Source organism: Demequina sp. NBRC 110054 (assembly GCF_002090115.1).
Taxonomy (GTDB): domain Bacteria; phylum Actinomycetota; class Actinomycetes; order Actinomycetales; family Demequinaceae; genus Demequina.
Map to the genome: position 1 here is coordinate 509,149 of NZ_BBRK01000004.1, position 57,153 is coordinate 566,301.

General features: G+C 70.5%; 47 protein-coding genes, 1 tRNA gene and 1 riboswitch (2 of these 49 cut by a window edge). Of the genes, 25 read left to right on the forward strand and 23 right to left on the reverse strand.

The window, feature by feature from the left end:
- From B7K23_RS02365 to B7K23_RS02375, 3 genes are all read right to left on the reverse strand, one after another.
- Positions 1-551, reverse strand: partial view of an RNA polymerase sigma factor gene (locus B7K23_RS02365; RefSeq protein WP_234996384.1) — the 5' portion only. Its footprint begins 55 nt before the window's first position; 551 of the gene's 606 nt are visible here — the first part of the coding sequence; it begins with the start codon at positions 549-551; the stop codon falls past the left edge of the window.
- Positions 548-1,255 (reverse strand): class F sortase, encoded by a 708-nt coding sequence (locus tag B7K23_RS02370; RefSeq protein ID WP_084124758.1) that lies wholly within the window; start codon positions 1,253-1,255, stop codon positions 548-550. The genes B7K23_RS02365 and B7K23_RS02370 overlap by 4 nt, the downstream gene beginning before the upstream one ends.
- Before the next feature lie 133 nt (positions 1,256-1,388).
- Positions 1,389-2,198: a DUF4397 domain-containing protein gene (locus B7K23_RS02375; RefSeq protein WP_084124761.1), complete on the reverse strand. Its 810-nt coding sequence runs from the start codon at positions 2,196-2,198 to the stop codon at positions 1,389-1,391.
- A gap of 226 nt (positions 2,199-2,424) precedes the next feature.
- Between B7K23_RS02375 and B7K23_RS02380 the strand changes: the two genes are divergently transcribed.
- Entirely contained in the window at positions 2,425-3,291 is an 867-nt protein-coding gene (locus B7K23_RS02380; protein ID WP_084124763.1) for a DUF4328 domain-containing protein, read from the forward strand.
- Positions 3,292-3,373: 82 nt separating this feature from the next.
- Here B7K23_RS02380 and B7K23_RS02385 read toward each other — a convergent pair whose 3' ends face one another.
- Positions 3,374-5,797 (reverse strand): GH36-type glycosyl hydrolase domain-containing protein, encoded by a 2,424-nt coding sequence (locus B7K23_RS02385; protein WP_084124766.1) that lies wholly within the window; start codon positions 5,795-5,797, stop codon positions 3,374-3,376.
- A gap of 224 nt (positions 5,798-6,021) precedes the next feature.
- On the opposite strand from B7K23_RS02385, the gene dcd reads away from it, so the two are divergent.
- Positions 6,022-6,597 carry a dCTP deaminase gene (gene dcd / locus B7K23_RS02390; protein WP_084124769.1) on the forward strand — a complete coding sequence of 192 codons (576 nt, stop codon included), beginning with the start codon at positions 6,022-6,024 and terminating at the stop codon, positions 6,595-6,597.
- A gap of 94 nt (positions 6,598-6,691) precedes the next feature.
- Positions 6,692-7,624, forward strand: coding sequence for a DUF2510 domain-containing protein (locus tag B7K23_RS02395; protein WP_084124771.1), 933 nt, complete (start codon positions 6,692-6,694; stop codon positions 7,622-7,624).
- Between the two features lie 35 nt (positions 7,625-7,659).
- Here the strand turns inward: B7K23_RS02395 and B7K23_RS02400 are convergent, their stop codons facing one another.
- On the reverse strand, positions 7,660-7,962 hold the full coding sequence (locus tag B7K23_RS02400) for a hypothetical protein (RefSeq protein WP_084124773.1): 303 nt from the start codon (positions 7,960-7,962) through the stop codon (positions 7,660-7,662).
- Positions 7,963-8,221: 259 nt separating this feature from the next.
- On the opposite strand from B7K23_RS02400, the gene B7K23_RS02405 reads away from it, so the two are divergent.
- From B7K23_RS02405 to B7K23_RS02425, 5 genes are all read left to right on the forward strand, one after another.
- On the forward strand, positions 8,222-10,297 hold the full coding sequence (locus B7K23_RS02405) for a leucine-rich repeat domain-containing protein (protein ID WP_084124775.1): 2,076 nt from the start codon (positions 8,222-8,224) through the stop codon (positions 10,295-10,297).
- A gap of 55 nt (positions 10,298-10,352) precedes the next feature.
- A riboswitch (TPP riboswitch) is annotated at positions 10,353-10,474 on the forward strand.
- A 21-nt stretch (positions 10,475-10,495) separates the two neighbouring features.
- The gene (locus B7K23_RS02410) at positions 10,496-11,590 is read left to right on the forward strand and encodes a thiamine ABC transporter substrate binding subunit (protein ID WP_084124777.1); all 1,095 of its coding nucleotides are present in this window, start codon (positions 10,496-10,498) and stop codon (positions 11,588-11,590) included.
- Positions 11,591-11,622: 32 nt separating this feature from the next.
- Entirely contained in the window at positions 11,623-13,269 is a 1,647-nt protein-coding gene (locus tag B7K23_RS02415) for an iron ABC transporter permease (protein ID WP_234996385.1), read from the forward strand.
- Positions 13,270-13,312: 43 nt separating this feature from the next.
- Positions 13,313-13,993 carry an ABC transporter ATP-binding protein gene (locus B7K23_RS02420; RefSeq protein WP_084124781.1) on the forward strand — a complete coding sequence of 227 codons (681 nt, stop codon included), beginning with the start codon at positions 13,313-13,315 and terminating at the stop codon, positions 13,991-13,993.
- Between the two features lie 51 nt (positions 13,994-14,044).
- Positions 14,045-14,755 carry a GNAT family N-acetyltransferase gene (locus B7K23_RS02425; protein ID WP_084124783.1) on the forward strand — a complete coding sequence of 237 codons (711 nt, stop codon included), beginning with the start codon at positions 14,045-14,047 and terminating at the stop codon, positions 14,753-14,755.
- Between the two features lie 160 nt (positions 14,756-14,915).
- Here the strand turns inward: B7K23_RS02425 and B7K23_RS02430 are convergent, their stop codons facing one another.
- The 7 genes from B7K23_RS02430 to B7K23_RS02460 all read right to left on the reverse strand — a co-directional run bounded on the left by B7K23_RS02430 (position 14,916) and on the right by B7K23_RS02460 (position 22,163).
- Positions 14,916-16,112, reverse strand: coding sequence for an ABC transporter substrate-binding protein (locus tag B7K23_RS02430; RefSeq protein WP_084124785.1), 1,197 nt, complete (start codon positions 16,110-16,112; stop codon positions 14,916-14,918).
- Positions 16,113-16,161: 49 nt separating this feature from the next.
- Positions 16,162-16,929: an ABC transporter permease gene (locus B7K23_RS02435; RefSeq protein WP_084124788.1), complete on the reverse strand. Its 768-nt coding sequence runs from the start codon at positions 16,927-16,929 to the stop codon at positions 16,162-16,164.
- Positions 16,926-17,732 (reverse strand): ABC transporter ATP-binding protein, encoded by an 807-nt coding sequence (locus B7K23_RS02440; RefSeq protein WP_084124790.1) that lies wholly within the window; start codon positions 17,730-17,732, stop codon positions 16,926-16,928. Before B7K23_RS02440 ends, B7K23_RS02435 begins: the two co-directional genes overlap by 4 nt.
- The gene (locus B7K23_RS02445) at positions 17,729-18,601 is read right to left on the reverse strand and encodes an ABC transporter permease (protein WP_234996386.1); all 873 of its coding nucleotides are present in this window, start codon (positions 18,599-18,601) and stop codon (positions 17,729-17,731) included. The genes B7K23_RS02440 and B7K23_RS02445 overlap by 4 nt, the downstream gene beginning before the upstream one ends.
- 14 nt (positions 18,602-18,615) lie before the next feature.
- On the reverse strand, positions 18,616-19,632 hold the full coding sequence (locus B7K23_RS02450; protein ID WP_084124794.1) for a TIGR03842 family LLM class F420-dependent oxidoreductase: 1,017 nt from the start codon (positions 19,630-19,632) through the stop codon (positions 18,616-18,618).
- A 200-nt stretch (positions 19,633-19,832) separates the two neighbouring features.
- Positions 19,833-21,269, reverse strand: coding sequence for a dihydropyrimidinase (hydA, locus tag B7K23_RS02455; RefSeq protein ID WP_084124797.1), 1,437 nt, complete (start codon positions 21,267-21,269; stop codon positions 19,833-19,835).
- 45 nt (positions 21,270-21,314) lie between these two features.
- Positions 21,315-22,163, reverse strand: coding sequence for a nitrilase-related carbon-nitrogen hydrolase (locus B7K23_RS02460; RefSeq protein WP_084124799.1), 849 nt, complete (start codon positions 22,161-22,163; stop codon positions 21,315-21,317).
- Between the two features lie 169 nt (positions 22,164-22,332).
- On the opposite strand from B7K23_RS02460, the gene B7K23_RS02465 reads away from it, so the two are divergent.
- The 4 genes from B7K23_RS02465 (at position 22,333) to B7K23_RS02480 (ending at position 26,711) form a co-directional block, all read left to right on the forward strand.
- Entirely contained in the window at positions 22,333-23,721 is a 1,389-nt protein-coding gene (locus B7K23_RS02465; protein WP_084124801.1) for a PLP-dependent aminotransferase family protein, read from the forward strand.
- 120 nt (positions 23,722-23,841) lie between these two features.
- Positions 23,842-24,882 carry a putative F420-0 ABC transporter substrate-binding protein gene (locus tag B7K23_RS02470; protein ID WP_084124803.1) on the forward strand — a complete coding sequence of 347 codons (1,041 nt, stop codon included), beginning with the start codon at positions 23,842-23,844 and terminating at the stop codon, positions 24,880-24,882.
- A gap of 3 nt (positions 24,883-24,885) precedes the next feature.
- Positions 24,886-25,932: an iron chelate uptake ABC transporter family permease subunit gene (locus B7K23_RS02475; RefSeq protein WP_084124805.1), complete on the forward strand. Its 1,047-nt coding sequence runs from the start codon at positions 24,886-24,888 to the stop codon at positions 25,930-25,932.
- Positions 25,923-26,711 carry an ABC transporter ATP-binding protein gene (locus tag B7K23_RS02480; RefSeq protein ID WP_084124807.1) on the forward strand — a complete coding sequence of 263 codons (789 nt, stop codon included), beginning with the start codon at positions 25,923-25,925 and terminating at the stop codon, positions 26,709-26,711. The genes B7K23_RS02475 and B7K23_RS02480 overlap by 10 nt, the downstream gene beginning before the upstream one ends.
- 65 nt (positions 26,712-26,776) lie before the next feature.
- Here the strand turns inward: B7K23_RS02480 and B7K23_RS02485 are convergent, their stop codons facing one another.
- Together B7K23_RS02485 and B7K23_RS02490 are read right to left on the reverse strand one after the other, a co-directional pair.
- Entirely contained in the window at positions 26,777-27,808 is a 1,032-nt protein-coding gene (locus B7K23_RS02485) for a TIGR03557 family F420-dependent LLM class oxidoreductase (protein ID WP_234996388.1), read from the reverse strand.
- Positions 27,809-27,921: 113 nt separating this feature from the next.
- Positions 27,922-28,488 carry a rhodanese-like domain-containing protein gene (locus tag B7K23_RS02490; protein ID WP_084126080.1) on the reverse strand — a complete coding sequence of 189 codons (567 nt, stop codon included), beginning with the start codon at positions 28,486-28,488 and terminating at the stop codon, positions 27,922-27,924.
- 84 nt (positions 28,489-28,572) lie between these two features.
- Here B7K23_RS02490 and B7K23_RS02495 point away from each other — a divergent pair, with 84 nt between their 5' ends.
- A complete protein-coding gene (locus tag B7K23_RS02495) occupies positions 28,573-28,962 on the forward strand; it encodes a nuclear transport factor 2 family protein (RefSeq protein ID WP_084124809.1) in 390 nt (129 codons plus the stop codon).
- A gap of 20 nt (positions 28,963-28,982) precedes the next feature.
- On the opposite strand, the gene B7K23_RS02500 is transcribed toward B7K23_RS02495, so the two are convergent.
- Positions 28,983-30,659 (reverse strand): M15 family metallopeptidase, encoded by a 1,677-nt coding sequence (locus B7K23_RS02500; protein ID WP_084124811.1) that lies wholly within the window; start codon positions 30,657-30,659, stop codon positions 28,983-28,985.
- Positions 30,660-31,123: 464 nt separating this feature from the next.
- Between B7K23_RS02500 and dnaK the strand changes: the two genes are divergently transcribed.
- From dnaK to B7K23_RS02520, 4 genes are all read left to right on the forward strand, one after another.
- Positions 31,124-32,995 carry a molecular chaperone DnaK gene (gene dnaK / locus B7K23_RS02505; protein ID WP_084124813.1) on the forward strand — a complete coding sequence of 624 codons (1,872 nt, stop codon included), beginning with the start codon at positions 31,124-31,126 and terminating at the stop codon, positions 32,993-32,995.
- Between the two features lie 79 nt (positions 32,996-33,074).
- Complete coding sequence (gene grpE, locus B7K23_RS02510) at positions 33,075-33,674, forward strand: nucleotide exchange factor GrpE (protein WP_084124815.1); 600 nt, start codon at positions 33,075-33,077, stop codon at positions 33,672-33,674.
- 31 nt (positions 33,675-33,705) lie between these two features.
- On the forward strand, positions 33,706-34,644 hold the full coding sequence (locus B7K23_RS02515) for a DnaJ C-terminal domain-containing protein (RefSeq protein WP_084124817.1): 939 nt from the start codon (positions 33,706-33,708) through the stop codon (positions 34,642-34,644).
- Between the two features lie 17 nt (positions 34,645-34,661).
- Complete coding sequence (locus B7K23_RS02520) at positions 34,662-35,072, forward strand: heat shock protein transcriptional repressor HspR (RefSeq protein ID WP_084124819.1); 411 nt, start codon at positions 34,662-34,664, stop codon at positions 35,070-35,072.
- Positions 35,073-35,165: 93 nt separating this feature from the next.
- Here B7K23_RS02520 and B7K23_RS02525 read toward each other — a convergent pair whose 3' ends face one another.
- Both B7K23_RS02525 and B7K23_RS02530 read right to left on the reverse strand, forming a co-directional pair.
- The gene (locus B7K23_RS02525) at positions 35,166-37,499 is read right to left on the reverse strand and encodes a bifunctional diguanylate cyclase/phosphodiesterase (RefSeq protein WP_084124821.1); all 2,334 of its coding nucleotides are present in this window, start codon (positions 37,497-37,499) and stop codon (positions 35,166-35,168) included.
- Between the two features lie 188 nt (positions 37,500-37,687).
- A complete protein-coding gene (locus B7K23_RS02530) occupies positions 37,688-38,458 on the reverse strand; it encodes a hypothetical protein (protein WP_143338049.1) in 771 nt (256 codons plus the stop codon).
- A gap of 197 nt (positions 38,459-38,655) precedes the next feature.
- Between B7K23_RS02530 and B7K23_RS02535 the strand changes: the two genes are divergently transcribed.
- Positions 38,656-41,697: a sigma-70 family RNA polymerase sigma factor gene (locus tag B7K23_RS02535; protein ID WP_084124825.1), complete on the forward strand. Its 3,042-nt coding sequence runs from the start codon at positions 38,656-38,658 to the stop codon at positions 41,695-41,697.
- Positions 41,698-41,799: 102 nt separating this feature from the next.
- Here the strand turns inward: B7K23_RS02535 and B7K23_RS02540 are convergent, their stop codons facing one another.
- The 3 genes from B7K23_RS02540 to upp all read right to left on the reverse strand — a co-directional run bounded on the left by B7K23_RS02540 (position 41,800) and on the right by upp (position 44,815).
- Positions 41,800-42,405, reverse strand: coding sequence for a DJ-1/PfpI family protein (locus B7K23_RS02540; RefSeq protein ID WP_084124827.1), 606 nt, complete (start codon positions 42,403-42,405; stop codon positions 41,800-41,802).
- Between the two features lie 147 nt (positions 42,406-42,552).
- Complete coding sequence (locus B7K23_RS02545) at positions 42,553-43,902, reverse strand: multidrug effflux MFS transporter (RefSeq protein WP_234996389.1); 1,350 nt, start codon at positions 43,900-43,902, stop codon at positions 42,553-42,555.
- A gap of 271 nt (positions 43,903-44,173) precedes the next feature.
- Positions 44,174-44,815 (reverse strand): uracil phosphoribosyltransferase, encoded by a 642-nt coding sequence (upp, locus tag B7K23_RS02550; protein ID WP_084124829.1) that lies wholly within the window; start codon positions 44,813-44,815, stop codon positions 44,174-44,176.
- Positions 44,816-44,867: 52 nt separating this feature from the next.
- On the opposite strand from upp, the gene B7K23_RS02555 reads away from it, so the two are divergent.
- Both B7K23_RS02555 and B7K23_RS02560 read left to right on the forward strand, forming a co-directional pair.
- Positions 44,868-45,335, forward strand: a complete 468-nt coding sequence (locus B7K23_RS02555) for a nucleoside deaminase (RefSeq protein WP_234996390.1) — start codon at positions 44,868-44,870, stop codon at positions 45,333-45,335.
- Positions 45,332-46,432: an FUSC family protein gene (locus B7K23_RS02560; RefSeq protein WP_084124833.1), complete on the forward strand. Its 1,101-nt coding sequence runs from the start codon at positions 45,332-45,334 to the stop codon at positions 46,430-46,432. Before B7K23_RS02555 ends, B7K23_RS02560 begins: the two co-directional genes overlap by 4 nt.
- Positions 46,433-46,599: 167 nt before the next feature.
- Here the strand turns inward: B7K23_RS02560 and B7K23_RS02565 are convergent, their stop codons facing one another.
- Genes B7K23_RS02565 through yicI form a run of 3 tightly spaced genes read right to left on the reverse strand, consistent with a single transcriptional unit; the run spans position 46,600 to position 52,911 of the window.
- Positions 46,600-48,513: a glycoside hydrolase family 127 protein gene (locus B7K23_RS02565; protein WP_159451276.1), complete on the reverse strand. Its 1,914-nt coding sequence runs from the start codon at positions 48,511-48,513 to the stop codon at positions 46,600-46,602.
- Positions 48,510-50,606: a glycoside hydrolase family 36 protein gene (locus B7K23_RS02570; protein WP_159451277.1), complete on the reverse strand. Its 2,097-nt coding sequence runs from the start codon at positions 50,604-50,606 to the stop codon at positions 48,510-48,512. The genes B7K23_RS02565 and B7K23_RS02570 overlap by 4 nt, the downstream gene beginning before the upstream one ends.
- Positions 50,607-50,640: 34 nt before the next feature.
- On the reverse strand, positions 50,641-52,911 hold the full coding sequence (gene yicI, locus B7K23_RS02575) for an alpha-xylosidase (RefSeq protein WP_084124840.1): 2,271 nt from the start codon (positions 52,909-52,911) through the stop codon (positions 50,641-50,643).
- A 404-nt stretch (positions 52,912-53,315) separates the two neighbouring features.
- Here yicI and B7K23_RS02580 point away from each other — a divergent pair, with 404 nt between their 5' ends.
- From B7K23_RS02580 to B7K23_RS02600, 5 genes are all read left to right on the forward strand, one after another.
- Entirely contained in the window at positions 53,316-54,347 is a 1,032-nt protein-coding gene (locus B7K23_RS02580) for a LacI family DNA-binding transcriptional regulator (RefSeq protein WP_084124842.1), read from the forward strand.
- 54 nt (positions 54,348-54,401) lie between these two features.
- Positions 54,402-54,492 (forward strand) — tRNA-Ser (locus tag B7K23_RS02585).
- 182 nt (positions 54,493-54,674) lie between these two features.
- Positions 54,675-55,745, forward strand: coding sequence for a DUF998 domain-containing protein (locus B7K23_RS02590; protein ID WP_084124844.1), 1,071 nt, complete (start codon positions 54,675-54,677; stop codon positions 55,743-55,745).
- A 125-nt stretch (positions 55,746-55,870) separates the two neighbouring features.
- Complete coding sequence (locus B7K23_RS02595) at positions 55,871-56,956, forward strand: FUSC family protein (RefSeq protein ID WP_084124847.1); 1,086 nt, start codon at positions 55,871-55,873, stop codon at positions 56,954-56,956.
- 67 nt (positions 56,957-57,023) lie between these two features.
- Positions 57,024-57,153, forward strand: the 5' portion of a protein-coding gene (locus B7K23_RS02600; RefSeq protein WP_084124849.1) for a glycoside hydrolase family 127 protein. 1,796 nt of this gene lie beyond the right edge of the window; 130 of the gene's 1,926 nt are visible here — the first part of the coding sequence; the start codon lies at positions 57,024-57,026; the stop codon falls past the right edge of the window.

Consider the following 57,153-nt stretch of genomic DNA (forward strand, 5'->3'; position numbering starts at 1 on the left):
CTGCGCAGATGACTCTTGACTGTGCCGAGCGGCATGTCCAGCCGCTCGGCGATCTGCTCATGCGTCGCGCCCTCGTAGAAGGCCAGCGACACGATCGTACGTTTCGGGTCCCCGAGCGCCTCGATCTCGTAGGCGATCTCGACGGCCTCGGCCTCGCCGTCGCTCACAGCGGGCTCCACCGCATCCTTGACCGCGGTGAGGCGTCGCGCCTCACGCGTCCTCGCGTCGAGCGCGTCGGCGATGCGGCGCTTCGCGATGCCGACGATCCAGCCACGGAGGTCGCCGCGCTCCGGATCGAAGCGCTCGCGCCCTCGCCACGCGGAGACGAAGGTCGCCTGAGTAACATCCTCGGCGTCGGCCGCATTGCGCAGCGCGCGCAGCGCGAGGGTGTGGACCAGGGCGCTGACGTCTCGATAGATGACCTCGAGCGCGGCCTCGTCGCCGTCGCGGAATCCCCGGGCCACCGCGGCGGGATCGAGCACGGGGGTCACCACTGGATCGGCGACCATCGGCTCACCTCCCTCAACGTCGAGTCGCACCGCGAGGCTCATGGCTTCCCCACGACGGGTTCCGCCCACACTATGACATTGTCCGAGTAGTGCCGCTCATCCCAGTCGAATGACCCGCCGCACGTGACGAGGACCAGCATCTCGTCGCCCGTGCGGGAGAAGACCCCGTCGAGGTCAACCTCCTGCTTGTCTGTCTGCTCGACCGCCACGATCGTGTAGCGGCGGGTCTCGCCCTCGCCGCGCAGCACGATCTCCTCGCCCTCGCGCGCGTCGCGCAGCCGAGCGAACGGACCGAGCCCCGTCGCATCGTCCACGTGGGCGGCGAGCACGAGGTGACCCTGGCCCGCAGTCAGACCCGGCCCATGGCGATACCAACCGGCGGTCGCGGCCTTCGACGGCACCTCCATCTCGCCGTCGGTCTCGACTCCGACGGGAACGACCGGCATGTCGAGGTCGAGACCGGCGATCGCGAGCCTCGTGGGGGCGACCTCGGGGTCCGGCATCGCCGACCGCGGGTCAGTCGACGTGACCGCGATCGCACCCTCGACGACCGGCGTCGGTGACGCTGACTTCACCGAGGGGGTCGGGGAAGGCACCTCGCTCGCGGAGGCCCCGGGAACCGCCACCGTGGGCGGCACGGGAAGCTCCGACAGCGTGACCTCCCGCGGCGCCGGGGTCGCGGCCCCGCATCCGGCGAGGACCACGACGACACCGACGGCGACGGCTGCGGCGAGCGGGATGCGCATGGCTGGACTCCAGATTGACGGGGACTTCCCGAGGACGTAGGAGGTGGCGGCTGCCGAGCGAGGGGGATGCTCGGCAGCCGCCGGGTGCGGGCCGCCCGCGGGACAGACGGGCGGCCCGCGCTGGGGAGGCGTGTCAGCGTCGCGTCGCCGCGAGGCGCACGGTCACTCCGACGGCCGCGAGCGCGGCGAGCGCCACGGCGAGGGCGGCCACCGGAAGGCCGCTCTCGTCAGCGGCGAGGCCCTGCGAGCCGGTCGGGACGCCAGACGGGGACGACGAGTGCGTGTCGACGGTCTGGACCGCGACGGCGAGGTTGTCGTCCGAGGCGCTGCCCCAGGCGTAGACGATCGTGTTGACGCCGTCCTCGATCGCGACGTCGACCGGGCCGAGCACGGGGTCGGTCTCGCCGGCGAGCGAGACGGCGGCCTCGTAGGTCGCCGCGGGGAGATCGGCCATCACCTCGTCGGGGTTGGCGAGGCTCTCGAAGACCACGGAGCCGTCGGCCCAGACGTCCACCTCGGGCGCCGCGGCGGTGTGGCGGACTGTGAGTCGCCCCTCGCCCGCGGCGGTCTCGGAGATGTCATTCGTGAACAGCGTCGCGGTGGGCTCGCCGTCGGCGTCGTAGTGCGCGACTGCCGTGTAGCTCATGCCCTCTTCGAGGGGGAGATCGATCGGCCCGAGCACGGGCGAGGAGTCGTCCTCGGCATCCGAGGCGGTGATCGCGACGGAGTAGGTGCCCGGGTCGAGGCTGAGCGGACCGGCGAGGTCGCTCGGCTCGAAGTCGTCGAGGGTCAGTGCGCCATCGACGTAGACGTCGACCGTGAGGTCGGGGATGCCGTGCAGCACCGACAGATCGGCCTTGCCGTCCTCGACGGCCATCGCGGGGGCCGCGGTCGCGGCGAGCAGCGCGCCGGCGGCGGCGCCGGCGATCAGGGTCTTACGCATGGTGGTTCCTCCCATCCGGAGGCCGCCGGGGTGCGGCCTCTCACCACCTACTTCCGACGGGAGTGAGGGTTTGGATGCAGCCGCATCGAGATTCCCTTTTCGACGTGGATGGCGAGCCTCCGCCGAAACAGGCGTGACACCTCCCACTGCTAGCGTCCGGCCTGGAAGAGGCCGGAGAAGAGCGCGCCGTCGGGGGCGGCGCCGTCGGCCTCGATGAGGGGACCAGATGTCGACCGACCCATTCGCCAGCCCGCCCGAAGGAGTCGCCGCGCCCGCCCCGCAGGCCAACCCGGGCATCGCGCCCGCCTACACCCCAGGGCACACGGCCGCGCCGCGGGCATTCGTGCCACCGGGCGGCTCTCCGGTCGGGCAGCACCTTGCCGCCTTGGCGCCGCCGCAGGGTCCACCGCTGGCGCATCCCGCCTCCTATCCCCTCGCTGCGACCCCTCCCCTCGAGGTCTCGGGTCACGCGCGGTGGGCGAAGGTCGGTGCGTTCTCCGCAGCGGTCGCAGGCCTGTGCCTGGCGGCGTTCAACTACCTCGTGGCAGTCACGGCGGACGACGATCTGGCCGCCGCGCTCGTGATCACCGCGCTCTTCGGCGTCGCGTTCCTTGGAGGGCTGACGGGTTACCTCACGCTGTGCCTGTGGATGATCCGCGTCCGCGACATCGTCAAGCCGCAGGGCTATCCGGCCCCAGAGTCGTGGAAGATCTGGGCGGGTTGGTGCATCCCGCTCTACAGCCTGGTCGCGCCGTTGAGAGCAATGGACAAGCTCGCATTCAAGGCCGGCAAGGAGCGCATGACGCCCTTCCTGACGCTGTGGTGGGGCGGCTTTCTGGTGACGAACATCGCAAGCCGGCTGACAGACCTCACAGGCATCGAGGCGAGCATCGTCCTCGTCCTCTCGGTGGTCGAGGCGGTCGCGGCGCTCGCAAGTCTCGCGGGCCTGCTGGTGCTCATCGCACGGATCTCGGCCGTCGCCACGACGCCTCCGCCCGGCCAGGCGCTTCCCTCCGCACCTCCGACGGGGGCCGCACTCCAGCCTGGCCCCGCCGCCTGGCAGCAGCAGCCCCCGGCTGGCTTCACCTCTTAACGGGCCCGGACAGGCCGACGCCCCCGGGCCTGAGGTCCCCGAGGGCGTCGACGTTCGGCGGCGGCCGCCGGATGGGCGGCGGCTAGACGACCGCCTCGACTTGCACGACTGAGCCGGGCGCGGCGTAGGGCACGACGTTGCCGTCGATCGCCTCGCCGTCGACCGTGAGCATCGCGCCCTTGGTGCCGGAGTTCGTGACGTGGATGATGTACTTCGCGCCGCGCACGGTGCGCTGCACGGTGTACTCGGGGATCTCGGCGCCGATGCACGGGTCCACGACCAGGCCGTCGTAGTCCGGCCGCACTCCGAGCAGGTGCTGCGAGACGGCGACGAAGTTCCACGACGCGGTGCCGGTGAGCCACGAGTTCTTCGCCTCGCCGTGGCGCACCGCGTCCTTGCCCGCGATCATCTGCGCGTAGACGTACGGCTCGGTCTTGTGCAGCTCGGAGATCTCCTCGCGGTACGCGGGAGCGATCTGCTTCCAGTACTCCCACGCGTTCTCGGCGCGGCCGAGCACCGTCTCGGCGATGACGACCCACGGGTTGTTGTGGCAGAAGATGCCCGCGTTCTCCTTGTAGCCCGGCGGGTAGCTCGTCACCTCGCCCAGCTCGACGTGATACTCGCGGTACGCCGGGTTGAGCAGGACGATGCCGTGCGGGGTGTTGAGCCGCTCACGCACCGAGTCGAGGGCCATGGCCGCGCGGCCGTCCTCGACGCCGATGCCTCCCATGACACAGAAGCCCTGGGGCTCGATCCAGATCTGGCCGTCCTCGTTCTCGGACGAGCCGACGGGGTTGCCGAAGTAGTCGTAGGCCCGTCGGAACCACGCGCCGTCCCAGCCGTGGTCGAGCACGGCCTGCTCCATCTCCTTGATGGCCTTCTTCGCACGCTTGGCCTCGTCCTTGTTGCCGGCGATCTTCGCGAGCGCCGCGTACTCGGGGCCGATCGCGCAGAACATGCCCGCGATGAACACCGACTCTGCGACGCCGCCAGTGCGGTTGCCCGTGGTCTGGAAGGACTCGCCCGGCTCGGTCGAGAAGCAGTTGAGGTTGAGGCAGTCGTTCCAGTCCGCGCGGCCGATGAGCGGCAGCCCGTGCGGGCCTCTGTTCTCGAGCGTGAAGTTGAACGAACGGCGCAGGTGCTCGATGAGCGGCTGCGCCTTCGACGCGTCGTTGTCGAACGGCACGTTCTCCATGAGGATGCCGGTGTCTCCGGTCTCCTTGATGTAGGCCGCGACGCCGAGGATCAGCCACAGCGCGTCGTCGTTGAAGCCCGAGCCGAGCGTGTGGTTTCCCTGCTTCGTGAGCGGCTGGTACTGGTGGTACGCGCTGCCGTCCTCGAACTGGGTCGCCGCGATGTCGAGGATGCGCTCCTTGGCTCGCTGGGGCACCAGGTGGACGAAGCCGAGCAGGTCCTGCGACGAGTCGCGGAAACCCATCCCGCGGCCCATGCCGGTCTCGAAGAACGACGCCGAGCGCGACATGTTGTAGGTGACCATGCACTGGTACTGGTTCCAGATGTTCACGGAGCGGTCGAGTCGCTCGTCTCCCGAGGAGACGGTGTACGAGCCGAGCAGGTCCTTCCAGTACTGGTTGAGGCGCGCGAACTCGGCGACCGTCTGGCCGTCTGTCGCGAAGCGCAGCATCAGCTTCTTGGCGCCGTCCTTCTTGATGATGCCGGGCGACGCCCACTTGTCGTCGCGCGGGTTCTCGAGGTAGCCGAGCACGAACGTGTACGACTTGGTCTCGCCCGGGGCGAGCTCGGCCTTCACGTGGTGCGAGCCGATCGGGTACCAGCCCGATGCGATCGAGTTCGTCGCCTCACCGCGGTGCGGCACGACGGCCTCGGAGAAGGCGTTGCCGAGGCCCAGGAAGGACTCGCGGTCCGTGTCGAAGCCCTCGACCTCGGTGTTGACGAAGTAGACCGCATAGTGGTCGCGCCGCTCGCGGTACTCGGTCTTGTGATAGATCGCGCTGCCCTCGACCTCGACCTCGCCGATGCTCAGGTTGCGCTGGTAGTTCGTCTGGTCGTCCTCCGCGTTCCACAGCGCGAACTCGACCATCGAGAACAGGTCGATCGACTTGTGGGCGTCGCTCTCGTTCGTGAGCGTGACGCGGTGGATCTCGGCGTTGACGTCCACGGGCACGAACATGAGGACGGAGGCCTTGAGCCCGCCGCGGGTGCCGGTGATGCGGGTGTAGCCCATGCCGTGGCGCGCCTCGTAGAAGTCGAGGTCGCGCTTGTAGGGGCGGTAGCCCGGGCTCCACACGTCGCCGCCGTCGTTGATCGAGAAGTAGCGGCCGCCGTCGTCGACGGGAACGTTGTTATAGCGGTAGCGCGTCAGCCGACGCAGCTTGGCATCGCGGTAGAAGCAGTACCCGCCACCGGTGTTCGAGACGAGGCCGAAGAACTCCTGCGAGCCGAGGTAGTTGATCCACGGGTACGGGGTGTGCGGCGTCTCGATGACGTATTCGCGGGCTTCATCGTCGAAGTGTCCGTATCGCATGGGGTCAAGCCTTCCAAAGTCTTCGCTGACGCGCCGGGAGAGCGCTCTCACAGAGTAGCCCCCGCGCCGGGGTGCTTCGGTGCCGAAAGCGCCAGGGACCGGTCACAATTTCCTGGAAGAGCCCAGGAAACCGGTACGCCCGCACCCCAGCCGACCTCCGCATCGTCCCTGTTCCATCCGAAGTACCCGGGCGCACCGTCCCCGCGGGCGAGTAGGTTGGCCCCATGCTGCTCTCCGACCGCGACATCCGCGCCGAGATCGAGTCGGGCCGGGTCGCCCTGGACCCCTACGACGAGACGATGATCCAGCCCGCGTCGATCGACGTGCGGCTCGACAAGCTGTTCCGCGTCTTCGACAACCACAAGTACGCCGCGATCGACCCCGCGATCGACCAGCCCGAGCTCACGCGCCTGGTCGAGGTCGAGTCCGGAAAGCCGTTCGTGCTCCACCCCGGGGAGTTCGTGCTCGGCGCGACGTTCGAGTCCGTGACCCTCCCGGACGACGTCGCGGCGCGCCTCGAGGGCAAGTCCTCGCTCGGACGGCTCGGCCTGCTCACGCACTCGACGGCGGGCTTCATCGACCCGGGCTTCGAGGGCAACGTCACGCTCGAGCTGTCGAACACCGCGACGCTGCCGATCAACCTGTGGCCCGGCATGAAGATCGGCCAGCTGTGCTTCTTCCGCATGTCCTCCGCCGCCGAGCACCCCTACGGCTCGGACAAGTACGGCTCGCGGTACCGCGGACAGCGCGGCCCGACCGCGTCGCGCAGCTTCCAGAGCTTCCACCGCACGGAGATCTAGGCACCCCGTCACAGGTACTTCCTTCGCACTTCGGGAACCGGTACGTTCGTGCCCACGATGAGGCGGTGGGGATCGCCTCGCTGAGGGGATTCCGATGACTTCCACGCCCGATCCGTTCGCCGCGCCGCACGAGTCGCAGAGCGGCGCCCGGCCAGGAGAGACCGGAGCGCAGGCGGTGGCAAGCCAAGCCGTACCGCCCGCAGCCTGGTACGCGGACCCCACGCAGCCGAACACCGTCCGCTACTGGGACGGCGCCGCGTGGACCGAGCACACCGCGCCCGCACCGACGAGTGCCGCGCAGATTCAGCCGACGTTCGCCACCTTCGACACGGGCGTGGACGCGGAAGCCGCGGCCGCGCGCTCGCGCAGGCGTCGTCGATTTGCGACTGTCGGCGGCGTCGTCGGCAGCCTTGTCGTGGTGCTGGGGGTGCGACTGATCGGCAGCGGGGGCTTCGACGCCGTGACGGAGTTCTTCAACTCGCTGAACGGCCCTGAGCGCACGCTCACGGCGACGACTGACGGCTGGGACCGCATCGACGTGTTCGGCGGAAACGGCACCGTGGCAGTCGACCCCGAATGGGAGGACGTCTACGACGAGGTCGGCGGCCCCGCGATGAGCACGCAGATGTCAGCGGATGCCGGCTTCACGGTCCTCGTCGAGGGCGCCTGGATCACCGGCACCGACGCCGACGGCTACTCGAAAGTCCTTTATCTGTACGCCGTGCCAGAACTCGCCGGTGCAACCTCCCCCAAGCTCCAGGTCGACGGCTTCATCGGAGACGCCCAGGTCGGCGAGGAGAACACCACGACCGACAACGGGGAGGCCGTCGTGACCGGCGATGGCCTCCACGGCTACGTGGCGGAGTTCAGCTACGACCTCTACGGCTGGAGCTACACGGACTCGGTCGGCTGCATCGTCGAGGGGCGGCGGGAGCTGCTCGTCTATGTCGCGAGCGGCTCGGACCAGCTTGACTCCGGGATAGACGACGTCGAGGCCGTGATGAACTCACTCACGCTGGACGATTAGCGCGCGCAGGGTCCATACGTCTGCTCGCGTGCAGGCTACAGCGACCCGCTGTAGCGGCGCTGCTTCGCGCAGAGCTCGCGGACCACCTCGTCCGCCTTCGACGGGATCTCCTGGTGGAGCACCGCGGAGACGGGCTCGCGGTAGCCCGTGAACCAGCCCAGGTCGCGCATCAGCCGCGCGAGCTCGGTGAGGTTCTCGGCGACGTAGCCGTTCTTGTGGTCCAGGATGATGCCGTTGGGGCCCCAGTGGAAGCCGTGATACGAGGCGACCTCCTGCGCGAGGCGCGGGTCGGGTGCCTTGTCGAGCTTCAGCGGCATGGGGATCTTCTGCAGCGACATGGTCGTCCTTCCGTCCGGGGGCGGCGCGCGGGCAGGCCTGGCCCGGCGGATTGCCCTCACGATCGTCCGTTGAGGCGCAATTGTGAGGATTTCCGACCACGTTTCGGGCACCGACCCGTGACCCGTGCGGGATCAATCGGTTCGGCATGACTCAAGTTCCTTGACCTCGACTGCCGGAAGCGCTTCAATTCGAGCAGAACCAGCACGATGCCCTCGCAGCCAGGCGGTTCCGACACCGCAGGGACGTAGGGGGAATCACGTGCTGAGGCACTCGTACAAGTCGACCGCTGCCGCAACGATCGCGGCGCTCACCATCGCGCTCGCGGCGCCCACGGCGGCCACCGCCGAGGACACCGACGCACTCTCCGACCCCGCCCTCGCCGCATGCGCGCGCGAGATGCTCGGGCTTGAGAGCACCGACCCCTTGACGGCCACCGACGTCGCCTCGCTCGACGTGCTCCTGTGCTACGACGACGTCTCCTCGCTCGACGGCCTCGACGCGGCGACGTCGTTGACGGTGCTCGACATCTGGCCCGCGGACGCGATCACCGACCTCACACCGCTCACGGACCTGACGTCGCTCCAGTACCTGGGCCTCGAGGAGCTCGGCGATGTCGACCTCACCCCGATCACGTCCCTCACGGGGCTCGAGGCGCTGGACCTCGACGGCGCGGCCGTCACTTCGCTTCCCGACCTCAGCGGCCTCGAGGCCCTCTCCGAGATCAACATCAGCGGCACGGGCATCACCGACCTCTCGCCGCTGGCCGTCGTCGACACCATGACCCTCCTCTGGGCGGAGTCGACAGGGATCACCGACCTCGCACCGGTCGCCGAGCTGACAGACCTCACCGACCTCTGGATCGCGTACTCGGACGTTGCCGACCTCTCGCCGCTCGCCGCGCACCCCTCCCTGGAGTACCTGGACCTGTACCGCAACGCCATCTCCGACATCTCGCCGCTCGCCACCCTGCCCGAGCTGGTGGACTATGACGCGGCAGGACAGCAGATCGACGGCGGGGAGATCGCCCGTTGCGAGCTGTTCCCCACTCCCTCCGCCGTTGCCTTCAACGGCGCCACGGTCACCCCGACCTCACTGACCGCATACCGCTTCGGCGACCAGACCCTCTTCTCGAACACGGGCAAGACGGCGCTGTCCTTCGCCTACAACTCTCGTTTCACGGGGACCGTGACCTACACCTCGGAAGCCGTGTCGACGGGTTGTGCATGGCCGTCGTCCTTCTCGGCGTCCGTGTCGGTGACCGGCGCCGCGGTCCAGGACTCGACCCTCACCGCCTCCTATGCGATCAGCGGAGCGCCGACGAACGGCGACCTCAGCGCACACGTGTACTGGTACGACAGCCCGACGTCGAGCGATCCCTTGACATCCGGCGCCACCTTCACCACGGACCTCACCAACGTCGGCGAGAGCTTCACCGCGAAACTCGCGATCTCGCTGCCGGGCATGCGCACGTACGTCGCCACGAGCAAGGCCTTCGGCCCGATCCTCGGCACGTTCCCGAGCAGCGCCAAGGTCAAGATCGACAACACCGCCGTGGTCGGCACCCAGCCGACGGCGACCCTCTCGGGCGCCGGCATCGGAAAGTCGTACGACGAGCGCAGCATCTGGTCGCTCGACGGCAAGGTCGTCTACACCTCGGCATGGAACGGGAACGTGAAGTACACGCTTCCCGCCTCCGCGAAGGGCAAGAAGCTCTCGGTCAAGGTGCAGGTGCGCGCCGACGGCTACAAGACACGGACCTACCAGGGCCCGACCACGACCGTGCTCGGCGCTCTCGGAGAGCTCACGCAGGTGTACCCGCTCGAGGGCGCATTCAAGGTGGGCAAGACCGTCACGGCGAAGCACCCCACCTACAAGAGCCCGGCACCCACGTCGTACTCGTACCAGTGGATGCGCTGCGGCAAGAAGATCGCCGGCGCGACGAAGCGGACCTACACGATCACCAAGGCCGATGCGGGCTGCAAGGTGTTCGTCAAGATCACCGCCAAGCGCTCGGGATACGCGTCGACGACCTACACGAGCGAGGGCTACAAGGTTCCCCCGCTCTTCACGAGCGCGCCGACCCCGACGATCGTCGGAACCCCGGTCGTCGGAAACCTGCTCAAGGCGCGCGTCGGCACCTGGTCGCCGACGTCGACGACCCTGACGTACCGCTGGTTCCGCGACGGCCAGGCGATCGCACGCGCCACCCACAAGGGGTACACGCTCACGAAGGCCGACGCCGGGCATGTGATCACCGTCAAGGTGACGGCGAAGCGGTCCGGATACACGACCATGACGAAGAAGTCGGCCGGCGTCACCGCGAAGCGCTCCTAGGCCCCGCGCCGGGATCAGCCCCGGTCGGAACCCCCTGGATCCCGCGCTAGGGTGGGTCTCACGACAGGGGAGCGCCTCTCGGGAGACCGGGGTGAGGGCGCTGAGAGTGCGGACCAGCCGCAGACCCTCGAACCTGATCCGGCTAGCACCGGCGTAGGGAGTCGAGTCTCGTCCCCTCCTATACCTGGGAGGAAACCCATGCGCATCCCGCGCACCCTGGCCGCGTCGGCGGCCGCCATCTCGGTCCTGGCCCTCACGGCCTGCAGTTCCGGCACGACCGACGACCCATCGTCGTCCGCCTCGGCCGAGGCGACCGCATCGTCCATGGACGATGTCGAAGGCACCACGGTCACCGTCGTCACCCACGACTCCTTCTACGTGGACGATGCGGCACTCGCCTCGTTCGAGGAGGAGACCGGGATGACGGTCGAGTTCGTCGCGCCGGGCGACGCGGGCACGCTCGTCAATCAGCTGGTGCTGACCAAGGACGCGCCGCTCGGCGACGTCGTCTACGGGATCGACAACACGTTCGCGACGCGGGCCGTCGACAACGACGTCCTCGCGTCGTACACGTCGTCCGCCTCCGCCGCGGCGGACTCCGCCGCCTACGCGATCGAGGGCGCCGAGGACCGGCTCACCGCGATCGACTACTCGGACGTGTGCCTCAACTACGACCTCGCGTACTTCGCCGACTCGGGGCTCGCCGTGCCGGAGACGCTCGAGGACCTGACGGACCCTGAGTACACGGGCCTCGTGTCGGTGATGAACCCCGCCACCTCCTCCCCCGGCCTCGCGTTCCTGCTCGCCACGATCGGCGAGCTCGGCGACGGCTGGCAGCAGTGGTGGGCCGACATGCGCGACAACGATCTGCGCGTCACCGCGTCGTGGGGCGACTCGTACTACACCGACTTCTCGGCGCCGAACTACGGAGGCGACTACCCCATCGTCCTGTCGTACGCGTCGTCCCCGCCCTACGAGGTGATCGACGGCGAGCCCACGACCGCGTCGATGACCGACGGCTGCTTCCGCCAGGTCGAGTACGCAGGCGTCCTCGAGGGCGCGTCCAACCCGGCGGGCGCCGAGCTCGTCATCGACTGGATGCTCTCCGACGAGTTCCAGGAGGCGCTGCCCCTGAACATGTACGTCTACCCGGTGTCGTCGTCGGTGTCGGTGCCCGAGGACTGGGCCGAGTACGCGACGCTCTCCGACTCCCCCGCCACGGTCGAGCCGTCCGAGATCGATGCGAACCGCGACGCATGGATCGACGAGTGGACGTCGATCGTCCTGGACTGACGCATCGTCTCTGACCACACCAGACTGAACCCGTGAGCACTGCGCCTCGTGTGAACCCCGCGACCGTCCGCCGCCACCTGGCGTGGTGGGCGGTCGCGGTCGTGCCGCTGGGATTCCTTGGGCTGTTCTTCCTGTGGCCGGTCGCGTCCGTGCTGGTGCGCGGCCTGTTCGAGGACTGGGACGTCGCCGCGGCGTGGGACGTCCTGTCGTCGTCGCGCACGCTCGAGGCGATCTGGACGACGCTGTACCTGGCCGCGCTCGGCACGTTCGGCTCGCTCGCGATCGGGCTCCCCGCGGCGTGGGCGCTCGGTCGCTTCGAGTGGCGCGGGCGCACGACGGTGCGCGCCATCCTCACCACGCCGTTCGTGCTGCCGACCCTCGTGGTGGCGGCGGCGTTCTCGGCGCTGTTCTCGTCCTCAGGGCTGCTGGGCTCGTGGGGCCTGGACCAGACCCCCGCGGCGATCGTGCTCGCTCTCACGTTCTTCAACGTGTCGGTCGTGATCCGCCTCGTGGGCGGCGCCTGGGAGACGATGCCCTCCTCGCTTGCAGCGGCGGCGCGCACCCTCGGCGCGTCGCGCGCACGTGCGTACTGGCACGTCACACTGCCCGCGCTCGCGCCGACGATCGCGTCGGCCGCGGCCGTCGTCTTCCTCTTCTGCTCGACCTCGTTCGCGCTCGTGCTCGTGCTCGGCGGCTCGCGCGTGCGGACCGTCGAGACCGAGATCTACCTGCAGGTCAACCAGTTCCTGGATCTGCGCGCGGCCTCGGTGCTCGCGCTCGTCCAGGTCGCGATCGTCGCGCTCGCGCTGTGGATCAGCGCGCGGGCCGGCGGGGCGCGCGGCTTCACGCAGTCGGTCCAGGGACGACGCGGGCCACGCCGGGGTGAGAAGGCCGCCGTGGTCGGGTCCCTCGTGCCCGCGATGGTCCTGCTCGTGCTGCCGCTCTCGGCGCTGGTCGAGCGGTCGCTGCGGGTCGGGGACGGGTATGGGCTGGACCACTATCTGGCGATCTTCTCGGTGCCCGCGCGGAACATCCTGCCCGTGTCGGTCGTGCAGGCGACGCTCAACTCCGTGGTGACGGCTGCTCTCGCCACCGTGATGGTTGCCGTGATGGGCGTGCTCATCACGGGGCTCGTGGCGCGCCGGACACGTCGCGGTTCGGTGCTCGAGGCGCTGACGATGCTGCCGCTCGGGGTCTCGGCCGTGGTGGTCGGGCTCGGGATGCTGCTCACCCTCAACACGACTGTGCTCGGGGTGGACCTGCGCGCCTCGTGGTGGCTGGTTCCGATCGCGCAGGCGATCGTCGCGCTTCCCCTCATGGTGCGCGCGATGCTCCCCGCGGCCAGGGCGATCGCGCCCGGGCTCCGTGCTGCGGCGGCGAGCCTCGGCGCGAGCCCCTGGCGCGTGCGGTGGCATGTGGACGCGGTGCTGCTGCGCCCCGCCCTCGCGGCCTCGCTCGCCTTCGCCTTCGCGATCGCGATGGGCGAGTTCGGCGCGACCGCATTCGTCGCGCGCCCCGACAGGCCCACGCTGACCACCGCGATCGCGCGACTGCTCTCGCGCCCAGGCGCGGAGAACGTCGGTCTGGCCTACGCGTCGGCTGTCATGCTGGCGGTGCTCGTCGCCGCCGTGATGCTCGTCTCCGAACGGTGGCGGGCACGATCGGGAGGTGGGCTGTGAGAGACCAGGACCCCCTGCCCGCCACCACAGAGGAGGCGCTCTGATGTACGGACCGCACAGCGACGAGCCCGCACCCGGCGGGCTGACCGTGAAGGATCTCGTCGTCACGTACTCCGGCGAGCCTCCGGTCGAGGCGGTCAGAGGCGTGTCCCTCACGATCGGGCACGGCGAGACCGTCGCGCTGCTCGGTCCCTCGGGCTGCGGGAAGTCCTCGCTGCTGGGTGCCGTCGTCGGCATCGTCGAGCCGGCCGCGGGAGTCGTCGCGTGGAACGACGAGGACCTCACGCGCACGCCGGTGCACAAGCGTCGCTTCGGGATGGTGTTCCAGGACGGGCAGCTCTTCCCGCATCTCGACGTCGCGGGCAACATCGCGTTCGGCCCGCGCATGGCTGGGGTCGCCCCGGGGGCCAGGCACGAGCGCGTCGAGGAGCTGCTCGAGATGGTGGGCCTCGACGGACTGGGAAGCCGCGACGTGGCGGAGCTGTCGGGGGGCCAGCGGCAACGCGTCGCGCTCGCGCGCTCGCTCGCGGCCAAGCCCCGGCTCATCGCCCTCGACGAGCCGCTGTCAGCGCTGGACGCGCAGTTGCGCACCCGGCTGGCGAAGGACGTGCGCGACATCCTGCGCTCGCAGGGCGTCTCCGCGCTGCTGGTCACGCACGACCCCGCCGAGGCGGAGACGATGGCGCATCGCGTGCTGCGCATGGAGGCCGGCCTGCTGGTCTGAGGACGGCGGATCCGCGCGCGCATCAGCGTGAGGCGACCTAGCCTGGGACTCGTGGACTCGTCAACCGAGCTGGACCACCCCGCCGTGCACGCGCTCGCCGGACCGCACCACGACCTCGGCACCGCGCGCGGACGGGTCGCGCGCTACCGCGCGAGCGTGGCTCCGTTCGCCGCACTTCCCGCCGACGCGTCGGCTGCGGACTGGGAGGACCTGGGCTCTCTCGCCGGCGACGAGGCGGTGGCGCTGTTCGGGGTGCCGTTCGATGTGCCCGACAACTGGGAGACGCTCGAAGAGATCGATGCGGTGCAGATGGTCGCGCCGCGGAGGTTCGGGCTCGAGCCGACGGACGCGACTCGGGACAGTGTCGCGCGCCTCAGCCTCGACGACTCCGACGCGATGCTCGACCTCGCCGAGCAGACTCATCCCGGGCCATTCGCGACCGAGACTGCGCTGATGGGTGCCTACTACGGCGTCTGGGAGGAGGGCGAGCTCGTCGCAATGGCGGGCGAGCGCCTGACCACCCCCTCGTGGGCCGAGATCAGCGCGGTGTGCACGCGCGAGTCGCACCGCGGGCGCGGGCTCGCCACGAGGCTCATGGCCGCGGTGGCCGCGGGGAGCTGGGCCCAGGACCGCACGCCCTTCCTGCACGTGGTCGCCACGAACGTGACTGCGATCCAGCTGTATGTGCACCTGGGCTTCACTGTCCGTACTGGAGAGAATCGGGTGCAGGTGGTGCGGCGTCGAGAGGACGGGCGCGGCTGACCTGCTTCAGGCGAGCACCTACGTCGTCGCACTCCGCACGCGCAGAAGGGCGGGCGCCGCGCGAACGCGACACCCGCCCTTCCTGCTCTCAGACCGGCCGACCTTGGAGGACCGTCAGCCGATCAGGACCGGATCCGGCACAGGCCGGTTCCAGGTCAGATCACTCGCCACCCTCGTTGAGGGTGACCTCGATCGGCTCGTAGTCCTCGCCGTAGACGTCCACGCCGTCGGCCTCGAGCTCAGCGAGCGCCGCGTCGACGTACTCGTTGGTGTACGCGGTCTCCGGCGGCTCGGTCGTGATGATGGTCGAGCCCTCGGGGTTGACCGTCTCGAGCGCGAGGCTCACGGTCTGCTCCCACTGGTCCTCGTTGATGTGACCCACGCCGGAGGTCGACGGGAAGATCAGCTTGTTGATCTCGTTCGCCATCCACAGCTGGTGCGAGGTGCCGAGGGTCGAGCCCGCGGCGGTCACGATGTCAGCAGCGGCCGAGGGGTCGTCCTTCGCGAAGACGCAGCCCTCGATGGTTGCCTTGATGAACGACGTGGTGGTCGCCTGGTATTCCTCGTCGGAGGCGAGGCGGTCGGAGTCGGCCCAGATCGCGTCCTGGAGCATCGCGGTGCCCTCGTCGTTCCAGTCGATGACGACCAGCTCGTCCTCGGTGTAGAGCTCGCCCGTGTCGGGGTTGATCGTCTCGAGGACCTGCGCGTACTCGTTGTAGGTCATGGCCTGCGCCGCGTCGATGTCGCCCGCGATGAAGGCGTTCATGTCGAAGGCCTGCTGGACGGTCGAGCCGCCGTCGAGGTCGTCGAGGGTGACGCCGTTGGCCTGCATGCCGGCGATGAGCTCCCACTCGTTGCCGTAGCCCCACGAGCCGATCGACAGACCAGCGAAGTCAGCGGCCGACTCGATGCCCGAGTCCGCGAACGCGACCTGCAGCGTGCCGGAGCGCTCGAAGATCTGCGCGACGTTGGTGACCGCCGAGCCCTGCTCGATCGAGCCGAGCACCTTCGGGACCCACGACACGGCGTAGTCGGCGTTGCCCGAGGTGAGGACGTCGATCGGGACGATGTCGACCGCGCCCGGGATGATCTCGACGTCGAGGCCCTCGGCCTCGTAGTAGCCCTGGTCGAGCGCCGAGTAGTAGCAGGCGAACTGCGCCTGGGTCAGCCACTGCAGCTGGACCGAGACCGGCGTCAGCTCCTCGGGCGTCTCCTCGGAAGCGGCGGCGGACTCGGAGGAGCCGCCCTCCGCCTCGGCCTCGGTGTCGCCCGAGCACGCCGTGAGCGCGAGCGTGCCTGCGACCGCCATCGCGGCGGCAGCGGTGACGCGTCGTGCGCGTCGTGCCGTGTGAACCATTGTTCTCTCCCTGTGTATCCCCTATGAAGTCCCCGTCGTGCGCCGGGGCCTATCTCCCGCTCCGTTGCCGGTGCGCGAAGCTCTCAAGTGCCGCGGTGACGCCATAGAAGACGGCACCGAGCAGGACCGCGCCGAGCACGTACGACCAGGCGACGGTGTAGTTGCTCGCTGCGGCGGATGATGTGATGGCTCGACCGAGGCCCTTGGCGGGCCCTCCGAAGTACTCGGCGATGAGTGCGGAGATGACGGCGAGCGAGGATCCGATCTTGAGGCCCGTGAGCACGTACGGCACGGCTCCGGGGATGAGGAGGATGCGGTTCGTCTGCTCCTTCGTCGCAGCATACGAACGCATGAGGTCGCGGTGCACGGGCTCCGCCTGGCGGAGGCCGTGCAGCGTGTTGAGGTACATCGGGACGAACACGGCGACGGCCGCGACGAGCTGACGGCCCGTCTCCTCGGCTGCGCCGTACATCGCATAGAAGATCGGCGCGAGCGCGACGATCGGGATGACCGCGAGCGCCGCGACGAGCGGCACGAGCATGCGGTCGAGGAAGCCCAGCGCGTTCGCCATGATCGCGACGAAGATTCCGGCCACGGCGCCGATCGCGAGGCCGATGAGGGCGTTGAGCCCGGTCGCCATGCTGGCGCTGAGGATGTTGGAGACGCCGTCGGCGAAGGCACCTGCGATGCCGACGGGGCTGGGCACGAGGAACGGCTCGACATTGAACGCCACGACGAGCGCCTGCCACAGCGCGAGCGCGAGCACCCCGAGCGCGACGGGCGCAAGGAAGGTGCGTGCGGTCGAGCCGGCGTTCATCGGTTCTCCACCCCGCGGGCGCCCTCGGGGGCCTCGCCGTGAAGCGCGGTGCGCACCGCGGTCACGCCGTCGTAGAAGGTCGAGGCCTCGCGCAGGTCCTCGTTGCGGTCGCCGAGCTTGACGTCGATGATCTCGGTGATCCGGCCTGGTCGGGGCGACATCACGACCACGCGGTCGGACAGGAAGACCGCCTCCGGGATCGAGTGCGTGACGAAGATGACGGCCGCGCCGGTCTCCTGGCACAGCGCGACGAGCTCGTTCTGCATGTGCTCGCGCGTGATCTCGTCGAGCGCGCCGAACGGCTCGTCCATGAGGAGCAGGCGCGGGCGCTCCGCGAGCGAGCGGGCGATCGCGACGCGCTGCTTCATGCCGCCCGACAGCTGGTCGGGGCGGTGGTCGGCGAAGTCGGCCAGGCCGATCAGCTCGAGCAGCTCGTCCGAGCGCTCCTTCTTGTCCCGCGCCTCCCAGCCATGGATCTCGAGCGGCAGCTCGATATTCGCGCGGACCGAGCGCCACGGGAGCAGGCCGGCCTGCTGGAACGCGATGCCGTAGTCCTGGTCCTTGCGGGCCTGCTCGGGGGTCTTGCCGAAGACCGTGATCTCGCCCGAGGTGATCGAGTCGAGGTCGGCCACGAGGCGCATGAGCGTCGACTTGCCGCAGCCCGAGGGCCCGATGAGCGACACGAACTCGCCCGCCGCGACGTCGAGGCTCACGTCGGACAGCGCGTGCACCTCTCCCGCCTTGCGGCTCGTGAAGATCTTGTCGACCTTGTCGACGTGGACGGCGATTCGGGCCTCGCTCATGCGGGGACCTCTCCTCTCGTGTAGCGCCTCAGGCCGACGCCGATGAGTGCGACAAGGCCCGCGGAGACGAGCCCGATCAGCACGGCACCGAGGATGGGCGCGTAGGTCTTGGCGGGGTCGCCGCTCGCGGTGGCGGCGAACTCGATGATCATGCGGCCGATGCCGCCGCCCAGTCCGATCGAGACCTCGGCGACGACGGTGCCGACCACGGCGTTCGCGGCGGCGAGCCGCAGGGCCGGCATCAGGTACGGGACGGACGACGGCAGGCGCAGCTTGCGCAGCGTGGTCCACCAGGACGCGGAGTACGCGCGGAACAGGTCGATGTCCGCGGTCTCGGGGGACTTCAACCCTCGCAGCGCCGAGACCGCGACCGGGAAGAACGCGAGGTACGACGCGATCACCGCGACGGACATCCAGTTCTCCCACTGGAACGAGCCGATCGTGATCTCGGAGCCCCACCGCTTGACGAGGGGTGCGATCGCGATGAGCGGCACGGTCTGGCTCAGCACGACCCACGGCAGCACCGCGGACTCGGCGGTGATCCACCGCTGCATGAGCAGCGCGAGACCCAGCCCGAACGTGACGCCGATGAGCCAGCCGAGCGCGGCGATGCCGAGCGAGAAAGCGGCGGCCTGGAGCACCGCCCACCACAGCATGTCGGCGCCCTCGGCACGCGTCACGGGCTCGAACAGCCTCGCGAGCACGTCCCAGCTGTGAGGCATGGCGATGTCGGTGGTGCGCGGGAAGATGATGAGATCGCCGATCGCGATCCCGTCCTCCGGGCCGAGCCACTTGTAGGTCTCCCACAGCAGCACGGCCGCGACGACGCCCGCGATCCCCCACAGGATCCCGCTCGCCCGCTTCGACATCGTCATCCCTCGTCTCAGATCTTGGCCGTGATGGCCTCGGACAGCGCGGGGATGACCTTCTCGCCGTACACGCGCAGGGTCTCCTCCTTGTTGTCGTGCTGGAGGTACCCCGCGAACTGGGTCACGCCGACGTCGCGCAGCGCCTCGAGCTTCGCGATGTGCTCGTCCGCGGTGCCGAGGACGCAGAAGCGGTCCACGATCTCGTCGGGCACGAACTCGGCGTGCGAGTTGCCCGCGCGGCCGTGCTCGTTGTAGTCGTAGCCCTTGCGGCCCTCGATGTACTCCGCGAGCGCGGTAGGGATCGACCCCTCGTTGCCGTACTTCTCGACGATGTCAGCGACGTGGTTGCCGACCATGCCGCCGAACCAGCGGCACTGCTCGCGCATGTGCGCCCAGTCCTCGCCGATGTACATGGGTCCGGAGATGCAGAACTCGAGGCTCTCGGGGTCCTTGCCGGCATTCGACGCGTTGGTCTTGACCGTGTCGATCATCCACTTCGCGATGTCGACGTCCGCGCACTGGAGGATGAAGCCGTCGCCGACCTCGCCCGCGGCCTTGAGCGCGAGCGGGCCGTAGCCGGCCACCCACACCTCGAGCTCGGAGGTCTTCGCCCACGGGAACTGGAGCGTCGAGCCGTTGTGCTCGACGGGGCGGCAGTTGGCGAGCTCGCGGATGACCTCGATCGACCGGCGCATCTCCTTGACCGAGACGGGCTTGCCGTTGAGGACGCGGACCGCGGAGTCGCCGCGTCCGATGCCGCACACCGTGCGGTTGCCGTACATCTCGTTGAGCGTCGCGAAGGTCGACGCGGTCACGGTCCAGTCGCGCGTGGCGGGGTTGGTGACGTAGGGGCCGACCTTGATCCGGTGCGTCTCGGCGAGGATCGCGCTGTAGATGACGTAGGGCTCCTGCCACAGCAGGTGCGAGTCGAAGGTCCACGCGTAGCCGAAGCCGTAGGTCTCGGCGAGCTTGGCGAGCGCGACGGTCCGCTGCGCGGGTGGGTCGGTCTGGAGGACGACTCCGAAGTCCATGGGTGCTTCCTCTCGGGTTGCCGCCGGGTCGGCGCGGGGAAGGGGGTGAGGCATCGGGACGATGCGGTGATCGGGTGGGGCCGCGGGATCGGGACGATGCCGTGGCCGGGTGGTGCGGGGACGATGCCGATTCGAGCGGATCGCGGGTCCCGCCCCAGGAGGACTCGGGGCGGGAGCCGCGGATGCTCCGGTGAGAGCTGTCAGATCAGGTACTGCGAGAGCCCGCGCTTGAGGTACGAGCCGTGGCCCTTCGTGCCGTGGAACTCGCCGCCCTCGACCAGGACGTTGCCGCGGGACAGGACGACGTCGACGTGGCCGTCGACCTCGAAGCCCTCCCAGGCCGAGTGATCCATGTTCATGTGGTGGGTCTTGCCGACGCCGATCGAGGTGTGGCCGTTCGGGTCGTAGACCACGATGTCCGCGTCAGCGCCGGGCTGGATGACGCCCTTCTTGCCGTACAGGCCGAACATCCGGGCGGGGGTGGTCGAGGTGAGCTCGACCCAGCGCTCGAGCGTGATCTCGCCGGTGACGACGCCTTGGTAGAGCAGGTCCATGCGGTGCTCGACCGAGCCGATGCCGTTGGGGATCTTGCGGAAGTCGCCCAGGCCGAGCTCCTTCTGGTCCTTCATGCAGAACGGGCAGTGGTCGGTCGAGACCATCTGGAGGTCGTTCGTGCGCAGGCCGTTCCACATCGCGTCCTGGTGCTGCTCCTCCTTGGAGCGCACCGGGGTCGAGCACACGTACTTCGCGCCCTCGAATGCGCCCCACTCCTCGCTCGTCGCGCCGAGGTGGTCCTCGAGCGACATGTAGAGGTACTGGGGGCAGGTCTCGGCGAAGACGTTCTGGCCGCCGTCGCGGGCGGTCGCGATCTGGGCGAGCGCCTGCTTGGCGGACACGTGCACGACGTACAGCGGGGCGCCCGTGATGTTGCCGAGCATGATCGCGCGGTGGGTCGCCTCCTCCTCGGCCTGCCACACGCGGGCGACGCCGTGGTAGTACGGGTCGGTCTTGCCCTGCGCGACGAGCTGCTCCGCGATGACGTCGATCACGGGGCCGTTCTCGGCGTGCATCATCGTCATGAGGCCGGTGTCCGCGGCGATCTGCATCGCCTTCAGGATCTGCGCGTCGTCCGAGTGGAAGACGCCCGGGTAGGCCATGAACATCTTGAAGGACGTGACGCCCTCGTCGACGAGCTTGGGCAGCGCCGCGAGCGCGTCCTCGTCGGCGCCGCCGATGATCTGGTGGAAGCCGTAGTCGACGAACGTGTTGCCGTTCGCGAGCTCGTGCCACGCGGCGAGGCCGTCCTCGACCTTCTCGCCGGTCTTCTGGACCGCGAAGTCGATGATCGAGGTGGTGCCGCCCCAGGCCGCGGCCTTGGTGCCCGTCTCGAAGGTGTCCGACGCGGACGTGCCGCCGAACGGCAGCTGCATGTGGGTGTGCGCGTCGACGCCGCCGGGGATGACGTACTTGCCGGTCGCGTCGATCACGCGGTCGACGGTCGACGGCAGGTCGTGCCCGAGCGAGGTCGAGCCGGGCTGGAGGACGGCGACGATGGTCTCGTCGTCCACGAGGACGTCGGCCAGGACGCGGCCGGTGGCGGAGACGACGGTTCCGCCCTTGATCAGCGTGGTGCTCATGGTGCTCCTTGACTGGGGATGAGGAGGGGGCTGCGGGGCGGGGACTTACGGCGCGGTGATCTCGCCGTACGAATCGGGGCGGCGGTCGCGGTAGAACTGCCAGTCGTCGCGCATCTGCTGGACGAGGTCCATGTCGAGCTCGCGGATCATGAGCTCCTCCTCCTCGCCGGAGCCGAGCTCGCCGACGTAGTTGCCGCGCGGGTCGACGATCTGCGACTTGCCGTAGAAGTTCACCGCCTCGTCGCCGTACTCGTTGTCCTCGAGCCCGACGCGGTTGGGCGCGAGCACGTAGTAGCCGTTGGCGACGGCCGCGGCGGGCTGCTCGATCTCCCACAGGCGGTTGGACAGGCCCGGCTTGGTGGCGTTGGGGTTGAAGGCCAGGTGGGCGCCGTTCAGGCCCAGCTCGCGCCAGCCCTCGGGGAAGTGGCGGTCGTAGCAGATGACGACGCCGACCTTGCCGACCGCGGTGTCGAACACGGGGTAGCCCATGTTGCCGGGGCGGAAGTAGAACTTCTCCCAGAACTTGTCGACGTGCGGGATGTGGTTCTTGCGGTACTTGCCCTTGATGGTGCCGTCCGCATCGACCACGACCGCGGTGTTGTAGTACACCCCCGTCATGTCCTCCTCGTAGATGGGGAGGATCATCACCATGCTGAACTCCTTCGCGAGCGCGGCGAAGCGCTGCACGATGGGGCCGTCGGCCGGCTCGGCGTACCGGTAGTACTTCTTGTCCTGCGTGATCCCGAAGTAAGGGCCGTAGAAGAGCTCCTGGAAGCAGATGACGTCGGCTCCCTGCGCGGCCGCGTCACGGACGAACTGCTCGTGCTTGTCGAGCATGGACTCCTTGTCGCCGGTCCATGTGGTCTGCGTGATCGCTGCCTTGATGACAGTCATGGTTCACCTGCTCCCGTGAGGTTGTGGAGAGGCCGGTGCTGCGAATGCGCCGCCGACGCTCGATCAATGACTGTTACTCTCGGGCTTGAACATTTCTCCTCTGTTACTCGCCGCGAAATGTCTCGTTACGCCGCGGGAACAATACGGATACGAAACCCCAGGTGATCGCATGGAGCTCGAGCAGCTCGTCGCGGAGATCGACGACGCGAGCCCCCAGGGGATCGCCGCGGCGCTGTCCCTGCTCATCCGCACGGGCGAGCTCGCGCCCGGCTCGAGGCTCCCCACCGTGCGGGCCGTCGCGGCCGCGCTCGGCGTGAGCCCCGGCACGGTCAGCGCCGCCTGGAGCGGCCTCGCGGGCGCCGGCCTGCTCGCGACGCGCGGCCGCGCGGGCTCGTTCGTCCTCGAGCAGCCGACCCCGTGGCTCACCCCGCATTCGCACGCGCTCGCGGACCGGGCACCGTCGCCGACGGGGTCGTCGCCCCGCCTCGACCTCGCGACCGGCATGCCCGATCCGGCGCTCCTGCCCGACCTCAAGACGAGCCTCGACCGCGCGCTGCCGCGCCACGCGAGCGTCACCTCGTACCTCCAGCCCCCGCTCATCCCGGACCTCGAGGGCCCGCTGCGCGCGCTGTGGCCGTACTCCCCGCCGAGCCTCACCGTGGTGGACGGCGCGATGGACGGCATGGAGCGGGCGCTGCGCGCCGTCGCGCGCTTCGGGGACCGCGTGGTCGTCGAGACGCCGACGTTCCCGATGCTCCTGGACCTCCTCGAGCACCTGCGGCTCATGGCGGTGCCCGCCGCGATGGACGACCACGGGATGCTTCCCGGATCGCTCGAGGCCGCGCTCGGCTCCCGTCCGGCGGCCGTAGTCCTGCAGCCCCGCGCGCACAATCCGACCGGCGCCTCCCTCACCGCGAGCCGCGCCGAGGAGCTCGCGGGCGTGCTCGCGCGCCACCGGCACGGGAGGGACGCCGTCATCATCGAGGACGACGCGAGCGGCCTCATCACGGCCGCGCCCAAGGTGAGCCTCGGCCAGCACCTGCCGCACCGCACGCTGCACATCCTCGGCTTCTCCAAGTCGCACGGCCCCGACCTGCGGATCGCCGCGCTCGGAGGTCCCGCGGGTGCGATCGAGCGCATCATCGCCCATCGCGTCCTCGGGCCCGGCTGGACCTCGCGCATGACCCAGGCGATGCTCCACCACCTGCTCGAGGACCGCGACGCGGTCGCGACCGTGCGCCGTGCGCGCTACGTGTACTTCACGCGCCAGCGCGAGCTCACCGCGGGGCTGCGCGCCGTCGGGGTGGACGTCGCCCCGTCGGACGGACTCAACATCTGGGTGCCGGTGCGCAGCGAGCACGCCGCTCAGGTGGCCCTCGCCGCGCACGGGATCAGCGTGAGCCTCGGCAGCGCCTTCCAGGTGGGCGACGACGACAGCCCGCTCGCGGACGTCCCTGGCCCGCACCGCGGCGCCCACATCCGCGTGAGCCTCGGCCAGTACGGCGAGGGCTTCCCCGGGCTCGCGGCGGCGATCGGCAGGGCCGCGCAACAAGGCTGACACACGGCGTGGCTATGCTGACACCCAGGGCCCCAGCCGGGTGTGGCATGGTGCGCCGTCCAGACTGGGGCGGCAGGTCCTCGTCTCGTCATCGTCGTCACGATCCTCAAGGACCCCCGCATGCCACGCCCCTCCCTGCCCTCCCTCGTCGCACTCACGGGCCTCGCCGCCCTGTCGCTCGCCGCCTGCTCCGCCGCCGACACGGAGGAGGCGACGGCCACCTCGAGCGACGCCGTCGCCTCCGCATCGTCCCCGGCCACCGAGGACGCGGCCACGGAGACCGCGACCTACCCCGTGACCGTCGACAACTGCGGATTCGCACTCACCGTCGAGTCGGCCCCCGAGCGCATCGTCGCCGTGAAGTCCACGACCACCGAGCTGCTGCTGTCGCTCGGGCTGGGCGACCGCATCGTCGGCGCCGCGTTCCTCGACGGCGACATCGACCTCCCCTACACGAACGACGTGCCCGAGGTCGAGGTGCTGTCCGACTTCCTGCCCGGCCAGGAGGCGGCGCTCGCGCTCGAGCCCGACATGATCTTCGGCGGCTGGGAATCCAACTTCTCCGCCGAGGGCGTGGGTGAGCGCGACGTCCTCGCCGAGCGCGGCATCGGCTCCTACGTGGCCCCGTCGGCGTGCAAGGAGGAGGGCTACATGCCCGACCCGCTGACGTTCGATGAGCTGTTCGCCGAGATCGAGGAGGCCGGCGCCGTGTTCGGCGCGACCGAGGCGGCCTCGGAGCTCGTCGCCGCGATGCAGGCCGACCTCGACTCCGTCGTCGCCGACGACCGCGGCCTCACGGCCCTCTGGTACTCGTCGGGCGACGACTCCCCGTACGTCGGCGCCTCGCTCGGGGCCCCGCAGATGATGATGGACGCCGCGGGGCTCACCAATGTCGTGGACGTCGACGACACGTGGACCTCCGTGACCTGGGAGTCGGTCGTCGCGGCCGACCCCGACGTGATCGTCCTGATCGACGCGAGCTGGAACACCGCCGAGTCGAAGATCGAGGCGCTCGAGGCCAACGCCGCGACCGCGAGCCTGTCCGCCGTCGAGGACGAGCGCTACGTGATCGTGCCGTTCGCCGCGGGCGAGGCTGGCGTCCGCAACGCCGCGGCGGTGCTGTCGATCGTCGAGCAGCTCGGCGAGATCGAGGTCGACTGACCCATGGAGACGCGTCGGCTGCGCTCGCCCGCGGTGGTCCTCACCGCGCTCGCGGCGCTGCTGGCCGTCTCCGTGGTGGTCGCGGTGGCGATCGGCGTCGCGGGCCTCACGCCCGGTCAGGTGTGGGACGTGATCCTGCTGCACGCGGGGCTGAGCCCCGCGACGACTCCTTCTGACACGAACGATGCGATCGTGTGGGGCATCCGCCTGCCGCGCGTGCTCACGGCGGCGCTGGTCGGCGCCGGCCTCGCGGTCGCGGGAGTCGTCATGCAGGGCGTCACGCGCAACCCGCTCGCCGATCCGTACCTGCTCGGGCTGTCGTCGGGCGCGTCGCTCGGCGCTGTCGCGGTGCTGCTGCTCGGGATCGGCTCGGCGGTCGCGACCACCGTCGCGCTGCCCGTCGCCGCGTTCCTCGGGGCGCTCGTCGCGCTCGTCGCCGCGCTCGGCGTCGCACGGCTCGCGGGGGCGATCACGCCGACGACGGCCGTGTTGGCGGGACTCGCGATGTCGCAGCTCTTCGCGGCCGTGACGTCGCTCGTCATCGTCGTCGCGGCCAAGGGCGACTCGTACCGCGAGGTCCTCAACTGGCTGCTCGGCTCGCTCGCCGGATCCTCGTGGACGACGGTGGCGGTCGCCCTGATCGCCCTCGTCGCGATCTACCCGCTGCTGCGCGCGTACGCCTCGCGGCTCGACGCCTTCGCACTCGGCGAGCCCGCCGCGCAGGCCCTGGGCATCAACACGCGGCGGACGTACCTCGTGCTGTTCGTGCTCGTCGCGGCGCTCACCGGCGCGATGGTGTCCACGTCTGGCGCGATCGGCTTCGTCGGGCTCGTCCTGCCGCACGTCGTGCGCGCCGTCACCGGAGGCCTGCATCGCAGGGTGCTGCCCGCGGCAGCGCTCGGCGGCGCGATCTTCCTGGTGTGGGCCGACACGCTCGCGCGCACCGTCCTGGACCCGCGCGAGATCCCCGTCGGCGTGGTCACCGCGCTCATCGGCGTCCCCGTCTTCGTGCTCGTGCTGTGGCGGTCCGGGAGGTCGTCATGGAGCTGACCGTGTCCTCCCTCTCCGCCGCGCGCGGGCACCGCGAGGTGCTCAGCGACGTGTCCTTCTCCGCCGGCCCCGGCGAGGTGGTGGGGCTGCTCGGCCCCAACGGCGCGGGCAAGTCGACGCTGCTCGGCGCGATCGCGGGCGTGCTCGCGCCCGTGGCGGGCGAGGTGCGGGTCGGCGACCTGGTCGCGCATCGCGCCGGGCGCCGCGAGATGGCTCGACGCGTCGCCCTCATGGAGCAGCAGGCCGACCGCGACATCCCGCTCACCGCGCTCGAGATCGTCGAGCTCGGCTCGCTGCCGCATCACGCGCTCGGCCGTGGCGACCACGCGCAGCGGACCGCGGAGGCGCGCGCCGCGCTGGCCTCAGTCGGGGCGTCCGCGCTCGCCGACCGCCGCTGGCGCACGCTGTCAGGGGGCGAGCGGCAGCGCGTCAGCGTCGCCCGGGCGCTCGCGCAGCGGCCGCAGCTGCTCCTGCTCGACGAGCCCACCAACCACCTCGACGTCACCGCGCAGCTCGACACCCTCGACTTCGTGTCGGGGCTCGGGATCACCGTGGTCGCGGCGCTGCACGATCTCAATCACGCGGCTCGCTGGTGCACACGCGTCGTCGTCCTGTCGCGCGGGCGGGTCGCGGCCGAGGGGGCGCCCGCGGAGGTGCTCACCGCCGACACGCTCGCCGAGGTCTACGGCGTGCACGCGACCGTGCTCACCCACCCGGGCGACGGACGTCCCGTGATCGCGTTCGACGGGACGATGGACGGGCGCCCGCCCCAAGGCTGAACCACGGACTGGGCTTGGCCGGTGGCCGGCGCGACGGGCGCATCGTCCGTGGCGCGCGCCCCCGTCTACCGCGTGAGGGCGGGCAGCACCTCCGCGCCGAACGCGTCGAGGAACTCTCGCTGGTTGCGCCCCACCTGGTGCAGGTAGATCCGGTCGAAGCCAAGGTCCAGATGGCGCTGGATGCTCGCGCGATGCTCATCGAGGTCGTCGCTGATCAGGACTCGCCCCTCGAAGTCCTCGGGGCGGACCAGGCGCGCGAGCTGCTGCATCTCGTAGGGCGAGCGGACGTCGGAGTGCGAGAAGCGCATGGCCCCGTTGGGCCACTCGGTCAGCGCATGGGTCAGGGCCTCGTCGAGGCTGGGCGCCCAGGAGACGTGCAGCTGAAGGACCTTGGGGCTCGCCGCGGGGTCCTTGCCGGCCTCTCGCACGCCCTTGTCGAAGCTCGCGAGCAGCTGCTCGAGGCGGTCCGGGGGCGCCCCGACGGTGATGAGGCCGTCGGCGCTGCGGCCGGCCCTGCGCGCCGCCACCGGGCCCGCGGCGGCGACCAAGAGCGGCGGGGCGACCTCGGGCATCGTCCACAGCCGGGTCGACTCGAGCTTGTAGTAGGTGCCCGTGTGGCGCGTGTCGCGCCCCGCGAGCGAGGACTCGAAGAGCTTGCGGATGATGTCGACGGCCTCGAACATCCGGTTGATGCGCTCGGGCGGCTCGGGCCAGTACTCCCCTACGACGTGCTCGTTGATGGCCTCGCCGCTGCCCAGGCCCAGCCAGTGGCGTCCCGGGTGCAGCGCCGCGAGCGTCGCGGACGCCTGGGCGACCATCGCGGGATGCCAGCGGAAAGTCGGGGTGGTGACGCCGGGCCCCAGGTCGCCGGTCGTGTGCTCGCCGATCGCCGACAGCACGTTCCACGCGAACGACGCCTGGCCCTGCTGCGGGGTCCACGGCTGGAAGTGGTCGGCGGCCATGGTGCCGCTGAAGCCGCGGGACTCGGCGTAGGCGCTGAGCTCGACCGCCTCGCGCGGCGGGAACTGCGCGAGCATCGCGGTGTAGCCGATCGTCGCGTCGCGCATCGTCACCTCCCGCAGCGTCCCGTCCGGCATCGTCCCTCCTCAGCGCTCTGCCCGATCCTATGCGCCCTGGAATCGCACCAGGCCCGCGATCAGGCCCGATTCCGGGCGCGACGCGATTCCAGGGTGCACCAGGGGCGCGCCGCTCAGCAGTCGCAGGCGATGCGCGTGCCCGGGGCTCCGATGCCGCTGATCGGCAGCCCCGCGACCTCGGCGCCCGCCGCCGCGACCGGCGTCGTGAGCAGGTCGGGCGCGAGCGTCGCGTCGATAGTCACCGCCGCGCCCGTCGCGGCGTCGCGGGCGACGCGGTCGACGGGAAGCCCCTCGCGCGCCCAGTACTCGAAGCCGCCGAGCATCTCCTTCACCGGGTAGCCGAGCTCGGAGATGATGAGGCCCGCACGCGTCGCGCCGTTGCAGCCGGGACCCCAGCAGTAGACGACGAACGAGGTGCCCTCCGGGTAGGCCGGGATGCAGTCGGCCATCTCGGGCTTGGGCATGTGGAGCGCCCCGCGGACGTGGCCCTGATCCCACGCGGCCTGATTGCGCGTGTCGATGAGCACGAAGCCGGGGTCGCCCGACTCGAGAGCGGCGTGCACGTCGGAGCAGTCGGTCTCGAAGGCAAGGCGCGCGGCGAAGTGCGCGGCGGCGGCTCGGGTGTCGGGTGACGTGGCGGTCGCGGACGGTGCCGGCGACGAGGTGGGGACGTTCTCCATGTCCTGAAGGTACGCGCGCCACCCGGTGCCGGTCGAGAGCAAGGTGGCGCCGCATCGTCCACGGCCCGGCGCTACCGTGGCCGCATGGCCCTCACCTCGTCGCAGACCGTCGACCGCTACTGGGAGCTCATGCGCTCGAACGACTTCCACTCGGTCGGCGAGGTGCTCCACGACGACTTCACGTGCGCGTGGCCGCAGTCGCACGAGCTGATCCGCGGCGCGGAGAGGTTCGCGCGCCTCAACGAGGAGTACCCGGCCGACGGCGCATGGACCTTCACGGTCGAACGGCTCGTGAGCCAGGACGATGCGGTGGTCACCGACACGGTCGTGTCCGACGGGACGGTGACGGCCCGCGTCGTCTCCTTCTTCACCGTCGCCGAGGGACGCATCGTCCATCTGCGCGAGTACTGGCCCGACGACTACCCCGCCCCTGAGGGCCGCGCGCACCTGGTCGAGGCCCTGCCCCACGCCTGAGCGGGCGTCGGGCCCCGAGATCAGAGCGAGCTCTTCACGTGGTCCAGGTAGTCGGGCTCCGAGGGCATCTGGGCCTCGGCGACGCCGGGCGCCACGAACTCGAGGTGCCACCACTCCGGCTTGGAGCCGCCTGAGCGCGCCCACGTCGGGTGCACCCAGCCGTAGTCCGCGCCGTTCGCGGTGAGCCACGCGGCGGAGGCCGCGTCGAGGTCGACCGCCATGCCCCAGCCGTGGTTCGAGGTGCCGGGCGTGGCGGCGAGATAGCCCTTGCGCGCCTTCGTCGTCACCTGGCTCGCGTACGAGCGGTACGAGTCCGTCAGGGTCAGGTTCTGTCCGGTCTGCGCGCGGTAGGCCGCGTTGGCAGCGGCGAGCGCGTCCGCGGCGTCGCAGTGGAGCTGGTGGCCCGACGCGAAGGGGATGCTGCACATCTCCGAGGAGACGACGCGGCCGTTGGCGCCGGTGACCCCCGTCGGCTGCCCGCTCCAACCGCCCTGGTTGGCCGCGACGGCCGCGCGGAAGTTCGCCGTGGCGGCTGCCTGCGCGTCCTTCTTGGCCTGCTCGTACTGCTTCTCGAGCTTCGCGTTCTTCTTGTCGATGCGCGTGTTCTCCGCCTTGACCCACTTCTTGTGGGACGTGGAGAGGTCCTCGAGCGCGGCATCGACCTTCTTCGCGGCCTTGCTCACCTTGGTCGCGTGCGCCTCGAGGGACTCGACGTCGTCGCGGTCGACCTTCTCCTCGATGGCGGCCTTGAGGTTCTGACGCGCCTTCTTGGCGGCGTCCACCGTCGAGGGGTCAGCGACGTCGTCGCCCACAGCCTTCAGCATCTGCTTGGACTCCCGGAGGCCGCTGCGGGCGTCGTCGACGTCGCCGTCGAGGCTGCCCTGGGCCTCCTCGAGCACGGCCTGATCGGTCGCGACGGCGACCTCGTCGACGACGCGGGTGACCTCGAGCGCGGCCTTGTCGAGAGCCGCGGCGGCCCGCTCGAGCTCCGCGGTGGCCTCGCGCACAGCGTCGAGGTTCCGCTCCTCGCCGTCGAGCACCTTCTGGACCTCGGGATCGGCGACGACCTGCTTGTCGACGTCGGTCGAGACGGCCTCCTCGACGGAGGTGTCGACAGCCGACGTGGCCTCGAGCGAGGCCTCGATCTTGCGCGTGTTGGCGACCGCGAGCGCGGACTCCGCGGACACCTCCAGCTGGTTGCCGGTCGCGGTGACCGTCGGCTCGGCGCTGGGCTCTGCGGTCGCCTCGGCGCTGGCCTCAGTGGACGCGCTGGCGACCGGCGCGGAGTCCGCGTCGTCCCCCTCGCCCTGCGCGCCCGTCGACTCGATCGCGGCCACGACGCCGACGACGTCGGCGGCCCTGGTCAGGAACGGCGCCTCAGGCACCTCGAGGACGATGTTGTAGATCTCGGCGGCCGAGGTGGCCCTGGTGACGGTCGAGTCGAGATCGCCGATCGCGTTCGAGACCTCCTCCGCGGACAGGTGGGAGCTCGCGGCGCCGCTCGCGACCCTCGCCCTGTCGAGCGAGAGCGCAAGACCGTCGCGCTTGGCCTCGACCTCGCGCGCGGCCTGGCTCGCCTCAAGGAGGGCTGCCTCGACCGTGGCGCTGTGGGCGGCGGCGGCTCCGCCACCGAGACCGAGAAACGCGACCACCGTGGCGGTCGCGACGTTGAGAAGACGAATCTGAGGAAACTTCATAGGCAGTTCAGCAGGCCCAGGGGGATGGGCGTATGCACTCCATGGATAGACGAAAGCGTCAATCTTAAACGAGAACGCATGTCAATCCAACTTTGATAACGCGACACGCCGGGGATCAGCGCGTGCTAGGGGCAGGTGATGCGATAAAGGCGAAGGCCTCGTGGGCCACTCCTCGGGTCGCAGCTTCACCCTCAACGATCCGCGTCCCCCATGCGTGCCGGCAAGCGTAGGTGCGATACCTCACAAGTACTGAAAACCGCGATACGCGTACGGAAACCCCCTAATTCGGACACGCGCCGTCCCTCCACGACAGCGGTCGACCGCAGAACTTGAGCAGACTTCGCTCAACTTTGGCCGCCTCGGCTTGACATGCCCCAGCACTGTGGATAACTTGAGTGCAGGTCGCTCAACTATCGAGCGAGCAGTCAACGTGGCGGCACCGTGCCGCTGATGGAGGTACACACATGTCCCGTGCAGTGGGAATCGACCTGGGCACCACGAACTCGTGCGTCGCCGTCCTCGAGGGCGGCGAGCCCACCGTCATCGCGAACGCCGAGGGCGCCCGCACCACCCCGTCGGTGGTCGCGTTCTCGAAGACCGGCGAGGTCCTCGTCGGCGCGATCGCCAAGCGCCAGGCGGTCACGAACGTCGACCGCACCATCTCCTCGGTGAAGCGCCACATGGGCACCGACTGGTCGCAGGAGATCGACGACAAGAAGTACACCGCGCAGGAGATCTCCGCGCGCATCCTCGGCAAGCTCAAGCGCGACGCAGAGGAGTACCTCGGCGAGAAGGTCACCGAGGCAGTCATCACCGTCCCGGCGTACTTCAACGACGCCGAGCGCCAGGCGACCAAGGACGCGGGCGAGATCGCGGGCCTCAAGGTCCAGCGCATCGTCAACGAGCCCACCGCCGCGGCCCTCGCGTACGGCCTCGACAAGGGCAAGGAGGACGAGCTCATCCTGGTCTTCGACCTCGGTGGAGGCACGTTCGATGTCTCGCTGCTCGAGGTCGGCAAGGACGAGGACGACTTCTCGACCATCCAGGTGAAGGCGACCGCAGGCGACAACCGCCTCGGCGGCGACGACTGGGACCAGCGCATCGTCGACCACCTGGTCAAGGAGGTCAAGAACAACGAGGGCGTGGACCTCGCCAAGGACAAGGCCGCCCTGCAGCGACTCCGCGAGGCCGCCGAGCAGGCGAAGAAGGAGCTGTCGTCGGCGCAGTCGACCCAGATCTCCCTCCAGTACCTGTCGATCGGCGAGAACGGCCCCGTCCACCTGGACACGCGGCTCACCCGCGCGCAGTTCGAGCAGATGTCGCAGGACCTCCTCGAGCGCACCAAGGCTCCGTTCCACCAGGTCATCAAGGACGCCGGCATCAAGCTGTCCGACATCGACCACGTGGTCCTGGTCGGCGGCTCGACCCGCATGCCCGCGGTGTCCGAGGTCGTCAAGGAGCTGACCGGCGGTCAGGAGCCCAACAAGGGCGTGAACCCGGACGAGGTCGTCGCCGTCGGCGCCGCGCTTCAGGCCGGCGTCATCTCCGGCGAGCGCAAGGACGTCCTCCTCATCGACGTCACGCCGCTGAGCCTCGGCATCGAGACCAAGGGCGGCGTCATGACCTCCCTGATCGAGCGCAACACCGCGATCCCGACCAAGTCCTCCGAGGTCTTCTCGACCGCCGAGGACAACCAGCCCTCCGTGCTGGTGCAGGTCTACCAGGGTGAGCGTCAGTTCGCCCGCGACAACAAGCTGCTCGGCACCTTCGAGCTGTCGGGCATCGCCCCTGCCCCGCGCGGCATGCCCCAGATCGAGGTCACCTTCGACATCGACGCGAACGGCATCGTCCACGTGTCGGCGAAGGACCGCGGCACCGGCAAGGAGCAGTCCATCACCGTGACCGGCGGCTCGGCCCTGTCCAAGGAGGACATCGACCGCATGGTCAAGGACGCCGAGGAGCACGCGGAGGAGGACAAGAAGCGCCGCGAGGACGCCGAGACCCGCAACAACGCCGAGACCTTCGCGTACTCGACCGAGAAGATCCTGTCCGAGAACGAGGACAAGGTCTCCTCCGAGATCGCCGACGACGTCAAGGCCGCGATCGCCGACGTGAAGTCCGCCCTCGAGGGCGACGACACCGAGGCCGTCAAGACCGCGCACGAGGCGCTCGTCGAGAAGGCGCAGAAGATCGGCGAGGCCGTCTACGCGGCCGAGCAGGCCGAGGGCGTGAACGTCGACGCGGACTCCGCGGCGCAGGCGGCCTCGGGCCAGCCGGCCTCGGACGACGAGGTCGTCGACGCCGAGATCGTCGACGACGAGGACGACAAGAAGTAACGCGCGCGGCGGGCGCCCGGCGGTCAACGCCGCGGCGCCCGCCGTCCGTGCTTCCCACCCGCCTCGCAAGGAGACAGACATGAACGACGAGAACCCCACCCCCGAGTCCGAGGACCCGATGGCCCAGGCCGAGCGGATCATCAACGACGCGGCGGCGAGCGTGCCCGAGGGCACGTTCCTCGACGAGGACAAGGACGGCCAGGACGACCTCCAGGCCGACGAGGCCGCGGCGGACGACGCTCTCGACGCCGCCCAGGCGAAGGCCGCCGAGCACCTCGCGGACCTCCAGCGCCTCCAGGCCGAGTACGTCAACTACCGCAAGCGCGTGGACCGCGACCGCGAGCTCATCGCGACGAACGCCACGTCCAAGGCCGTCGAGGCGCTCATCCCGGTGCTCGACGACATCGCCGCCGCGCGCGAGCACGGCGACCTCGCGGACGGTCCCTTCGCGTCGATCGCCGAGAAGCTCGAGACGACGCTCGGCCGCCTCGGCTGGGCGAGCTTCGGATCCATCGGCGAGGTGTTCGACCCGGTCCACCACGAGGCGCTGCTCTCGCAGCCCAGCACGGACGTCGAGGAGCCGACCATCATCACCGTCGCGCAGCCGGGGCACCGCATCGGCGACCGCGTCATCCGTCCGGCCCGCGTGATCGTGGCGCAGCCCGAGGACCAGGCATAATCCGCACTACTCTCAAGGAAGGAGGCAGGACATGACGAGCCAGGACTGGTTCAGCAAGGACTTCTACAAGGTGCTCGGCGTATCCAAGGACGCCTCCGCCGAGGAGATCAAAAAGGCCTACCGCAAGCTCGCCAAGGACCTCCACCCCGACCGCAACCCGGGCGACACCGCCTCGGAGCAGCGGTTCAAGGAGGTCGGCGAGGCCTACGGCGTGCTGTCGGACGCCGAGCAGCGCAAGCAGTACGACGCGATCCGCGCCATGGGCGGGGGCGCACGCTTCCAGGCGGGCGGCCCCGGCGGTGGCGGCTACGAGGACGTGTTCTCCGGCATGTTCGGCGGCGGCGCGGGCGGCGGCCAGTACCGTGCCCAGGGCTTCGAGGACCTCCTGGGCAACCTCTTCGGAGGCGGCGGGCGCGGCCCGGTCAAGGGCAACGACGTCGCCGCGGCCACCGAGGTGAGCTTCCGCCAGGCCGCGGAGGGCGCGACCGTGTCGCTCCGCATGGACACCGGGAGCGTCTCGACCCGCCTTCCGGTGGGCGTCAAGGACGGTCAGAAGATCCGCCTGCGCGGCAAGGGCCGCCCCGGCGCGAACGGCGGCCCGGCGGGAGACCTGCTGCTCACCGTGCACGTGGCCAAGCACCCGGTGTTCAGCATGGACGGCAAGAACCTCAAGGTCCGGCTGCCGATCTCGTACGACGAGGCGGTGCTCGGCGCCGCGGTCGAGGTGCCGACGCTCGACGGCCAGCGCGTCAAGGTGAAGGTGCCCGCGGGCACCTCGTCCGGCACGACGCTGCGCGTCAAGGGACGCGGCCTGCAGGCCAAGGACGGCGCGGGAGACCTCCTCGCGACCGTCGAGATCGTCGCGCCGTCGAAGCTGTCGAAGATCGCGAAGGAGCTTCTCCAGAAGTTCGCGCTCGAGACCTCGAAGGACGACCCCCGCAAGGACCTCTACAAGGACGCCGCACGCTGACCTGAAGGAGCACGCGCATGGAGCAGCCGGACGTCGACGAGCCGGTCTTCCTCATCTCCGCCGCCGCGGAGCTGGCCGGCATGCACCCTCAGACCCTGCGCCAGTACGACAGGCTCGGCCTCGTCGTCCCGCAGCGCCGCCCCGGCGGCGGGCGCCGGTACTCGCTGCGCCACGTGGCGATGCTGCGCGAGATCCAGCGCATGAGCCAGGAGGAGGGCATCAACCTCGCCGGGATCAAGCGCATCATGCACCTGGCTCAGGAGGTGCAGCGGCTCGAGAAGGAGGTCGAGCGCCTCCGCCCCCGCGCCGACGTGGGCTCGCGCATCTTCACGACCGGCCCGAGCGGCAACGTCGTGATCGTCGAGCGAGGCAAGCGCGCGCGGCGAGACGAGGGCAGGTCCCTCGTGCTCTGGCGCCGCGAGGGCTGACGGCCGCTCTCCGCGACGGCTGAGGCCACCGCCGGCAGTCACCTGTCCGCGTGGGGGCCGGACCCTGCGGCCAGGACTCGTCCGCGTCGACGGCTACGACACGTCCGCGTCGACCCCGACCCACGTGTCGGTCGCGCGCTCACCCGAACGCGCGCAGTAGGCGGCGAACCACGACTCGAAGTCCGCGACCGGCAGCGGACGCGTCCAGTGGTAGCCCTGCGCGGCGTCGCAGCCCATCGCGGTGAGCGCCTCGGCCACGCTGGCCTCCTCGATGCCCTCGGCCACCACGCGCAGCCCCAGGGCGTGCACCAGGTCGATCGTGGATCGGACGATCGAGGCCGAGCGGTCGTCGAGCAGCAGCTGGAGCACGAACGAACGATCGATCTTCACCTCGTCGACGTCGAGCTCGCGGAGATAGGTCAGCGACGAGTAGCCGGTGCCGTAGTCGTCGATCGCCGACCGCACGCCGAGCGCGCGGAGGGCGGGAAGGACGATGCGGGCACGCTCGCGGTCCTCGAGCAGCGCCTGCTCCGTGATCTCGACCTGGAGCGCCGAGCCCGGAAGCCCATACGACGCGAGCAGGTTCTTCATCTCGCGCGGCCGCTCGGTGCCCGAGAAGGCCTGGGCGGGGACGTTCACCGCGATCGGCAGGTCGATCCCGACCGCACGCCAACGCGCCGCCTGTTGAGCGGCCGAGTGAAGCACCCAGACTGTGAGGTCGGTCATCAGCCCCGCGCTCGAGGCGAGCGGCAGGAAGCCCTGCGGGTACACCGTGCCGATCCCCGGGCGCTCCCAGCGCACGAGCGCCTCGACGCCTTCGACCTCGCCGGTCGCGAGCGTGATCTTGGGCTGGAAGTGCAGCACGAGCTCGCCCGTGGCGATCGCGCGGCGCAGCTCCGCGACGCGCTGGAGCCTGTCCTCGCCCGCCATGTCGATCTCGCGGTCGAAGACCGCGACCCCGAGCCCCTCTGCCTTGGCGCGGTACATCGCGATGTCCGCGCGGCGAAGCAGCACCGAGAGCTCGTTGCCGTCGTGCGGCGCGGTCGAGATCCCGATGCTCACTCCCAGGGCCACCGCGGTGCCCTCGACAAGGAACGGGAGGGAGAGCGCGGAGCGCAGCCGATCCGCGACCTCCTCGGCGACATCCGCGCACGCCCCGGGGACGAAGACCGCGAACTCGTCTCCGCCGAGGCGTCCCATGAGGACATCCGCGCCAGCGGCCGCCTTGGCGAGTCGCTCGGCCACCGCACGCAGCACCTGGTCACCTGCGTCGTGACCGAGGCTGTCGTTGACCTCCTTGAAGCCGTCGAGGTCGGCGTGCAGGAGCGCCGCGTCGCGGTCCTCGGGCTTGTCCGTGAGCACGCGCTCGACCTCCGCCGTCCATCCGCGGCGGTTCATCAGCCCGGTGAGATCGTCGGTCACCGCGTCGCGCTGCGCGTCCATGAGCTCGAGCGTGCGCCGCACGGTGCCCGTCAGGCGGTTGAGCACGCCGCCCATCGCCGTGAGCGCCATGGCGACCGTGAGCACCGGCATGTCCCCGACCGCGCCGACGGTGAGCGTCGTGGTCGCGATGACGAGCGTCGCGCCGGGGACCACGAGCAGTCCCCTGCGGCTCGCGACGGCCCCCGTACGGTTGCGTCCGGGCACCCACGCCGCCATCGTGAGCAGAAGCCCGCTGAGCGGCCACAGCGAGTCGAGCACGCCACCCTCGACGTAGAGGTCTGTGGCGAGCATGTTCCAGTACCAGAGGTCGGCGGCTGCGGCGACGACCATCGAGATCGCGATGAGGAGGAGCGCGCCGGAGCGTCGCAGGCCCACGAGCACCATGCCGACCACTGCGATGAGCATGACGAACGTGTCACCGACCGGATACGCAGCACCCACGACCACCGCGAAGGGCCCACCCGAGAGCGTCCCGTTGAGCGGTGCGAGGAACACCGCGCCGACGAAGCCGCCGACGGCGAGCGCGAGCATGATGGCGTCGCCCCACACGACCCGGGGGATGCCACGGACTCGCCTCGTGACGAAGACGACGACGGCCGCGATCGCCAAGGGGTAGTAGGCGAGGTAGACGGCATCCGCGATCGAGGGGAAGGCCTCGGCGTCGTGGCCGGCCACCAGGAGGAGGTAGAGCAGGTCGCCGCTCGCGGAGCAGACCTGCGCCGCCCCAAGCAGGAGCCAGACCGCGCGGTCGCCGTCGCCACGCGCACCGCGCGCAAGGATCAGGGCGGCGCCGGCGTACATGAGCACCAGGTACAGGACCGTGTCCCGCAGCGGGTGGTCACCGGGCCCGATCGCGACGAGCGACACGAGGTACACCAGCCAGCCCGCGCTGAGCGCTCCGAGCGCGATGAGGGCGACGGGAGGCACACTGCTCACGCCAGTCGCGCGCAGCCCGCCGCGCGCGAGTTCGATGCCTCCGGTCATGCGGTTCCTATCGGCAGCCGGCGACTCGATGTCAGTGAGATGCGGCACAAAGTGGCGCGACCCGCCGCCCGCCTCCCGGGTCTGCGGCAGGGTGCCTGCTAAGAGCCGCGGGCGGCGGGCGCGTCCGGACAAAAGGATGCGGCGCGTGACGCCCTCAGCTCGTCACGCGCCGCACATCTATGTGTCCGCTATCGCTGCAACGACTCCACGAGCTCGTGCGCGTAGCGGTGGGTGGTGGGAAGCGACTCGATCCAGACGCGCGGGGGCTGGCGGACCAGGTTCGCGACGCGCATCTGCACGGCCTTGTCTCCGATGTGGTCCCGCAGCTCGGCGATGCCCATGCCCAGGCCGGCGCCGCGCTCGACGAGCACGGCGTACAGGCCGTCGCTCAGGCGGGACATCGGGTAGCCGGTGCCGTACGCACCCGTGAGCGCCTGGCCGACGGCTGCGTTGCGTGCCATCCGCTGCCACGGGTCGCTGTCCTCGACGGACACATCGACCATCACGAGCGCGTGGGTGTCGGGGACGCGGAGACCCTTGCGCTCGGCGGCGCCGTAGACCTCGGCGAGCCGCTGCACCAGGTAGTCGGCAGTGCCGAGACCCGACTCGGGGTCGTGCATCTGCGTGGCGATCTGCGTCGCAGAGTCGCCTTCCGTCCAGCCCTCGCACAGCGAGCGGATGGATCGGATCGGAGCCGACTCGTAGCCAGCAGAGCGGAACAGGACGGCCATGTCGTCGATCGCCTCGGTGATGCCGACCCCCACGGAAGCGCGGGCCTGGCCGAGCCGGTACGCGGCAGGCGCGGTGTCGAGGCGCGCGTCGAGCGCCTCGACCAGGGCCTCGGCGGCCGGGGTGTACCAGTCGCCGGGGCGCAGCCACACCGAGTCAACCGACGCCGACTCCCACTGGCGCAGGAGCGAGCGGCCGGTGGCCCTCGGGATGTTCACATCGCTGCTCATGCCCCATGAGAGGGGGGTCCGACACGCCTATGACGCGATTTCGCAGTTTTTTTCTTGAGATCGGATAGGTGCGCCTCTCGAACGCCCCGCGCGCGCCTCGCTGTGTGACCAATTGCGCAGTTCGTACACTTGTCCCTTGCAGCGCCCACACAGGACAATGGTGCGCAAGCAGTAGAGAACAGACACGACAGGAACCCATGAGTCACGAGGCCATCGCGCTATGGACGGATTCGTCCAGCGACCCCGAGCTCATCGCAGGCGTGCGCGCCGGCGATGCGGGGGCCTTCGGCGTGCTCTACGAGCGCCACGTCGATGCGGCCAGGAAGGTCGCGGCGCAGTACACGAACACGGCCTCCGACATCGACGACGTGGTCTCCGAGTCGTTCTCGCGCGTGCTGCGCGCGCTGCAGCGAGGCGACGGCCCCGATCTCGCCTTCCGCGCCTACCTGTTCACGATCGTCCGCCGCACGGGCATGGACCTCATCAACCGCGGCATCAGGACTCGGCCTCGCGACGATATGTCGGAGTACGAGACGACGATGGGCTACGAGGCCTCGTCCGAGGAGCCCACGATGGAGGGCTTCGAGAAGGGCCTCGTCGCAGATGCCTTCCGGTCGCTCCCCGAGCGCTGGCAGGCCGTGCTCTGGTACACCGAGGTCGAGAAGAAGAGCCCCAAGGAGATCGCGCCGCTGCTCGGCCTGAGCGCGAACGGCGTCGCGGCACTGTCCTATCGCGCGCGTGAGGCGCTGCGCCAGGCCTACCTGCAGCAGCACCTCACCACCTCCGACCAGGTCGACTGCCTCGAGGCCAACGCGCAGCTCGGCGCCTACGTCCGCGGCGGGCTCAGCAAGCGGGAGTCCACCCGCGTCGATGGCCACGTGCAGTCCTGCGAGCGCTGCAAGGCGCTCATCCTCGAGCTCGAGGACGTCAACCGCGGCATGCGCGGCATCATCGCCCCGCTCGTGATGGGCGTCCTCGGCGTCGGCGCGCTCGAAGGCGGACTGCCGATCGGAGGCGCCCTGGCGGCAGGCGCAGGCGCGGCCGCCGGATCCAGCGCGGCCTCGGGAGCCGGCGCCTCGTCGGCCACCGGCTCTGCAGCCGGCGGTGCCGGCTCGACCGCCGTCGGAGCGGGCGCCACCACGGGCGCGAGCACCGCCTCCGCAGTCAGCGGCGTCGCCGCCGGTGCCGCGGGCGTGGCGGGAGCCGTCGGCACGACCGGCGCGGCCGGCGCAGCTGCGACCGCGGGAACGGTCGCGTCCTTCCTGGGTGGCGCTGCCTCCCTTGCGCTTCCCGTCGCCGCGACCGTCGGCGTCGTCGCCCTCGCGGCCACCGGCGCCTCGTTCCTCGGCATCATCGGCCCGGACGACTCGCCGGTCTCCGCCCCGAGCGCGAGCGACACGCCCGCCGCGGTGGAGACCACCGAGGCGGGAGCCGCGGCGGAGGGCACGACAGACCCCGCCCCCGAGGCGGAGGCTGAGGACACGGAGCTCGACGAGCCCCTGGTCGACGAGCTCACCGACGGCGGCACGAGCACCGCCGGATCCTCCACCGCAGGCACGACCACGGAGAGCGGGATCGTGGTGGACGGGTCGGCACCGCTCACCGGCGGCGGACGCGTGAACACCACGGGCTCGGGCGACGACAAGAGCACGGGCACCAGCTCGGGCGACGACGAGGATTCCGACTCCTCGGGCACCGACTCGTCGGGCACTGACGACGCGGGAGCGGGCGACGACGGCTCGACCTCCGGCGGCGACGACGGCACCGAGACCGGCGGAAGCGACGGCGGCGACGACGGCGGCGACGACGGAGAGGTCACGCCTCCCACGGTCATCCAGACCGCGAGCCTGTCCATCCGCCAGTCCCCGCTGGGCTTCCTGGGCATCTCGTCGAGCGCGCCCGAGATCTCGATGACGCTCGCGAACGGCGGCGACGGCGCGGCGGCCGACGTCACCGCGGACATCACGCTTCCCGACGGCCTCGCCTTCTCGACGCCGGATGCGGGCGTCGGCAGCTTCTCGGCCGCAGCGCCTCTGCAGCTCGACGACTACATGACCTTCGCCGCCGACGGCACGTTCACCTCGGGCGCCTGGGAGTGCACGCTCACCGCGGACAGGACCGGAGCGACGTGCTCGCTCGAGTCCCTCGAGCCGGGCGCCTCGACCACGATGGACCTCGACGTGACTATCACGGGCGCTCTGGCGTCCGACGCCGTCACCACGTTCCGGGTCACGGCCGGTGACGACGTGCACGAGTACCAGGTCCGCACGGGCCTGTCCGACGCGAGCAGCGACCTCGTCCCGGCCTTCGCGATCTCGGGCAACGTGACTGCCACGCAGGTCGGCGCACCGCTGCTCGAGTGCCCGTCCTCGGCGTCGCACTGCACGACGGCGATGCAGTTCAACGGCAACGCGACCAACTCGTGGCTCAACAACAACTACTACGCGATGCAACCCGCCGAGGGGATCCCCGGCCTCGTCGGCTCGAACGTCACGACGCTCGACATCCCGGACGATGCGACGGTCGCCTACGCGTCGCTCGAGTGGTCGGCGAGCGCCTCCTACGGCGACGACGAGTTCTCGGGCGACACCTCGGTCGCCCAACTCCTGCTCCCCGGAGCGACCGAGGCAGTCGAGGTCTCGGCGGACACCGTCGAACTCTCCGACGACGGCCACGGGCGCGCCGTGTACCAGGCTCGCCTCGACGTGACCGACCTGGTGAAGAGCTCCGGCGCGGGCGACTACGGCCTCGGCGGCACCGCGCTCGCCGTGGCGTACGACGACGCGTCATCGGTCCGCGACTACTACGCCGGCTTCGCGCTGACCGTGGTCTACGAGGAGGACTCGCTCCCCGACGCATCCGTCGCGATCTACGCGGGCCAGCAGTGGCTCTCCGGGCACGACTCGGCCTCCTTCGACCTCTTCGCCTCGGATGCATCCGACGTCACTGTCGGAGTGGTCGGATGGAGCGGCGACCGCGGCTACGTCGGCGACCGGCTCGACATCGACGGCGACACGCTCGCCCCGCTGCACTGGAAGAACGGCAAGACCTCGACCGGCGACTCCGGCAACGCGATGGACTCGACCGCCTTCGGCTTCGCGAACCCGAACACGCTGGGCGTGGACGCCAAGCCGTTCCGCGCGAAGAGCGTCGGCGAGGGCCTCCACACGCTCACGGCCCGCACCGACGTCGACACGTACCTCCTCAGCACCGTGTCGATCACCGCGGTCCGCGGCTGACGGAGCCCCGGCTCGCCCTGGCCCCAGACGGCCCGCTGACAGACTCCCGAGACCGGCAGCGCGCGGGCGCATGCCCCACCCGCGCGGCCCACGCGGGAACGCCTAGCGCTCAGGCGTGGGGCTCCAGTCAAGGTCGAGCTGCCGTGCGGTGCGCTGAGCCATCTCCACCCCATGGTCGCGAGCGACCAGGTGCAGCGACATGTGGATCCCCGAGGTCAAGCCTCCCGAGGTGACCACGTCTCCGTCGTCGACCCACCGGACTCCGGGGACAGCCTCGCGGACACTCTCGTGGGCGCCGAGGTCAGGCACGTCCTCCCAGTGGGTCGTCGCCGGCCGTCCCTGGAGCAGTCCGGCGTCGCCGAGCAGGAACGCGCCCGTGCAGACGGAGGTCACGAGGAGGCTGCGCTCCGCGAGCGCGGTGATCGCCTCAGCGATACGCGAGTCGGCGCGCGCGGCGGCGAGGTCCACGAGACCGGGGACGAGCAGGACGTCGAGATCACCGGCGTCCTCCGCTGCGACCAGTCCCGTGAGCGTCATGCCGCCGAAGGCCTCGACGTCGTCACCTCCCGCGCTGATCAGCACCACGTCATAGAGCGGAGCCTCGCCGTCGCGGATCGCGAGACGGGAGGCCGTGAGGAACACCTCGTAGGGTCCACCCGCGTCGATGAGGTCGAAGTGCTTGTACAGGAGGATGCCGATGCGCCGCATGGCCCCAACGTAACCCGGTGACACATCGCCAGTCGCGTGCGGCTGGCACCAGACAAGGCGAGAGGGTCTACGCCTTCAGTGGCCGAAGCGCGGGTGGGCTCACGCGGTCAACGGTCGACACGCAGGTGGGCTCCCCGGCGCGGTCGCCTAGGCCAGCACCTCACGGCTGACACCAGGGCGCACGACGAGCCACAGGCTGACGTGAGCGACGGCGAGCGTCACGCACATCACGGCCGCCATCGCGATGACCGAGATCCCGAAGAACCCGGCGACCGGCGAGATGAGCCCGGCGACGCCGAAGTTGAAGGCGCCGAGCATCGAGGCGGCGGTACCGGCCTCGTGCGCGTGGTCCGCGAGCGCGAGCACCTGGACCGGCGGGCCGATCAGGCCGACCGGGGCGATCGAGAGGAACAGGCTCACGAGCACCGCGACCAGGCCGAGGTCCATGAGGCCTGTCAACAGCAGCGCGAGGGCACCCATGGACTGCAGCGTCACGCCGATCGTGAGGACCATGCGCGGAGGGTGACGACGCATGAGGCGCGCGCCCACCTGGTTGAGGAACACCAGGCCGACGGAGTTGGTGCCGAACACGAGGGCGAACTGCTGCGACGACAGCCCGTACAGGTCCTGGAGCACGAACGAGGCCGACGACAGGTACGAGAACAGGGCGGCGAAGGTCATGCCTCCGACGACCAGGACGCCGAGGAACGTGCGGTCGGAGACGAGCACGCGGTAGCGCCGCAGGACGATGCGACGGTCGAAGGTGCCGCGGTCCTCGGCCGGCAGGGTCTCGAACAGGAGGATGGCGGAGACGACGGTGACGAGCAGGCCGTAGGCCGCGAGGACCACGAACACGCCGCGCCACTCGACGAACTGCAGCACCTGCGCTCCCACGACCGGCGCGAGCACCGGGGCGAGGCCCGTGACGAGCGCCATGCGCGCGAGGGTGCGCACGAGCTTCTGCCCGGAGAACAGGTCGCGGACGATCGCCATCGCGACGACCGCGGCGCCGGAGGCCCCGAGGCCCTGGAAGATGCGGCCGATCATCACGCCGGTGACGTCCTGCGCGAACACCACGGCGATCGACGCGATCACGTGGACCGACGTCGCGATGAGCAGCGGCCAACGGCGGCCGACGGCGTCGCTGAGCGGCCCGATGAGCAGCTGGCCCAGCCCGAAGCCGATCATGGTCGCGGTCAGCGTGAGCTGGATCGCCGCGTCGGTGGTCTGGAGGGACGCGGCGACGTCGGGGAACGCCGGCAGGTACATGTCGACAGTGAAGGGGCCGAGCGCGACCGCCGCGCCCAGCAGCACGATGAGCACGCCGCGGCGGCGGCGCGAGAGCGCGTCGCCGGGGTGAGCGTCGTGGTGCGCGTCGACGCTGTGGTTCTCGGGGTGGCGCGCCGCGGGGCGACGCGTCTCGGTGCGGTGCGCGCCGACGACGTCGACGGGCGCGGAGTCGGCCGGGCAGGGTGGCATGTTCAGGTCGGTGCTCATGAAGGCGTGGCTCTCCTGGGAAAGACGAGGTGGAAAGCCACGACGCTGTGGCTGATGGTTCTGTGGGGGCGGCTCGTGCAGAGGTCGCGGGGCCGACCGGCGGCCTCAGCGCGTGGGGAACCCCTCCGGGCGCACCAACGGTCGTCGCTCTCAGTGTATTCCACCTGTCGCGAAATGACACCACAGGAGTGTGCAGATTCACATCGCGGCCGTGCGGCCGCGCAGCCGGTCCTCGTTCGCGAGCTCGGCCCCGCGGGCCGCGCGCGCGTGGCTAGTGGTCGACGATGCCGTAGAGACGGTCGCCGGCGTCGCCCAGGCCCGGCACGATGTAGCCGACCTCGTTGAGCTTCTCGTCGACCTTCGCCACGACGACGTTCACGTTCGCACGCTCGCCCACGGCCTCGCGAACGTTCTCGATGCCCTCGGGAGCGGCGAGCAGGCATACGCACGTCACGTCGGTCGCGCCGCGCTCGAGCACGTACTCGATCGCCATGATGAGCGATCCGCCCGTCGCGAGCATCGGGTCGATGAGGAAGACCTGACGCCCGGTGAGGTCGTCGGGCAGGCGGTTCGCGTAGGTGATCGCCTCGAGGGTCTCCTCGTCGCGCTTGAGGCCGAGGAAGCCGACCTCGGCGTTCGGCATGAGGCGGGTCATGCCGTCGAGCATCCCGAGCCCCGCGCGCAGGATCGGGACGATGATGGGCTGGGGGTCGGAGATGTGCGTCCCCATGGTCTTGGTGAGCGGCGTCTCGACCTCGCGCTCCTCGACCCGCACGTGACGCGTGGCCTCGTACGCGAGCAGGGTCACCAGCTCGTCGACGAGCAGGCGGAACACCGGTGAGGGCGTGTCCTTGTCGCGCAGGATCGTGACCTTGTGGTCGATGAGCGGGTGATTCGCGACGTGCAGCTCCATGGGGGACAGCCTACCCAGCGGGGACCGACTTCGGGGCGCTACCGTGGCCGCCATGAGCAGCGTGCTGGACGAGTCTTATGGAGCGGCGATGGACGCGGCGCTGGCGCTCGCCCGCGCGGCGGCTGCGGACGGCGACGTCCCCGTGGGCGCCGTGGTCCTCGACGAGTCGGGGACCGTCATCGGCAAGGGCCGCAACCGACGCGAGGTCGACGCCGACCCGAGCGCGCACGCGGAGATCCTCGCGCTGCGCGACGCGGCGGCGCGGCGCGGCTCGTGGCGGCTCGACGGCTGCACGCTGGTCGTCACGCTCGAGCCGTGCCTCATGTGCGCGGGCGCGGTCCTGCAGTCGCGCGTGCCGCGCATCGTCCTGGGTGCCTGGGACGACAAGGCGGGTGCGACCGGATCCCGGTGGGACGTGGTCCGCGACGCGCGCGTCGGCGCGAAGGTCGAGGTGGTCTCGGGCGTGAGGGCCGACGAGTGCGCCGACCTGCTGCGCGACTTCTTCGAGACCCGCAGGTGAACGCCCAGGCGCAGAGGCGCGACATCTGGGCCGATGGGATGCGCCGCGCGGTCGCGACCCTCGGCACGATCGCTCCCCCGGGACAGCCCCGGTGGCCGATCGCGCTGCAGGCGACCGTCGTGATGACCGTCCCGCTGCTCATCGGGGCCGCGACCGACCACTTCGAGCAGGGCCTGCTCGCATGCGTCGGCGCGTTCGCGGTGCCGTACTTCGCCGCGCTTCCGCGCCTTGAGCGGCTGCGCCTGCGGCCCCTCGCGGGCCTCGTGCTCGTGCTGTCGTCGGCGCTCGGGGCCGGGCTCGGTCCGTACCCGGTCGCCGCGGGCCTCGGGCTCATCGCCGTCGCGACCGCGGTCGGCGCCGCGGTGCACGGCTACCGGCTCGGGCCTCCCGGACCGCTGTTCCCCGTCATCGTCTACGGCATGTCGGCGCACGCGACCGCGGAGGGGGAGGCCGCGCTCGAGCTCGTCGGCTGGGTCGCCGCCGGGTGCGCGTTCGCCGTGGTCGCGAGCATCGTGCCGCTCGTGCGGCGCGTGCACTGGCAGGTCACGCCCCGCCCGCTCAGGGTGCTGCTCGCTCCTCCCGAGTGGGACCGAGGCGCACGAGACCTCGCGGTCCGCACCGCGATCGTCGCGACGGTCTGCACCACGGTGAGCCTGCTCTACACCGATCCCGAGCGCGCGTACTGGACGGTGGCTGCCGGAGTGGTGGTCGTCGGGATCATCCCGGGGCGCGGCATCGCGCTGCATCGCGGCATCCACCGCACGGTCGGCACGGTCGCCGGCGCGCTGATCTTCATGGGGATCGGGGCGCTGCCCCCGAACCCGTGGCTGCTCGCGCTCATCCTCGGGACGCTGCAGTTCGTGACGGAGCTGACGATCACGCGCCACTACGCGGTCGCGGTCGCGGCCGTCACGCCGCTCGCGCTCATCATCGTGACGTCGTCGATCGGCGACTTCGGGACGCCGGCTGTTGTCGGCGAGCGCATCCTCGACACGCTCGTCGGCTCGGGAGTCGCGGTGCTCACCGCGCTGATCCACCCGCCGGGCCCGCCGGGACGCCCGAGCGTGAACCCGCCGCCGCGCGCGGACGGCGCCTGAGCCCCGTCCGCGGGGCCGTGACGCGCACAGGATCGCGCCCTGGAATCGCACCACGCCCTGAATTCGGACGCTTCTCGGCCCTCCTGCGATTCCAGGAGGCATCACCGTCGCCCGGCGGTCGAGCGATCTGCACTCGGTGAGGCGGGGCTCCTCTGACAGCTCGCCCCTCAGAGCGTGGGCACCCAGACGCGCATCGCCGTCGGTCCACGATTCGCCCACCGCGCGTAAGGGATCGCCGTGACCCTGACCGGCGCACTCGCGGTCGGCGCGGGCACGTCTCCGTAGAGCGGCAGATCGGCCCCCGCGACCTCGTGCGCGGTGAGCACGAGACCTGTCGTCTCGAGCTCCGGCACCGGTGCGGGCTCGGCGGCCCTCACGTCATCGGGTGTGACCCGCAGGTCCTCGAGCACGACCTTGCGCTCGGCCGAGGCGGTCTCGAGGCAGTACACCAACGGGCCCTTCATCATCGCGATCGAGCCGCGCACGGCGTCGACATAGGGGTGAGGGTGGACCGCGCGGACAGGGACGGCGGCCTCGACGATCACGCTGTCCCCGGCCTTCCACTCCCGCTCGATCTCCGCGTATCCGTCGACCTCGACCGCGACGGGCTCGCCGTTCACCGTCGCCGTCACCGCCGACGCTCCTGCCGGGACGCGCAGGCGAAGCCGCCACGTGCCGGTGGTCTGCTCGACCACGGCGCCGATCCGGCCCCCGTAGGGCGCGTCCGTCTCCGTGCACACGCGCGCCGACCAGCCGTCGCCGCGTGCGCTGAGCGTGGTGGCCGCGGGGATCTGCAAGGTGACCCCGCGCTCGTCGCACGTCGCGAGGTAGGAAGCGAGGGAGGAGCCGAGGCGGGCGAGGTTGGGCGGGCAGCACGCGCACCCGTACCAGGACAGCCGCTCCGCGGGAGAGTCCTCCGCCTCCGGGCGGTGGCCCGTGCGCATCTGCAGCGGGTTCGAGTAGAAGAAGTGCTCGCCGTCGAGCGCGACGCCCGACAGCACCCCGTTGCGCAGCACGCGCTCCATCTCGAACGCGTAGCGCGCCTCGTCCGTCGCCATGAGCAGCCGGTACGACAGCATGAAGCTCGCGATGCCCGCGCAGGTCTCCGCGTAGGCGCGCTCGGGAGGCAGCTCGTACGCGTCTCCGAAGGACTCGTCGCGGTGGCGCGAGCCCTGACCGCCCGTGAGGTAGGTCTTGGTCTCGATCGCATCGGTCCACACCCGCACGGCCGCATCCGTGAGCCCGGGGTCGTTCTTCTCGAGCGCGAGGTCAGCGACGCCGGTGCTGAGGTACAGCTGGCGCACCGCGTGGCCCATCGCGGTCGTCGACTCCCGCACGGGCACGTCGTTCTGGTAGTAGGCCGAGGCGAATCCCGCGGGCCCGCTCATCGGGAGATGGGACCGGCGCTCGAGGAACAGGGCGGCCAGCTCGGCGCTGCGCTCGTCCCCCGTCTCCCGGTAGAGCTCCATGAGCGCGGTCTCGATCTCGGGATGGCCGGGGAAGCCGACGCGTCCGTCGGGTCCGAGCACGTCCCAGATGTGGTCGACGACTCGGCGAGAGATCGCGAGCAGGCGGTCGTCACCGTTCGCGCGGTTCCACGCGACCGCGGCCTGGATGAGGTGCCCGGCGCAGTACAGCTCGTGGCCCATCCTGAGGTCGCTCCAGCGCTCGGGCGTCGTGGGCAGCTGGAAGTGGCTGTTGAGGTAGCCGTCCTCGCGCTGGGCCCGACCGAGCAGGTCGACCGAGGTCTCGAGGAACTCCGGGAAGGGGTTGGCGCCCGTGCGCGCCGTCTCCCAGGCGACCGCCTCGAGCGTCTTGTAGAGGTCCGAGTCGGCGAACGGGGGTCCGATGAACTCGCCCTCCCCCGCGATCGCCTTGCGGAGATTGTCGAGGACCCCGCTGGTCTCCATCTGTGCGACCACGTGCGGCAGCGTCGCGGAGCCGTTGAGGTGCTGCCAGCGGCCGAGCTCGTCAGTCGAGTCGACCACGATGTCGGAGAGGTCGACGGGCCTCTGCCGATACGCGAACGGATCGCGGAGGCGCACCGGCCCGGCCACGCCTTCCTTCTTCTCTGCGGTCATCGGTTCTCCACCTTCCTGAGTGCGTACAGCCTCGCCTCGAGGTCTCCCATGCCAGTGATCTCGAGCGCGCCCCGCTCGGGGTCCCACGACGTCTCCCATGCCGCGAGGTCCGACGCTGGCGCCGGGAACGCCTGCACCACCTCGACCTCGGCTCCCGCGAGGTGCGGGAACGACAGCTCCGCGGCAGCGGCGTCGGCGCGGCTCCACACGCACGCGAGCGTCACGTCGTCGGACAGGGCACGGCTGCCCGACGCGACCACCTCGTCCGACCATCCCGGCAGCCCGAGCGGCCACATGGGCACGGACTCGCGGTGGTGGCGGATCACGCCGCGGTAGACCGCGGCCGCCTGCGCGACGAGCGCGCGCGAGCGCTCGGAGAACCTGTCGAGGTATCCCGAGAGATACATCCGCCCGGCGAGCCCCGTCACGAGCGCGAAGGCGACCTCCTCGGCGTTCATCTCCCAGTGCGGGTACGCCCAGTTGCCCGCCTGCTCGAGCGGCATCGCCATTCCCGCGCCGGCCGCGATCGGCGGGTAGAGGCGCGCGTCCTGCTGATCCGATGTCGACTGCAGGTCGTAGAGCGACAGCGTCGCCCGGTCCTGGCGCATCGCGCCCGACGCGCACGACTCGAGGATCACGTGCGGGTGGCGCTCCCGGATGCCTTCCACGAGCTCCTGCAGCGCACGATGGTGCGCGAGCAGGCCGGCCCCCGGCGAGACACCGTCAGGGTCGGGCCCCGCGCCCGGGGTGACGTTGTAGTCCCACTTGATGTACTCGGCCCCGTACTCGCCGATCACCCGGTCGAACGTCGCGTCGACGTGGGCGCGTGCCGCATCGTCCGTGAGGTCGAGGAAGTAGCGATCGTGCGAGGCGATCCGGGCTCCCCCGCGCGTCATGAAGGCGCTGTCCGGCAGCTCCGCGGCGACGTCGGAGCGCACGCCGATCACCTCGGGCTCGAGCCACAGCCCCGGCCGCATGCCGCGCGCGCGGATCCGCTCCAGGAGCCGCGCGAGCCCGCCCTCGCCGAAGCGTCGCACGGAGGGCTCCCACCGTCCGACGGAGGGCCACCAGTCGCCGCCCTCGTCGTACCAGCCCGCGTCGATGCAGAACACGTCCGCGCCGACCTCGGCCACCGCGTCGATCAGCGGCTCGAGCTTCTCGGTGGTCGGATCACCCATGAGGGTGTTCATGTAGTCGTTGTAGATCAGCGCGGTCGAGGCGTCCGCGGGCTGCGGCCCGTGGGTCGCGCGCCGGTGCGCGGTCAGGCGGGCATTCGCGTCCACGAGGTCGGCGCCGAGCGCGACGGTCGCGGGCACGGTCGTGAACGACTCCCCCGGCGCGAGCGGATGCGACCAGCCGTGCTGGAGCGCCGTCGGGCCCATGAGGATCAGCCCGAGCCAGTCCTCGCGAGCGAAGAGCGAGCCGACCTCCCAGCGCCAAGGCCCGTTGTGCTCGATCTCCCACGCGAGCGCCGCGTCGGGACCCACGAGGACGCCGCCCGGCTGGAACCGTCCGGTCGGCCACGTGGTCTCACCCGTGCGCTCGACGACGCCCCTCGCCGGCTGACGGTGGATCGCGGGGTTGATGTCAGGAAGCAGATCCGCGATCGGCTCGGGACTCCACCGGTTCTCGGCCATCTGCTCGTTGCGAGCGGTCCACACCTGGGTGGAGCTGGTCCGCCCCAGGTAGCCGGTGAGCCCGCCCAGCGAGATCGAGGAGACCGCCTCGAGGACCCGCGTCGCGTCACCGACGTTCGTCACGGTCGTGCGGCACCGGTAGGTGCCCGCACCGGTCGTCGCCGCGATCTCCGTCCAGGTCTCCAGCCCTGAGGCATCGTCGCGCTGCACCACGACCAGCCGCTGCTCGGTGGCCTCATGCGAGACGTAACGGAGCGCCTCGCCGACCACTCCGCGGCGGTGGCTCGAGCTCGCGCAGATGAGGCCCGCGTCTGTCGTGACGAGCTCCACGAGAGCCTGCGCCCTGCCCTCGGCGGGACCCGCGATGACATCGGAGACGCCGATCACGACGGGCGCGTCGTCCGCCGCGACGACGCGCAGCTCGGCCCCGAGGTCACCCCAGGCGAAGGTCGTCATCCTTGCTCCGTTCGCGCATGGCGCAGGGCGGGCGTCAGCCACGCTGGATCCTGGCGACACCGGAGACGGACGGCACGAGGGCGCGTTCCACCTCGAGGCTCCACCCCTCGGGCAGGCCGAGCGCGGTGACCTCCACCGCATCGTCCGTCACGGTCACGGTCGCCTCGACCTCCTGGGCGTCGGCCTCGAAGCCCGACCTCAGCGTGAGCGTACGGGTGCCGCTCTCACCCGGGAAGACACGCAGCCTCAGGCCCTCGAGCAGGCTCCCTTCGGTGTCCCGCCTGCCGTCCTGGAAGGCGAGGACGGCACCGTCGCGCACCATCAGCGGAAGCGTGTGGACGTCGTGGACCTCGCGCTGCCAGCCGCGCTCCGCGCGCGCGCCGGTCAGCAGATTGGTCCAGCCGCCTGCGGGCAGGTAGTAGTCGACCGTGCCGTCGGGGGTGAGCACGGGCGCGACCATGAGGTCGGGGCCGAGCATGTACTGGTGGTCCAGGCGCGCGACGCCCGGGTCGTCCGGGAACTCGAGCAGCAGGTGGCGCATCATCGGCACACCCTGCGTCACGGTGTCCTCGGCGATCATCGCGAGCGTCGGCAGGAGGCTCAGCTTGAGCGTCGTGAACTCGCGGAGCACGTCGACCGCCTCCTCATCGAACTCCCACGGCACACGCACCGAGTGCGAGCCGTGGAGCCGCGAGTGGCTCGACAGCAGGCCGAACGCGACCCACCGCTTGTACAGGTCGTTCGAGGGCTTGCCCTCGAAGCCGCCGATGTCGTGGGCCCAGTAGCCGAAGCCGGACGAGGCGAGGGAGACGCCGCCGCGCACGGTCTCCGCCATCGCCACGTGGGTCGCTTCGCAGTCGCCGCCCCAGTGGACGGGCATCGTCTGCCCGCCTGCGGTGGCCGACCGGGCGAACAGCACCGCGTTGCCCTTGCCCTTGCGCCGCTCGAGCAGCTCGTGGACCGTGCGGTTGTACAGATGCGTGTAGTAGTTGTGCATCCGCTGCGGGTCGCTGCCGTCGTGGTAGACCACGTCGGTCGGGACGGACTCGCCGAAGTCGGTCTTGAAGGCGTCGACGCCCTGGTCGAGCAGCCTGTCGAGGTAGCCCGCGTACCACTCGCGCGCTTCGGGGTTGGTGAAGTCCACGAGCCCCATGCCCGACTGCCAGAAGTCGGTCTGATAGACGCCGCCGTCCTCGAGCCGGAGCAGGTAGCCCTTCTCCTTGCCCTCCTCGAACAGCGGGGAGCGCGCGCCGATGTAGGGGTTGATCCACAGGCACACCCGCACGCCCTTGTCGTGGTGGTCAGCGATGCGCGCCACAGGGTCGGGGAAGTAGCGCGCGTCCCACTCGAAGTCGCACCACTGGAACTCGCGCATCCAGAAGCAGTCGTAGTGGAACGCGGACAGCGGGATGTCGCGCTCGGCCATGCCGTCGATGAACGCCGACACAGTCTCGGCGTCGTAGTCCGTGAGGAACGAGGTGGTGAGCCACAGGCCGTACGACCAGTGCGGAAGTCGCGGAGGCCGTCCCGTGAGCGCGGTGTACTTCGTCAGCACCTCCTTGGGGCTGGGTCCGAGGATCACGTAGTACGTGAGGCGCTGGCCGGGGACGCTGAACTGGACGCGGCCCACCTTCTCCGACCCGACCTCGAAGGAGGCCTCCTCGGGGTGGTCGACGAACACCCCGTAGCCCCTGTCGGTCATGTAGAAGGGGATGTTCTTGTACGAGCGGTCAGAGGAGGTGCCCGAGTCGTCGTTCCACATGTCGACGACCTGGCCGTTCTTGGCCACGGGTCCGAAGCGCTCGCCGAGGCCGATCACGGTCTCGCCGACGCCGAGCGACAGCTGCTGGTGCACGAACTCCTGGCCCTCGGGGCCGACGAGCGAGCCGACGCCCTTGAAGCCCGAGCCCGTGAGCACGCTCCCGTCAGGACGGCGGAACTCGAACTGCGCCGTCGCCCTGTCGAGGACGAGCGAGAGGTCCCCGGAGGCGAAAATGACGGCCGCATCGTCCGCATCCGCGGTGACCCGCGAGGCGCCGGGCTCGTTCAGCTCGAAGTCGGGCGTCGCGTGGCGGCGGCCAGTGAAGTGCTCGACCGTCACGGCGATCACGTCGTCGGCCGGGGCACTGAGGGAGAGCGTGAGCTCGGGGTTCGAGAGCGTCATGCCGCGGTGCTCGATCGGGTTGGTCGGCGCGAAGACCGTCATCGATCGGGCGTCGTCCGAGACGCGGACATCGTGGATCACCCGCGGGTGCAGCGCGGTGAAGCCCTCACGGACCCGCCAATAGCCTTCGGTGAACTTCATGATGCGTTCCTGATTCCTCTCACGACGCGACTGCCTCCAACCGCTCCGGGCGCCTCGGCGGTACCTCCGCCGTGGTCGGCCGGCCTTGCAACGTTGCAACCTTGGTGCGCAACGTTCCTCGCAGCAACACGACGAGGAGCGTCGGCCGCCCCGCCCGACGAGCGCCTCGCGCCGAGCATGGGGTATTCGTCCTCGACCAGGATGACGCCCGCACCTCAGTGCGGGCGTCCACCCAGATCCACTCTGACCCGAGTCGACGACCGACAAGGCCGATACTTGCATTCGTTGCAAGAATCCGCAAGCCTGACTTGCGTTCGTTGCAACACGAGCGGCCACGCCCGTGTCTCCCTGGCGCCGCGGTCGCTACGATCAGGACCCAAGAGCCACCCTCGGGAAGGACCTCCATGACCTCGCGCCGCCACGTGACGCTGCGGGATGTCGCGCGCGAGGCAGGCGTCTCGGTGCGGACCGTGTCGAACGTCGTCAACGACTTCCACTACGTCAGCAGCGAGACGAGGGAGAAGGTCGAGGCGGCCATCGCGGTGCTCGGATACCGCCCGAACCGCAGCGCGCGCAGCCTCCGCAACGGATCCACGCGCACGCTCGGGCTGGTCCTCCCGGAGTTCTCGCAACCCTACTTCGCCGAGCTGGCCGACACCGTCTTCGCCGCGGCGGCCGAGGCGGGCTACAAGGTGCTGATCGAGACGCTGGGCCCCGGCGGCGACGAGCGGATCGCCGACGTCGTCGGCGACCTGGCCGTCTCGACCGACGGCGTGCTCGTGAGCCCGACCTTCCTCGACGGCACGACGCTCGCGGCGGAGGACAGCCCCGTCCCGATGGTCGCGCTCACGGCGCGCAGGATCGATGCCGGCTTCGATCACGTCGCCATGGACGATGCGCGAGGCGCCGAGCTCGCGACGGCGCACCTGCTGGGGATGGGTCGGCGGCGCATCGCCGCGATCGGCTCGGCCCTGGGATTCGCGCGCCACGGCCGCACCGGGGAGGCCAGGCACAGGGGCTACCTGGCGGCGCACGCGACGGCCGGCGTCGAGCCCGACGAGGCGCTCGCCGTCGGGACGCTCGAGTGGACCCAGGCATCGGGCTACGAGGCGGTGCGGGAGCTGCGCAGCCGAGGCGCCGCGTTCGACGCGGTGTTCGCCATGAACGACCTGCTCGCGATCGGGGTGCTCCATGCACTCCAGGACGAGGGGGCGGCCATCCCCGGCGATGTCGCCGTCGCCGGCTTCGACGACATCGCCATGGCGAGCCACCTCTCCCCTCCCCTCACGACCATCGATCCCGGCATGCGGGACATCGTCGACACCGCCATCCGGCTGCTCCTGGGACGGATCGACGGCTCCCGGACCGGCCAAGGCGAGGAGATCCTCGTGCCGCCGACGCTCGTCGTCCGCGGCACGACCCACGCACCCTCGTAGCCCGCGCGGGGCCCGATTAGGTCTTTCAGGTGAACGACCGGTATCCTCTTTCGCGGTGACGTGTCCGAGCGGCCGAAGGTGCAGCACTCGAAATGCTGTGTACGGTAACCCCGTACCGTGGGTTCAAATCCCACCGTCACCGCCACTGAGGAAGCCCGCCTCGCGAGATCGCGAGGCGGGCTTCGTCGTCTCCGGCGGCGCGGATCGCGAGCAGCCGCCCCCCGCATCGTCCCGTCGCCTCCCGGCCTCCGCGCCGCCGCACCCGGCGCCCGTCACCCGAGCCGGGTACGCTCCGAGACGAGGGACTTCTCGGACGGGAGCACGCAGATGACGGAGCCCATCCCTGGCAGGGACGATGCGGCCACGGGCCCGGCGTCGCAGGGCGGAATCGGCCTCAGCGCACGGACGAACACGACGCTCGAGCTCACCGCGACCGGGCTGGGTGCCTTCGCCTTCACCGCGGTCGCCGCGGTCGCCCTCCTCGCCCTCGGCTTCGGCCCCTCACCCATCGCCGGCCCCGACTCGGTCGGTCAGTACGCGGCGCTCGCCTCCGCGGTCACGGCGGCACTCGCGTTCGCCGGCGGCCGGTACGTGCTGCATCTGAGGTCAGCCCCGCGGATCGACAGTGCGCTCGACGTCGCTGACGTCGCCGCCCTCGCGGTCGCGCACGGCGTGATCGCCCTTCTCAGCTGGACTCTCGCCGCCGAGATCATGTCCCAGGCCTTCATCGACGCGACCGTGTTCGCGCTGGCCGCCTACGGGCTCGCGGGCGCGACCGCCGCGGTGTCCGCCTACGTGTCTTTCCTCTCCGCGGTGAACATGGACGCGCAGCTGCTCGCGATCGTGCTCGCGGTCTTCCTGGTCGAGGGCGTGCTCGCAAGCGCGCTCACCGCGAGCGATCCCGCCTGGTGGGAGGAGAACCTCAGCTCGCTCGGGATCACCCACGACGTGTCGGCGCTCGCGTTCAACCTCACCCTGATCGTCGCGGGATTCCTGGTCGCGGTGCTCGCGCGGGTCGCGACGCGGGACATCCCGACCGCCGAGCCCCAAGGCATGCTCAAGGTGCGGACCGCGCTCATCATCATCGGCGTGTTCCTGGGCCTGGTCGGGGTGTTCAAGGTGGACACGCACTTCTGGATCCACACCGGGGTGGCGAGCGGCATGGCGGTCACCTTCGCCGTCCTCACCATCCGGCTGCGCGCGTGGGTGCCCGGCTTGTCACGCGCGTTCCTCCCCGTCGGCTGGGGCTTCTCCGCGTTCATCTTCTTCCTTGGCGTCCTGTTCGCGTTCGGGAGGCTCACGCTGACCGCCGTGGAGCTCGTCGCCGGCGTGCTCGTGTTCGCGTGGATCATCCTGTTCCAGCGCAACGTCGGCGCGCTGCGCGCCGACTCGGCCTGAGCGCCGACGCCCCCGGGTCGACCGCTGCGCATCCGCCGCGCGACCTCTGTGGCTCGAGGTGGCACTCGGGAGCGCGCGAGTCGGGCACCATGGTCCTCTAGGCACGAGCGAGGGAACGGACACGGATGGCGGCCACTGACGGCGATGAGCAGGGCGCGATGCGCCGCGCGGTGGCCGCGGGTGACCGCGCCATCCGCAGCCTGGGCGACGTGAAGCCCTCGCCGCATCGTCGCCTCCCCCTCGCCCTCCAGGCGGGCTTCTCGATCGCGGCTCCGATCCTCGTCGCGATCGCTTTCGGCAGGCCTGACCTCGGCTACCTCGCCGCGACGGGCGCGTTCGCCGCCCTCTACCTCGCCTCCGCGAAGCACATCGACCGCGCGAGGTTCGTGCCGGTGATCGGCGCGACGCTGCTCGCGTCCGCGGCTCTCGGCACCGCGGCGGGCACGAACACGGCCCTCACCGCGATAGGCCTCGTCACCGTCGCCGTGCTCGCGGGCGTCGGCACGCAGCTGTTCGCGCTCGGGCCCCCGGGACCGCTGTTCTTCGTGCTCGTCTTCGGGGCGTCCTCCCACATCACGGCCGAGGTCGACGGCGTCCGCGCGGTCGAGCCGGCCGTGTACCTGACCTCGATGGCCGTCGGCGTCGCGATCGCGTGGGCGGCCGCGTCCGCTCCGCTGGTGAAGCGCAGGCACCGGATCCCACCGACGCCGTTCCGCGAGCTGGTTCCCGGTCCGCGCTGGACGGCGGAGGGCGCGGGGGTGGCGATCCGCGTGGCCGCCGTCGCGGTGGTCGGCACCACGATCGGCTTCGTGCTCCTCAACCCCGAGCACGCGTATTGGACGGTCTGCGCGGGTATCGCGGTGGTCGGCATCCGCGCGCCGCGGCACGCGGTCCTGTCGCGGGGCCTGCACCGCGTGGTCGGCACGTTCGTCGGCGTCGGGGTCTTCGCGATGCTGTCGCTGATCCCCTTCGGCCACGTCGGCACGGCCCTCCTCCTGGGCCTCCTCCAGATGGCGATCGAGCTGATCGTGGTCCGGCACTACGCGCTCGCGCTGACCCTCATCACGCCCCTCGTGCTGACCCTCGTGTCCTCCGCAAGCGGCGCCGCCGGCTCGACGATCGCGCCCGAGCGGCTGATCGATACAGTGGTCGGCGCAGGCCTGGGGGTGTTGGCGGCCCTCATCCCCGACCCGAAGGGCTCAAACGAATAGGCGGATCGCCGTTCGTGAAGTATATTTACATCGATAGAAACACGGTTCTAGTCAGGACAAGGACGTCATGGACACCGCATCAGCACCCTTGGTCGCACCCGCCGCCCGCGAGGCGAAGGCGCCCGATCTCACCCCGCTCGCCCTGAGCGCCGTCGAGCTTGACGGCTCGCGCGAGCTCGGCGCGTGGCAGCGTCTCA

Bases quoted from the DNA above. Each gene is read 5' to 3' on its own strand.
- B7K23_RS02410 (WP_084124777.1), top strand. From the start codon at position 10,496: ATGCGCATCCCGCGCACCCTGGCCGCGTCGGCGGCCGCCATCTCGGTC.
- B7K23_RS02400 (WP_084124773.1), bottom strand. From the start codon at position 7,962: ATGTCGCTGCAGAAGATCCCCATGCCGCTGAAGCTCGACAAGGCACCC.
- B7K23_RS02470 (WP_084124803.1), top strand. From the start codon at position 23,842: ATGCCACGCCCCTCCCTGCCCTCCCTCGTCGCACTCACGGGCCTCGCC.
- B7K23_RS02590 (WP_084124844.1), top strand. From the start codon at position 54,675: ATGACGGAGCCCATCCCTGGCAGGGACGATGCGGCCACGGGCCCGGCG.
- B7K23_RS02570 (WP_159451277.1), bottom strand. From the start codon at position 50,606: ATGACGACCTTCGCCTGGGGTGACCTCGGGGCCGAGCTGCGCGTCGTC.
- grpE (WP_084124815.1), top strand. From the start codon at position 33,075: ATGAACGACGAGAACCCCACCCCCGAGTCCGAGGACCCGATGGCCCAG.
- B7K23_RS02395 (WP_084124771.1), top strand. From the start codon at position 6,692: ATGACTTCCACGCCCGATCCGTTCGCCGCGCCGCACGAGTCGCAGAGC.
- B7K23_RS02385 (WP_084124766.1), bottom strand. From the start codon at position 5,797: ATGCGATACGGACACTTCGACGATGAAGCCCGCGAATACGTCATCGAG.
- B7K23_RS02380 (WP_084124763.1), top strand. From the start codon at position 2,425: ATGTCGACCGACCCATTCGCCAGCCCGCCCGAAGGAGTCGCCGCGCCC.
- hydA (WP_084124797.1), bottom strand. From the start codon at position 21,269: ATGAGCACCACGCTGATCAAGGGCGGAACCGTCGTCTCCGCCACCGGC.
- B7K23_RS02500 (WP_084124811.1), bottom strand. From the start codon at position 30,659: ATGAAGTTTCCTCAGATTCGTCTTCTCAACGTCGCGACCGCCACGGTG.
- B7K23_RS02540 (WP_084124827.1), bottom strand. From the start codon at position 42,405: ATGCGGCGCATCGGCATCCTCCTGTACAAGCACTTCGACCTCATCGAC.
- B7K23_RS02555 (WP_234996390.1), top strand. From the start codon at position 44,868: ATGAGCAGCGTGCTGGACGAGTCTTATGGAGCGGCGATGGACGCGGCG.
- dcd (WP_084124769.1), top strand. From the start codon at position 6,022: ATGCTGCTCTCCGACCGCGACATCCGCGCCGAGATCGAGTCGGGCCGG.
- B7K23_RS02465 (WP_084124801.1), top strand. From the start codon at position 22,333: ATGGAGCTCGAGCAGCTCGTCGCGGAGATCGACGACGCGAGCCCCCAG.
- B7K23_RS02565 (WP_159451276.1), bottom strand. From the start codon at position 48,513: ATGACCGCAGAGAAGAAGGAAGGCGTGGCCGGGCCGGTGCGCCTCCGC.
- B7K23_RS02580 (WP_084124842.1), top strand. From the start codon at position 53,316: ATGACCTCGCGCCGCCACGTGACGCTGCGGGATGTCGCGCGCGAGGCA.
- B7K23_RS02515 (WP_084124817.1), top strand. From the start codon at position 33,706: ATGACGAGCCAGGACTGGTTCAGCAAGGACTTCTACAAGGTGCTCGGC.
- B7K23_RS02545 (WP_234996389.1), bottom strand. From the start codon at position 43,902: ATGAGCACCGACCTGAACATGCCACCCTGCCCGGCCGACTCCGCGCCC.
- B7K23_RS02485 (WP_234996388.1), bottom strand. From the start codon at position 27,808: ATGCCGGACGGGACGCTGCGGGAGGTGACGATGCGCGACGCGACGATC.
- B7K23_RS02495 (WP_084124809.1), top strand. From the start codon at position 28,573: ATGGCCCTCACCTCGTCGCAGACCGTCGACCGCTACTGGGAGCTCATG.
- upp (WP_084124829.1), bottom strand. From the start codon at position 44,815: ATGGAGCTGCACGTCGCGAATCACCCGCTCATCGACCACAAGGTCACG.
- B7K23_RS02445 (WP_234996386.1), bottom strand. From the start codon at position 18,601: ATGTCGAAGCGGGCGAGCGGGATCCTGTGGGGGATCGCGGGCGTCGTC.
- dnaK (WP_084124813.1), top strand. From the start codon at position 31,124: ATGTCCCGTGCAGTGGGAATCGACCTGGGCACCACGAACTCGTGCGTC.
- B7K23_RS02490 (WP_084126080.1), bottom strand. From the start codon at position 28,488: ATGGAGAACGTCCCCACCTCGTCGCCGGCACCGTCCGCGACCGCCACG.
- B7K23_RS02430 (WP_084124785.1), bottom strand. From the start codon at position 16,112: ATGGTTCACACGGCACGACGCGCACGACGCGTCACCGCTGCCGCCGCG.
- B7K23_RS02595 (WP_084124847.1), top strand. From the start codon at position 55,871: ATGGCGGCCACTGACGGCGATGAGCAGGGCGCGATGCGCCGCGCGGTG.
- B7K23_RS02420 (WP_084124781.1), top strand. From the start codon at position 13,313: ATGTACGGACCGCACAGCGACGAGCCCGCACCCGGCGGGCTGACCGTG.
- yicI (WP_084124840.1), bottom strand. From the start codon at position 52,911: ATGAAGTTCACCGAAGGCTATTGGCGGGTCCGTGAGGGCTTCACCGCG.
- B7K23_RS02460 (WP_084124799.1), bottom strand. From the start codon at position 22,163: ATGACTGTCATCAAGGCAGCGATCACGCAGACCACATGGACCGGCGAC.
- B7K23_RS02535 (WP_084124825.1), top strand. From the start codon at position 38,656: ATGAGTCACGAGGCCATCGCGCTATGGACGGATTCGTCCAGCGACCCC.
- B7K23_RS02475 (WP_084124805.1), top strand. From the start codon at position 24,886: ATGGAGACGCGTCGGCTGCGCTCGCCCGCGGTGGTCCTCACCGCGCTC.
- B7K23_RS02370 (WP_084124758.1), bottom strand. From the start codon at position 1,255: ATGCGCATCCCGCTCGCCGCAGCCGTCGCCGTCGGTGTCGTCGTGGTC.
- B7K23_RS02375 (WP_084124761.1), bottom strand. From the start codon at position 2,198: ATGCGTAAGACCCTGATCGCCGGCGCCGCCGCCGGCGCGCTGCTCGCC.
- B7K23_RS02520 (WP_084124819.1), top strand. From the start codon at position 34,662: ATGGAGCAGCCGGACGTCGACGAGCCGGTCTTCCTCATCTCCGCCGCC.
- B7K23_RS02435 (WP_084124788.1), bottom strand. From the start codon at position 16,929: ATGAACGCCGGCTCGACCGCACGCACCTTCCTTGCGCCCGTCGCGCTC.
- B7K23_RS02450 (WP_084124794.1), bottom strand. From the start codon at position 19,632: ATGGACTTCGGAGTCGTCCTCCAGACCGACCCACCCGCGCAGCGGACC.
- B7K23_RS02480 (WP_084124807.1), top strand. From the start codon at position 25,923: ATGGAGCTGACCGTGTCCTCCCTCTCCGCCGCGCGCGGGCACCGCGAG.
- B7K23_RS02440 (WP_084124790.1), bottom strand. From the start codon at position 17,732: ATGAGCGAGGCCCGAATCGCCGTCCACGTCGACAAGGTCGACAAGATC.
- B7K23_RS02530 (WP_143338049.1), bottom strand. From the start codon at position 38,458: ATGAGCAGCGATGTGAACATCCCGAGGGCCACCGGCCGCTCGCTCCTG.
- B7K23_RS02525 (WP_084124821.1), bottom strand. From the start codon at position 37,499: ATGACCGGAGGCATCGAACTCGCGCGCGGCGGGCTGCGCGCGACTGGC.